Raw genomic sequence first — 56,548 nt, 5'->3', positions numbered from 1 at the left:
CGGGCGAGAATGGCCACGGGCAGCTTGTTTGCCGGCGGTAGCTGGTAGAAGTCCTTCGACCCATCGGCCGCGACGATGTCGCGTGGTTTGCTCTCCTTGAGCAGGTACGCCATGATCGAGGACGGAAACAACGCCTCGAACTCCGACTTGCGATAATTATGGACCCGGTCTCCGAATGGCAACTCGTAAGGACGGCGCGAGGAGAGGTCGGTGGTCACGCTTCTAAGCGTGATGTCGTGCGCCTCGAGGTCGCCAATTGTCAACGGCCTGTCCGAACCATCCTGCCGGAGGGGACCGGCTATCGCCTCTATTCTTTCGGAGATCCAGTTGGTGAAAGCCGGGTTCTTCATGCCCGGCTGGGTCAGGCCGCTGCAAAGACCGAAATCGTTGGCCGGCAAGAGCACCGCTACCGCCTGGTAGAATTGATAGAGGATCATCAAGATTGCGCCGGTCAAAGCGGTGACGATGCCGAGCAGTATTGTCGCGGCGCCGGTGCCGAGCACACCTGCAATAAGGATCAAAATGCCGGGTGCAGCGCCAAGCAACGCCGGCAGGGCAAAGACCCGCAGCGTCTCCAAGGCGCAGGCCATGGCCCTGCTGTGCTGGGTGCGAATGGCGGCCATGCCGATGCGAAAGAGGGGGGCCGTGTCGGCAGAGGGCTGAAAGAAGGTTGAAAGGTTTGCCGCCAGCTCGCCAGGCATGCCGTCGATGAGGGCAAAGCCGGCATTCTTCTCTTCCACCGTCGCGCCGGTTTGCCGCCGGTACTCCGCGGCCGCCGTCATCACGGCGGCGATCGCGCCAGCCGAAGTTCCGCCAATGTGCATGAAGCGGTAACGGGTTGCCAGTTCAGTGATGGCGCGCGGGAATACCACGCCGGAGGTGATGCCACCCTTCATGATGAGGTCGCACTCTTCGCTGGGTTTGGCGTAACGGAAAGTCGTATCGTTCATCGCACCCTCCATCTCCGAACAACAACATTAGATTGTGTTGATGTTCGATGCACGCAATTTCGCAGCGGCGGAAGGCTGGCGCCGACGGCAAAGCATGGTAATTTGCCGCCTCTCGAGGAGGATCGCGCATGACCATGACGTCCCTGCTTATGTTTGCCGGCGCCTTGCTGGTTGCGGCCGGCTCGCCCGGCCCGAGCGTCGCCGCCCTTGTGGCCCGCGTGCTTTCGAAGGGCGCGCGCGACGTTCTACCCTTCCTTGTGGCGCTCTGGATCGGCGAGGCCATCTGGCTGTCATTTGCGGTGGCGGGCCTGGCGGCGATTGCCGAAAGCTTCCATCTGCTGTTCGTTGCCATCAAGTGGCTGGGCGTCGCCTACCTGCTCTATCTCGCCTGGAAAATGTGGATGGCCGAACCGGATCTGCCCGGCGACAGCCTGCCGCAGTCGCGCTCACCCTCCAAGCTGTTCTTTGCCGGCCTGACGGTGACGCTCGGCAATCCCAAGGTGATGATGTTCTACGTCGCGTTGCTGCCCTCGATCATCGACCTGCGCTCGGTCACCTTGATCGGCTGGATGGAGCTGGTTGCGACGATGCTGGTGGTTCTGGTCGTGGTCGATTTCGGCTGGGTGACCATGGCCGCCAATGCGCGCAAGCTCCTGAAGAGCAAGCGCGCCGTTCGCCTCGCCAACCGCGCCAGCGCCGGAACCATCGCCGGGGCGGCCGTCGTCATCGCCACCCGTTGAGCCGTGCTTCGATGCGTCCGTGAGTTCCGGCGCAATGGAGGGCGGGAGCCGCGTGATATTCCGGCAAGGCGATTCCGTTTGTCGGCGATATGGGCTAAAAGCGCCGCATGGCAAAGCGAGTCACCGGTCCCGAAATCGAAAAACTGATCCAGCTTCTGGCAAAGGTGCCGGGGCTGGGGCCGCGTTCGGCGCGGCGCGCGGCGCTGCATCTGGTCAAGAAGAAGGACCAGCTGCTTGGGCCCCTGGCGGAAGCCATGGGCGAGGCCCATCGCAAGGTGCGCATCTGCTCGTGCTGCGGCAATGTCGACACGATCGATCCCTGTACGGTCTGCGCGGATGAACGCCGCGACCAGTCGGTGATCATCGTCGTCGAGGATGTCGCCGATCTCTGGGCGCTGGAACGGGCCGCGGCGATGAACGCCGCCTATCACGTGCTCGGCGGCACGCTGTCGCCGCTCGACGGCGTCGGCCCCGACGACCTCAACATCAAGGGGCTGGTGCAGCGCGTTGCCAATGGCGGCGTCCGCGAACTGATCATCGCCGTCAACGCCACGGTCGAGGGCCAGACTACCGCCCACTATATCACCGACCAGCTCGAGGGGATGGAGGTGAAGATCACGCGGCTTGCCCATGGCGTGCCTGTTGGCGGCGAACTCGATTATCTCGACGAGGGCACGCTGGCGGCCGCCCTTCGCGCCCGCACCTCGATCTGACACCTCGAATTGATCGGGGCTTTTGCCCCAACCGCCCGCGATCCAACCGATAGGGAAGCCGGATGCTGAGATTTCTATCACTGTCGACATTGTTGTTCTGCGTTTTCACGGGCTTCGCCCAGGCTGCCTCCAAGGCGGATGTCGAGAACCAGTTTCGCCAGTGGCTGCAGCGCGATCTCTGGCCGGAAGCCGAGAAGTCGGGTGTATCAGCGCGATCGTTCAAGGCCGCATTTGCTGACGTAAAGCTGAACTGGGACCTGCCCGATCTGGCCCCACCCGGCTTCCCCAAGCCGAAGGAGCAGAAGCAGAGCCAGGCGGAGTTTTCCTCGCCCGGCAGCTACTTCTCCGAAAAGCGGCTGCAGGGATTGGCGGCAACGGGGCGAAGCCTTGCTTCGACGCACGCGTCTACCCTGAAGCGGATCGAAAAGACCTATGGGGTTCCGGCATCGGTGGTCGTGGCGATCTGGGGCCGCGAATCCGGCTTCGGACGCGCGAAAATTCCCTATCCGGTCGTCGATGTCCTGGCGACCAAGGCCTTCATGTCGACCCGGCCGGATCTGTTCCGCCGCGAGTTGATCGCGGCCTTGCATATTCTGGACAGCGGCGACGTCGAAGAGGTGTCGATGCGCGGCTCCTGGGCCGGCGCCATGGGTCAGCCGCAGTTCATGCCGTCGAGCTTCCTGCAATATGCCGTCGATTTCGACGGCGACGGCCGCCGCGATATCTGGAACTCTGTTCCCGACAGCTTGGCGTCGATTGCCAACTATCTCGTCAAGAAGGGCTGGCAACGTGGCCGCGACTGGGGCTTCGAAGTGTCGATCCCGGCCGGCGTCTCCTGCGCACAGGAAGGTCCGGATCTTGCCCGGCCGATGTCCGATTGGGCGGCCAAGGGCATCACCCGCATTTCCGGAAAAGCCTTCCCGTCGCATGAGCGTTCGGCGCCGTCGATGATGTTGGTTCCGGCCGGCACTCATGGGCCGGAGTTCATCGTCACGCCGAATTTCTATGTGCTCAAGGAATACAACAACTCGGACCTCTATGCGCTGTTCATTGGCAACCTTGCCGATCGCATCGGCGCGGGTGGCGGTGCCTTCCGCGGCACCTGGGGCGATGTCGGCAACATGCTGCGCTCCGATGTCCTGGCGATGCAGAAGGCGCTGGTTGCCAAGGGCTACGACGTCGGCAAGGCCGATGGTCTGGCCGGCTACAAGACGCGCCGCTCGCTCGGCGACTGGCAGGCCAAGAACGGCCTGGCGCCGACCTGCTTTCCCGACGCCACGTTGAAAGCGAAGCTCCGGTAAGTCTGCTGCTGCCGGCGTGTTTACCCAATCCTAGGCGCGCGCTTCGCCTCAGTGCATGTCGACGTTCACCTGCCGCTTGTAGCGCTCGTAATGCGTCGGAACGATCGTCTGGCGCTCGATCATGCGATGCACCCGCGGTGGCGCTGCGCCGCGATGCAGCGCCGTCAGCTTGTCGCCGACCGAGGCGTCGGCTTGCGTCCGGCGCTGGTTATGGCGCACATATTCCACCCAGGTCGGCACATGGTAGGTTTCCGTCCAGGTGGTCGGAATTTCCAGATCGCGCATCAGCGCCCAATGGCCGGCGCCGTCGCGGATGCGGATGCGCCGCCGTTCGGCCATGGTCTCCAGAAACTCCGGTATGTCGGCATCGTCGATCTCGTAATCGATCATGATGACGATCGGGCCGCTGCGGGGTTTCAGGTCCAGCTCGAGCAGCGGCTCGTTGAAGCGGTTGAGCGGATCGAGGTTGAGCGACTTGAACTCGGGCAGCGGCAGGCGCAGGCCGATGACCGCACCCGCCAGCATCAACAGACAGGAGACAACAAGCGCATTGGTGGCACCATATTGCTCGGCCGTCGTGCCCCAGAGCCAGCTGCCGCCGGCAATGCCGCCGAAGGTCATGGTCTGGTAGAGCGACAGCGCCCGGCCGACCACCCAGCGCGGAGCCGAAAGCTGGACGGTGGTGTTGAACAGCGACAGGGCCAGCACCCAGGATGCGCCGGAGACCAGGAGCACGAGACAGCTGAGCCAGGCATAGGGGCTGAAGGCAATGACGACCGTGCTCACGGCAAAGCCGCCAAAAGCCAGGCGAACGATCGCTTCGCTCGACATCATTTCGCGCAGTCTTGCGCTCAGCAATGCGCCGCCGATCGCGCCGAGACCGAAGGCGCCGAGCATCAGGCCGTAGGTGAGCGGTCCGCCCTGGACGAGATCGCGCGCCACCAGCGGCAGAAGCGCGAGAATGGCGCTTGCCGAAAGGCCGAAGAGGAAACCGCGCACCAGCACCTTGCCGATATTGGGCGACATGACGACATAGCGCAGGCCTGCCGTAATCGCCCGGCCGAGCGTTTCGCGCGGCAGTGGGCTCATGGTCACTTCGCGCCGCCAGCGCATCAGCGCAAAGAGGATGGCGAAGTAGCTGAGCGAGTTGGCGGCAAAGGCCGCCGCTGCACCCGCCGTCGCCACGATCACGCCGCCGATCGCCGGGCCGACGCTGCGGGTGATGTTGAAGCCCATACTGTTCAGCGCCACGGCCGCCGGCAGGTCGTCGCGCGGAACCATGTCGCCGACCGAGGCCTGCCAGGAGGGGTTGTTGAGCGCCGTGCCGCAGCCGATCAGGAAGGTGAAGAGCAGGAGCAGCCACGGCGTAATGATGCCGAAATAGGCGCAGATGGTCAGAAGCGCCGACACCGTCAGCATGAAACACTGCGCCACCAGCATGATCCGCCGCCGGTCGAAATTGTCGGCAAGCGCGCCGGACACCAGCGAGAACATCATGATGGGAAGCGCGGTCGACGCCTGCACCAGCGCAACCATGTTGGCCGACGAGGAAATCGAGGTCATCAGCCAGGCGGCGCCGACCGACTGGATGAGGCCGCCGAAGTTGGAGGCGAGGCTTGCTATCCAGATGGTGCGGAAGATGTCGTGCTTGAAGGGGGCCAGTGGCGAAATACGGGTGGGCACCTCGTCTTCTCTCTCGTGTCTTTTGATTGCGATATCGAAGCGGTTCGTTGCCTGTTATAAACCTCGAAGGCCGAAGTGCCAGCCGCTGAAACTTGCCGTCGCATCGATTGCCTGCCATCCGCCCCGATCTGGCGGCTTCGGCCACCACCGGTCGAACACCTTGCAATTTGCGGCAACGAGGCGTATATGGGCCTCAAATTCTTGATCGGTAGATGAAGAGTGGGCCCGTCAGGACCCGCTCTTTTTTATTAGCCGGTCCCATGAGGAGACATCGTTTGTCCGATCCGACAACGGCTGAAAATGAAATTGAACCCCGCCTGATCACCGAGACCGGTCTTGATCAGCGCATCGCCGACATCATCGAACCGGTGCTGACGCCGATGGGCTATCGCCTGGTACGCGTGCGCATGTCCGGCCAGAACGGCATGACGCTGCAGATCATGGCCGAGCGCAACGACGGCACCATGACCGTCGAAGATTGCGAAGCGATCTCGATGGCCATTTCCCCGGTTCTCGATGTGGAAGATCCGGTCGACAAGGCGTATCATCTGGAAGTGTCGTCGCCCGGCATCGATCGCCCGATGGTGCGCAAGTCCGATTTCTTCCGCTGGCAGGGTCACCTGCTGAAATGCGAGACCTCGGTGCTGGTTGAAGGCCGCAAGCGTTTCCGCGGCAAGATCGTGTCCGTGGATGCGGATGGTTTCCAGATCGAGCGCGATCAGCCTGCTTATGGCGAGGAAGCGACGGTTACCATTCCTTTCACCACGCTTGCGGAGGCGCGGTTGATCCTGACCGACGACCTGATCCGCGACGCCCTGACGGCCGACAAGAAGGCCAAGGCAGCGCGCGCCGCGAACGAGAATTTTGAAGACGAAGATTCACCTATCGACGAATAAAAGCCGGGGCGGTGCTTGAGGCCCCCTGCAACCAGACGGAGACATGAGATGGCAGTCAGTGCTAACCGGCTCGAGCTTCTGCAGATCGCAGATGCAGTGGCACGCGAAAAGGTGATCGACCGCGAGATCGTTCTGGCCGCGATGGCCGATGCGATCCAGAAGGCCGCGCGCTCCCGCTATGGTTCGGAATCCAACATCCGTGCCGACATCAATTCCAAGACCGGCGAAATCCGCCTGCAGCGTCTGCTGGAAGTGGTCGAGAAGGCGGAAGACTATTCCACCCAGATCCCGCTTGAACTGGCCCGCGACCGCAACCCGGACGCCAAGCTCGGCGACTTCATTGCCGACCCGCTGCCGCCGATGGATTTCGGCCGTATCGCTGCCCAGTCGGCCAAGCAGGTCATCGTGCAGAAGGTTCGCGAAGCCGAGCGTGACCGCCAGTTCGACGAATTCAAGGATCGCGTCGGCGAGATCGTCAACGGCACCGTCAAGCGCGTCGAATACGGCAACGTCATCGTCGATCTCGGCCGTGGCGAAGGCATCATCCGTCGCGACGAGATGATCCCGCGCGAAAACATGCGTTACGGCGACCGCGTCCGCGCCTTCGTCTACGACGTTCGCCGCGAACAGCGCGGCCCGCAGATCTTCCTGTCGCGCACGCATCCGCAGTTCATGGTCAAGCTCTTCACCATGGAAGTGCCTGAAATCTACGACGGCATCATCCAGATCAAGTCGGTTGCCCGCGATCCGGGCTCGCGCGCCAAGATCGCCGTGATCTCGAACGACTCGTCGATCGATCCGGTCGGCGCCTGCGTCGGTATGCGCGGTTCGCGCGTTCAGGCCGTCGTCGGCGAACTGCAGGGCGAAAAGATCGATATCATTCCGTGGTCGCAGGATCCGGCATCGTTCATCGTCAACGCGCTGCAGCCGGCGGAAGTCGCCAAGGTCGTTCTCGACGAAGATGCGGAACGCATCGAAGTGGTGGTTCCGGACGAGCAGCTGTCGCTGGCCATCGGCCGCCGCGGCCAGAACGTTCGCCTCGCTTCGCAGCTGACCGGCTGGGATATCGACATCCTCACCGAGCAGGAAGAAAGCGAACGTCGCCAGAAGGAATTCAACGAGCGCACCAACCTGTTCATGGACTCGCTCGACGTCGACGAGATGGTCGGTCAGGTTCTGGCTTCCGAGGGCTTTGCGGCTGTCGAGGAGCTTGCCTATGTCGATCTCGACGAAATTGCCTCGATCGACGGCTTCGACGACGAAACGGCTACCGAAATCCAGACCCGCGCCCGCGAGTACCTGGACAGGCTGGAAGCTGAGATGGATGCCAAGCGCAAGGAACTCGGCGTTGCCGACGAACTGCGCACGATCAATGGCCTGACCAGCCCGATGCTGGTCGCGCTCGGCGAGGAAGGCATCAAGACCATCGAGGACTTTGCCGGTTGCGCCGCTGACGACCTGGTTGGCTGGAGCGAACGCAAGGACGGCGAGACCAAGCGCTTCGAGGGCACGTTCTCGAAGTTCGAAGTTTCGCGTGCCGACGCTGAAGCCATGATCGTTCAGGCTCGCCTTGCTGCCGGCTGGATCACGGAAGACGACCTCGCCGTCGAGCAGGAAGTAGATGAGGCGATCGAGGTTGCCGAAGGCGCGGAACAGGACGCCTGATGGCGACCACCGCATCGACTGACGCTGACGTTCTGCCTTCGGACAACGGCCCGAAGGACAAGAGCGGCAGCACCCGGACTTGCATCGTCACGCGCGAGAGTGGCTCGCCCGACGATCTGATCCGCTTCGTCGCCGGACCCGACGGCCGCATCGTTCCCGATCTGAAGCGTCAGCTTCCGGGGCGCGGCTGCTGGGTCAAGGCGGAGCGGGCGCTGGTCGAAAAGGCCATGGCGAAGAAGCTCTTCGCCCGGGCCTTGAAGGCCGACGTCAAGGTCGATGCGACGCTTGCCGATGACGTGGACAGGCTGCTCGTCGAGCAGCTTGCCGGAATGATGAACATGGCGCGCAAGGCGGCCCAGTTCATCTCCGGCGCGACGAAGACGGAGCAGGCAGTTCGTGGATTGGCGGCACTCGCCGTCTTCCACGCGAGTGATGCGGCAGCCGACGGCGTCCGCAAGATTGACCAGGCCCGCAAGGCGATGAGCTTTGTGGTTGAAGATGAAACGGAAATACCCGCGTTCCGCCCCTTCACGGCGGCGGAAATGGAGGGCCTTTTGGGAAGTAATGCTTTTATCCATGCCGCAACGCTTGCAGGGCAGGCGGGTGAGGGTGTAGTGAAGCGCGCAATCATGCTCGAAAAGTACCGTGGATCCGTCCCGGTCCGGGCCGAAGGCGGCGCTGGCAAGCCACAGCAATGACGCGCGTCACCGGCAAAATCCGGCATCGCGTACATTGTTTGAGACAATTTGGAAGACAGGGTCAGGTGATACGCATCCGGCCCTGATCGCTAGGAACGGAACGGAATGACCGACAACAACGACGACAAGACAGGCGGCGCAGCAGGCAAGAAGACGCTGACCCTGAAGCCCTCCGGGGTTTCGCAGGGGACCGTGCGTCAGGACATGGGCCGTGGCCGCACCAAGGCGGTCGTGGTCGAAACCAAGAAACGCCCCTTCCATCGCCCCAAGGACGAGCGCCCGATCACGCCGGTTGCCGCGGCTCCCGCCGCACGGCCGGCCGAACAGCGTCCGGCTCAGCCGCAGCCTTCGGGCCGCCCGGCCCCGCAGCCACAGCAGCACCAGACGCGCCAGGAAGCCAACCAGGCGAACCGTCCGCGCGTCGGTGTCGTTCTGAACCAGCTTTCCGCCGGTGAGATCGATGCGCGCCGCCGCGCTCTGGCCGAAGCCCAGATCCGCGAAGCTGAAGAAGCGGTCATCCGCGCCGAGAACGAAGCGCGCCGCAAGCGTGAGGAAGAAGCCCGTCTCCTGCAGGAGAAGGAAGACGCCGCACGTCGCGCCGCCGAGGAAGCAGCCCGCCCGGCTGTCGAGCCCGAAGCCAAGGCCGAAGAGGTTGTCGAAGAGCGCCCCGTGGCTGCTCGCGCACCTGCAGCCGGCGAGCGTCGCGTCGACAATCGCCCGCAGGCTGCACGGCCCGCCGCCGCCCCGGCAGCAGGTCTTCCGACGCCGGCACCGGCCGGTGCTCTGCGCGGCCGCAAGGTCGACAACGAAAAGGATGAGGATCGCAGCCCGCGCCCCGGCGCAGGTCCGGTTCGTGGCAAGGTCGTGCGTCCGGAGCCGGCAAAGCCGGTCACGCGCCCGAAGGGTGACGATGGTCGCCGCCAGGGCAAGCTGACGCTGACCACCGCTGCCGACGAGGATGCCGGCCAGCGCGCCCGTTCGCTGTCGGCGATGCGTCGCCGCCAGGAGAAGTTCAAGCGCAGCCAGATGCAGGAGACCCGCGAGAAGATTTCGCGCGAAGTCGTTCTGCCGGAAACCATCACGATTCAGGAACTGTCGCAGCGCATGTCCGAACGCGCCGTCGACGTCATCAAGTACCTGATGAAGGAAGGCCAGATGATGAAGCCCGGCGATCTGATCGATGCCGACCTGGCTGAACTCATCGCCGGCGAATTCGGCCACACCGTCAAGCGTGTTTCCGAGTCCGACGTCGAAGAAGGCATCTTCAACGTTTCCGACATCGAGGAAGAACTGGTCTCGCGTCCGCCGATCGTCACGATCATGGGTCACGTCGACCACGGCAAGACCTCGCTGCTCGACGCCATCCGTCATGCCAACGTGGTTGCCGGCGAAGCGGGTGGCATCACCCAGCACATCGGCGCCTACCAGGTCGAGCAGAACGGTAACAAGATCACCTTCATCGACACACCCGGCCACGCGGCGTTCACCGCCATGCGTGCCCGTGGTGCCCAGGCGACCGACATTGCCATCCTGGTGGTTGCGGCCGACGACAGCGTGATGCCGCAGACGATCGAATCCATCAACCACGCCAAAGCGGCCGGTGTTCCGATCATCGTGGCGATCAACAAGGTCGACAAGCCGGCGGCCAATGCCCAGAAGGTTCGCACCGAACTTCTGCAGCATGAAGTCTTCGTCGAATCCATGGGCGGTGAAGTTCTCGACGTGGAAGTCTCGGCGAAGAACGGCACCAACCTCGACAAGCTGCTCGAAGCGATCCTGCTCCAGGCCGAAATCCTCGACCTCAAGGCCAATCCGAACCGGACAGCCGAAGGTACTGTGGTTGAAGCCGAACTCGACCGTGGCCGCGGCGCCGTCGCAACCGTGCTCGTTCAGAAGGGTACGCTGCGTCCGGGCCAGATCATCGTTGCCGGCGACCAGTGGGGCCGTGTGCGCGCCCTGGTCAACGACAAGGGTGAACACGTCAAGGAAGCCGGTCCGTCGATGCCGGTCGAAGTTCTCGGCCTGTCGGGCACGCCGGCAGCAGGCGACAAGTTCGCCGTCGTCGAAAACGAAAGCCGCGCTCGCGAGATCTCGGAATACCGCCTGCGGCTTGCCCGCGACAAGGCAGTTGCCCGTCAGTCCGGTTCGCGCGGTTCGCTCGAGCAGATGATGACCCAGCTCCAGACCTCCGGTCTCAAGGAGTTCCCGCTCGTCATCAAGGGCGACGTGCAAGGCTCGATCGAAGCGATCGCCGGTGCGCTGGACAAGCTCGGAACCGACGAAGTGCGTGCGCGCATCGTCCATTCGGGTGCTGGCGGTATCACCGAGTCGGATATCTCGCTCGCAGAAGCATCGAACGCCGCCATCATCGGCTTCAACGTTCGTGCCAACAATCAGGCCCGTTCGGCAGCCGAGCGTGGAGGCATCGAAATCCGCTACTACAACATCATCTACGATCTGGTGGATGACGTTAAGGCGGCGATGTCCGGTCTGCTTTCGCCCGAGCGTCGCGAAACCTTCCTCGGCAACGCCGAGATCCTTGAGGTGTTCAACATCACCAAGGTCGGCAAGGTCGCGGGTTGCCGCGTCACCGAAGGCAAGGTCGAGCGCGGCGTCGGCGTCCGTCTGGTTCGCGACAACGTCGTCATCCACGAAGGCAAGCTCAAGACGCTCAAGCGCTTCAAGGACGAAGTCTCGGAAGTCAACGTCGGTCAGGAATGCGGTATGGCGTTCGAGAACTACGAAGACATCCGCGCAGGCGACACGATCGAGTGCTTCCGCGTCGAACACATCACGCGGACGCTGTAAGATCCGTCCGATTAGAAATTGTGCGGGCGCCGGGTTATCCTTCGGCGCTCGCATTTTTTTGAGGTATTGACCAATGACCAGAGCCACATCCTCTGCCCCCTCCCAGCGCATGCTGCGCATCGGTGAACAGGTGCGCGCCGCGATCACGCAGGTTCTACAGCGGGGCGACGTCCGCGATCCCGTGATCGAGAAGACGCTGATCGCGATCTCCGAAGTGCGCATGTCGACCGACCTGAGGATCGCGACCGCCTTTGTGACGCCGCTCGGCGTTCCCAATCATGCTGAGGTCATCGAGGCGCTGAACAAGAACGCCAAGTACATTCGCGGCCGCCTCGGCCCGCATTTGCGCCAGTTGAAGTACATGCCCGAAGTTCGCTTCCGCGACGATACCAGCTTCGACAACTACAAGAAGATCGATGCCCTGCTTCGTTCGCCCGAAGTCAGCCGCGACCTCGATCCGAATACCGACGACGAAGAATAGAAGAGTTCATGTCCAAACCGCGTAAACCCAAGGGCCGTCCGATCTCGGGCTGGCTGATCCTCGACAAGCCGCTCGATTTCGGCTCGACCGAAGCCGTTTCCAAGATCAAGTGGCTGTTCAAGGCGCAGAAGGCCGGCCATGCCGGCACGCTCGATCCACTGGCGTCCGGCATGCTGCCGATCGCTCTTGGCGACGCGACCAAGACCGTCCCCTATGTCATGGATGGCCGCAAGATCTATGAATTTACGGTCGCCTGGGGCGAAGAGCGCTCGACCGACGATCTCGAAGGCCAGGTGACGCATTCTTCGGACGCACGCCCGACCGAAGAGGCGATCCGCGCCCTCTTGCCGAACTATACCGGCGTTATCAGCCAGGTGCCGCCGCAGTTCTCTGCGATCAAGATCGACGGCGAGCGCGCCTACGATCTCGCCCGCGATGGCGAGACCGTCGATATCCCGGCACGCGAAGTCGAGGTGTTCCGCCTGACGCTGCTCGGCGCCGCGCCCAATCTCGCCCAGTTCGAGATCGAATGCGGCAAGGGCACTTATGTTCGCTCGATCGCCCGCGACATGGGCCGCGATCTAGGCTGTTTCGGCCACATCGCTTCGCTGCGGCGCACCTTCGTCGCGCCGTTCGGCGAGGATGACATGGTGCCGCTCGCCGATCTGGTGGCACTCGAAAAGATCGAAGACGAGGACGAGCGGCTGGCAGCCCTCGATGCGTTCGTCATCGAAACCGGCGAGGCGCTGTCCAGCCTGCCGCATATCGCCGTCAGCGACGACCAGGCGCATCGGCTGAAGATGGGCAATCCTATCATCCTGCGTGGCCGAGACGCGCCTCTGGCAACGCCAGAAGCCTATGCGACCACCCGCGGCAAGCTGATCGCCATCGGTGAGATCGCCGAAGGCGAGTTCCGCCCGAAGCGGGTCTTTGCCGTCGGCTGATCGCTTCGATCGCCACATTTGCCTTTGCCGCATCGCTGACGCATGATCCCGCCCAAGGGCTTGGGGCTGCTTCGAAACGGTTCCGTTTCCAGCTCGCAAGCAGGCGCTCGTCGCCTGCTGTCGCCCGTTTCGGCCGCCGTCCGGCGGTCATGGCTGCTGCATGATTTTCCGGATCGGCATTGATTTGGAGCGAGGATTATGACGCAGTTTTAAGGTGTTGCGGTGGCCTTCGCGCGCTATATTCGACGCGCGACGCTGTGGTTGAAAGGCGGTGCATTTGGCGCAGGTTTCGCAAGAGGGAAGGGAGACTGCCGTGGGTCGCCTGGCGACAGCTCTCGATTTCGTTCGTCACCGCATGACGCGGCCTTTCCGTTTCTACCTGACTTCGCTGCTGCTGATCGCGATCGTTCCCGCGTTCATCTTTTCGCTCGTGGTGCTGAAGCGCAGCGTCGACGCACAGGAGCAGGTCATCACCGCGCTGCTGCAGGCCTCGACCGGATCGGTGACGCGCATCGTCGAGCGCGACGTCGAGGGAATGCTGACGACGCTGAAGGTGCTGTCGACCGCACCGGCGATGGAGGGCGGCGACATGGAGGCCTTCTATCGCAGGGCCTCGACGGCGCTCGCCGATACCGATTCCTATCTGATCGTCATCGACCGCAAGCACAATCAGCTCAAGAACACCCGGGTGCCCTTTGGCACGCCGCTCGCCAAGGCCTCCGATCCCGCCTCCGTCGAGCGGGCCTTCACCAACAATGGTGCGCCGCTGGTCTCGAACGTCTTCTTCGGCCAGACGGCCGAAAAGTGGGTCTTCAACGTTTATTTGCCGGCGAAGCTTCCAACCGGCGAGGAATACCTGCTCGCTCTGACGCAGAACGCCGAGAGCATGGCCAAGGCCGTGAACCGCGAAACGCTGTCGCCCGGCTGGAACGCCGCTCTGGTCGACGGCAACGGCAAGGTCATCATTTCCTCCGACACCGGGGTCAAGGCGGGTGAACCGTTCTTCCTCGACAAGGTGCCGGCGATCAGCATCGGCGTGCGCAACATCACCGAAAACGGTACCGCCTATCGGGTGGCAACGGAGTTCTCCGTCGTGACCGGCTGGCGGATCATCGCCTGGGCGCCGCGCACCACGGTCGATGCGCCGGCCACCTGGTCCTTCCTGTGGCTGTCGCTTGGCGGCATCATCTTTGCCGGCATTGCCATTGCGGGATCGCTGGCGATCGCAAGGCTTCTGTCGCAAGGGGTGAAACTGGTCGCGCTCGACGCACGCCGCCTCGGCGCCGGCGAGCGCATCGAGCCGCGCCCGCATATGATCGCCGAAGTCGAGACCGTATCCGCAGCCCTTGCCAAGGCCGCGGCGTCGCGCACCAAGGCCGAGGGCGAGATCCGCTTCCTGATGCGCGAGGTTGCCCACCGCTCGAAGAACCAGCTGACGGTGATCCAGTCGATGCTGAATCAGTCGGTGCATTCGGCCGAAAGCGTCGCCGACTTCGCGGACTCCTTCCGCAAGCGCATCGCCGGCCTTGCTCGCTCGACAGATCTGATGATTGCCAACGCCGCCCAGGGCGTCGATTTCCGCGAGCTTGCCCAGAACCAGCTGCAGCCGTTCACCCCGGATGATCCCAAGCGTGTGGTCCTGTCGGGCCCGCCCCTAAGGCTCGACACGGAGAGCGCACAAACGCTCGGCATGGCGCTGCATGAACTGGCCACGAACGCCACGAAGTATGGTGCGCTTGCCAATACCACCGGTGTCGTCAAGCTCAGCTGGTCGCTGTCCGACGAGGGCATCGCCGTTCGTTGGCGCGAGGAGGGGGCCGACATCGAGGCGCAGACGAACCCGACCCGCAAGGGCTTTGGAACGCTGGTGCTGGAGCGTATGCTCGGCATGGCGCTGAAGGCCGAATTAGAACGGATCATGCATCCCGACGGCATCGAGTGGCGGATCAACATCCCGCGGAATGCCAAGGGTGGCGAAGGGGACGACGCGGAGCCTTGAGACGCATTCGGTTTTGAACGGTTGGTTTTGAAAAGGGGCAGGAATGCGGGGCTGGACAGGTCGCATCGGCATTCTCTCAGTCGTGTTGAGCCTGATGGCTGCGGCACCCGCCGCCGGCCAGGATGTGGCCTGTGTCGTCTCAGACCCGACCGGCACGCCGCTTACTGCATAATTCCTTAAATCGATCCGATTTAAGGATAAAATTATGCAGCAGGTCTAAAGCGTTACAGCGTCCTTTGCGCGTCATATTTGACGCGCGGCGCCGTAATGTCCGCACGGAACCGAACGGCCGGATCGTCATGACATTGGCCAATGGCAGCAAGGTTCGCCGGGTCGGCGAACGCCGGCATGCCGGCAGGGGCTGGGCGCTGGTTTCGAGCGTTGCCGGCGAACTCGGATGGGTGTTTGCCGCCTATCTCGACTGTGTCCCGGTTGATGGCGACCAGCTGAAGTCGGCGCCGATGCGCCCGCGACCGTCAGGCAATTGAGAGGCGGCCGGCCATCGCTGAAGAGCCATTTTCATGACCCTTTCCTTTTTCATCCAATTCGGTTATAGGCACGCCAGCAAAAGGCGCATGCCCGTTGCATTCACGGCCGCAGCTGGACGACATCCCGGCTGAAGGCGTCCCTAAATCCTCGAAATCGAAAGGATCATCCGATGTCGATTGCTGCAGAGCGTAAGGCTCAGCTCATCAAGGAATATGCAACCGTTGAAGGCGACACCGGTTCTCCGGAAGTCCAGGTAGCTATCCTGACGGAACGGATCAACAACCTGACCGAACACTTCAAGGGCCACAAGAAGGATAACCATTCCCGCCGTGGTCTTCTCGCGATGGTTTCCAGCCGTCGTTCGCTCCTCGACTATCTGAAAAAGAAAGACGAAGCGCGCTACACCAAGCTGATTGGTGCCCTCGGCATCCGTCGCTAAGCGACTTGCCCGGCGGATCGCATGCGGTCCGCCGGCCTTTTTTATTATGGAGCGCAGAGCGCTCAGGAAATGAACTCTCCGCAAGCGCACTAGGCGCACACAAGGAGAGGTATCCAGCGGGCCGGATGGGCCGGATCCGCGGATCAACCGATGGCCCGTCATGGGGCAGGATTGCAGGATGCTTCGGCGCCTGCTTGCAGAACCCGCTGCAGAGCAGCCAGGTCTTGCAAAGCGGAAAGCGGCCGGTCTCTTTTGAAGCCTCCCGTTGTCTTGCCCGTGATGCGCCATACCAGGCGGTTTTTCGACCACCCGCGCTGCAACAGCCGCGGAAAGGTCTGCCGCACACGAAGGACAGAACATGTTCGATACCCATAAGGTTGAAATCGAATGGGCTGGGCGTCCGCTCAAGCTCGAAACCGGCAAGGTCGCCCGTCAGGCTGACGGCGCCGTTCTCGCCACCTACGGCGAAACCGTCGTTCTCGCCACCGTCGTTTCGGCCAAGTCGCCGAAGCCGGGCCAGGACTTCTTCCCGCTGACCGTCAACTACCAGGAAAAGACCTACGCCGCCGGCAAAATCCCGGGCGGCTACTTCAAGCGCGAAGGTCGTCCGAGCGAGAACGAAACGCTGGTTTCGCGTCTGATCGACCGCCCGATCCGCCCGCTTTTCCCCGATGGCTACAAGAACGACACCCAGGTCATCGTCACGGTCATGCAGCATGACCTCGAAAACAATCCCGACATCCTGTCGATGGTTGCAGCTTCCGCTGCGCTGACGCTGTCCGGCATCCCGTTCATGGGCCCGATCGGCGGCGCGCGCGTCGGCTACATCAACGGCCAGTACGTTCTTAACCCGCATCTCGATGAGATGGACGAGTCGACCCTCGACCTCGTCGTCGCCGGCACGCAGGAAGCCGTGCTGATGGTCGAGTCGGAAGCCAAGGAACTGGCCGAAGACATCATGCTCGGCGCCGTCGTATTCGGCCAGAAGGGTTTCCAGCCGGTCATCGACGCCATCATCAAGCTCGCTGAAGTTGCCGCCAAGGAGCCGCGCGAATTCGAACCGGAAGATCATTCCGCTCTCGAAAACGCCATGCTTTCGCTTGCCGAAGACGAACTGCGCAATGCCTACAAGATCACCGAGAAGGTTGCTCGCTACGTTGCCGTCGACGCTGTCAAGGCGAAGGTAAAGGCGCACTTCCTGCCGGAAGGCATCGAGCCGGCGCATACGCCTGAGGTTATCGGCGCTGTCTTCAAGCACCTGCAGGCCAAGATCGTTCGTTGGAACATCCTCGACACCAAGAGCCGCATCGACGGCCGCGATCTCGAAACCGTACGTCCGATCGTCTCGGAAGTCGGTCTTCTGCCGCGTACCCACGGTTCGGCGCTCTTCACCCGCGGTGAAACCCAAGCGATCGTCGTTGCCACGCTCGGCACCGGCGAAGACGAACAGTACGTTGACAGCCTGACCGGCATGTACAAAGAACGCTTCATGCTGCACTACAACTTCCCGCCCTTCTCGGTCGGTGAAACCGGTCGCATGGGCTCCCCGGGCCGCCGCGAAATCGGTCACGGCAAGCTCGCCTGGCGCGCTATCCGCCCGATGCTGCCGGAAGCCGAGCAGTTCCCCTACACGCTGCGCGTCGTTTCCGAGATCACCGAATCCAATGGCTCGTCGTCGATGGCGACGGTCTGCGGCACCTCGCTCGCTCTCATGGATGCAGGCGTTCCTCTGGCAAAGCCGGTTGCCGGTATCGCCATGGGCCTGATCAAGGAAGATGAGCGCTTCGCCGTTCTCTCCGACATCCTCGGCGACGAAGATCACCTCGGCGACATGGACTTCAAGGTTGCAGGCACCGACGCCGGCATTACCTCGCTCCAGATGGACATCAAGATCGAGGGCATCACCGAAGAGATCATGGGCATTGCGCTCAACCAGGCCAAGGGCGGCCGTCTCCACATCCTCGGCGAAATGGCCAAGGCCATCTCCGAAAGCCGCGGCCAGCTCGGCGAATTCGCACCGCGCATCGAAGTGATGAACATCCCGGTCGACAAGATCCGTGAAGTCATCGGCTCCGGCGGCAAGGTCATCCGCGAAATCGTCGAAAAGACCGGCGCCAAGATCAACATCGAAGACGACGGCACCGTGAAGATCGCTTCTTCTTCGGGCAAGGAAATCGAAGCGGCCCGCAAGTGGATCCACTCGATCGTTGCCGAGCCGGAAGTCGGCCAGGTCTACGAAGGCACCGTTGTCAAGACCGCCGACTTCGGCGCCTTCGTCAACTTCTTCGGCGCCCGTGACGGCCTCGTCCATATCTCGCAGCTTGCCTCGGAGCGCGTTGCCAAGACCACCGACGTCGTCAAGGAAGGCGACAAGGTCTGGGTCAAGTTGATGGGCTTCGACGAGCGCGGCAAGGTTCGCCTTTCCATGAAGGTCGTCGACCAGGCGACCGGCAAGGAAGTTGCTGCAGAAAAGAAGGGTGACGGCGAAGCCGCTGAATAAGCGGTCTCTACCCGAACGCATTCGGGGCGCGGAGCGGATCGCTCCGCGCCCTTTTCTTGTACTGATATCGACGGAAGAAACCGATGAGCCGAGACGCATTGAAGACCCTGTTCCACCCGTTCGAAACCGGGGTTATCGACCCGCCGGGCGAGGGCGAGCGTGTGCTCTTCCTCGGTGCTGAGGCGGGCTACAGGCTGCCCGAGGGCTTCGGGGCGTCGATCGCTTCCGTCCAGCCGCTAAGGCCGCTGTATCGCGCCCTTGAGGCCGAGCGCGCCGACGTGGCGCCTGTGGTCACCGGTGAGGACTACGACGTCGCGCTGATCCTGTGCGGCAAGCACAAGGGTGAAAACGAGGACCGCATCGCCGAGGCGCTGAAGCGCACGCGCGACGGCGCGCTCATCGTCGTTGCCGGCGGCAAGGAAGATGGCATCCAGTCGCTGAAGAAGCGCATCGCCAAGTTCGAATGGGATGGCGATCACCTGCCGAAATATCACGGCGTCGCCTTCTGGTTCACCCGACCGGAAGACGTCACCGACGCTGTTCAGAAACTTGCCAAGGTGCCGGTCCGGGTCGACGGCCTGTTCGCAGCTTCTCCGGGCATGTTCTCGCACGATCGCATCGATGCCGGCTCCGAACTGCTGGCCTCGCGCCTGCCGCGCGACTTCAACGGCCATGCCGCCGATTTCGGCGCCGGCTGGGGCTATCTCGCGGTCAAGCTCGCCGAAGCGTCGCCCGGCACGAAGGGCATCGACCTCTTCGAGGCCGACCACGATGCGCTGGAGGCGGCCCGCGTCAACATGCCGGCAAACGCTCCGCGCATGCCGGCGCGCTTCTACTGGTTCGACCTGACGAGCGAAGAGCCGCGCGACAAATACGATCTCATCGTCATGAACCCGCCGTTCCACGAAGGCCATGCCGCCGAACCGGCGCTGGGCGTGGCGATCATCAAGGCGGCGCACAAGGCGCTGAAGCAGGGCGGCAAGGTCATGCTGGTCGCCAATCGCGGCCTGCAGTATGAGCAGGTGCTCGCCGAGACCTTCAAGGAATATGGCGAGACCTGCCGCAACGCACGCTTCAAGGTTCTCTGGGGCAAGCGCTGAGCCGCAATCGAAGTCAAGCAAGGAGCCGGGTTCGTCGCCCGGCTCTTTCGTTTTTGGGTGTGCGCCTCATCCGTCGGCGTGAAGGCAAAAGATTGCCTGTTGCCATCATCCTTGATCGGGCTCACCATGCTCGCTGCCGATGTGTCTCGTCGAAGGATGGGTGCCATGACGTGGGGAGTGAACAGGCCGCCTTTGACCGAGGATGCGGCCGAAGCCATCGCCAAGGATATAAAGCACGCCGAGGGGCACGGAGCCACCTCGGAAGTGCCCCTGTCGTTCCTGAAGAGCCTCTACCGTCTGCCGCTGGATCCGGCGCGGCGCACGCATACCGGCCTGGTCGTGCTGGCGATCATCGTCGTCCTGCTTGTCCTGTTTCTCTGGCCTTGAACCTTTCGGTCCATGACGACGCCCGCAGCCAGTGACGTCGGCGTTGACGCGATCGCCAGCGGAAAAAACCTCTCTTTTCTCACGCTTGTCTCGGAAGGGGCGTCGATACAAGGCGCCCCAGCGGCGCTTTTGAACGGCATTGCCGGTTACGCCCCCTGGAGCGGCTGTGGCGTCGCAAACGTCGGCTATCGAGACAGCCCCGTCGTCCGGAATGGCCCAGCGATCCACGATGTGAGTGCTGTTGCCCTCCGTTTTCGTGTCGTGCTATCGTTGGTGTTATTCCATGACAACGCAACCAGAATTGTCGCCTGACATTTGTTTCGACAGTCACATTTGCCGCATGGATTTTGCGGACTAGACATTTTCTTCAGCCCGGCGCCGGGCGGGGCTGCGAGACTGGAATCCAGCGAAAGCGCTGCGTTCTGATCGACGCTCAAACAGTCGGGATGAGGGACTTCTTTGCTCGGCACGACACTTCTACGCGACGTCTTCCTGCATTCCGTGGCCATTCTCTGTCTGTTGGCCGGGCTCCTGGCCTCAGCCTCGACAGTTCTGGCATCGCCGGCCGGCGGCGCTGACATGCAGTTCTTGGTGGTTCGCAGCAATCAGCCGGGGTGCGAGCCGACATGCCCGGAGTGGATATCGGCCGAGGGGACGATCGTTCGCGAAAGTCCGACGCATCTCAAGAAGCTGCTCAAGGCGATCGGCGACCGCCGCCTGCCGATCGTCGTGACGTCGCTCGGCGGCGACGTCGATGCCGCCATGGTGCTCGGACGGATCATCCGGGCGCGAAAGCTCGAAGTGGCGGTCGGCAAGACGCGCTTCGTCGGTTGTCAGCCGCAGCAGAAGGATTGCCGCGACAATGACGGCAAGGGTGCCCGCCTCATCGGGACTGCCTATTCGGGCGGAGCCTATTGCAACTCCGCCTGCCCGCTGATGCTTGCCGGCGGTGCCCGGCGTGTGGTCGGCCAGTGGGCATATCTGGGCGTTCACCAGATCACCGCTGTCTACGCTCAGGTCCAGACACGGTACCAGGAGAAATATCGGATCGTGAACGGCAGGAAGAAGATAATCAGCAAGAAAGTCGTCAGCCAAAAGAATGTTGGCAACCGCAAGACCTACGAGATGAGCAAGGCGATGGAGCGCGAACTGGCCGCATACCTAGCGGAAATGGGCGTCGGGCGTGCGGTCATCGATCAGATGAAGATCACGCCCGCTGCCGACATGCGCAAGATCGAACCTGTGGCGATGATGGAGATGAAGTTGATCACGCAACTGGGCGGGGTCGAGCTGCTGACCGCGGCCGGGGTCTGCAAGACGGTGCCCGCCTCCGCCAATTGCCGGGTTTTCGTTATGTCGGACCTGAAGCGTTAGACGAGGGGATCTGGGTTGGAGACCGGAATGCGCATATGGAGTTCTCCCGTCGGCTGCGCCACGCCCCGCCTGCGACGAGTAGTGCTGCTGATCTGTCTGCTGGCCGCAAGCCTGTTGATGGAGCGGCCGGCAATGGCGGCTGAGCAGCAGATGCGGTTTGTCGTCGTGCGCTCGAACGAGGTCGGTTGCGAGCCGACATGTCCGGAATGGATTTCCGCCGCAGGCACCATCGGTCCGAAGACGCCGGCACTGCTGAAGGCAACCTTGAAAACGCTCGCAGGCCGCAAGCTACCATTGGTCCTGCGATCGCCCGGTGGCGATATGGCGGCTGCGATGGCACTCGGCCGCCTCATCCGCAAGAGCAAGCTGAGCGTGGCGGTGGGCACGACCATTTTCGTTGGATGTCAGCGAGATCAGAAGAACTGTACCGCAAACGACCGCAAGGCGGCCGAGTATATCGGCAAGGCAGTTTCGCTTGGAGCCTGCTCACAGGCATGTACGCTTGTCCTTGCATCCGGCAATCGACGACTCGCGGGAGAGGGGGCGATCGTCGAAGACATTCCGACGCTAGCCGGAAACGAGGCCGACACCCGGAAACTCGTGGCTTACTACGGTGAAATGGGCGTGCGATACCAGTCCCTGGTCGAACGCCTGCGCAGCGCGGACGGCAATCTCGGCCGCTATCAATTGTCCACGGTGCTGCTGTTGACGAGCGAGCTGCCCGTCGGCCAACTGGTCGATGCGGATATTTGCCGTGGCACGCCTGCGCCCGACAATTGCCGGGTCTTCACCACGATGGATCTGGAATAGCGGCAGGCGCCGGGCGCGGGAGCCAACCAAACTGGAAAACACGCCAACAAAAAAGCCCCGGCGATAACCGCACCGGGGCTCGTCATCTCTGGGCTGTGCCCACCCATCAGCTTTACTCGGCGTCGGCGGTCCTGAGCGCGTCGAGCGCCGGCATCGAGGTGATGTTGTAGCCCGAATCCACGTAGTGGATTTCGCCGGTGACGCCACGCGACAAATCGGAAAGCAGGTAGAGCGCCGAACTGCCGACATCGTCGATGGTGACGGTGCGGCGAAGCGGCGAATTCTTCTGCTGCCAGGAGAGCATGGCCCGCGCATCGGAAATGCCGGCGCCTGCAAGCGTGCGGATCGGGCCGGCAGAAATCGCGTTGACGCGGATGCCGCGCACGCCGTAGTCGGCCGCAAGATAGCGCACGGAGGCTTCGAGAGCCGCCTTGGCAACGCCCATGACGTTGTAGTTCGGCATCACCCGCACCGAGCCGCCATAGGTCAGGGTCAGCATCGAGCCGCCGTCGTTCATCAGTTCGGCGGCGCGCTTGGCGATCTCCGTGAAGGAGAAGCACGAGATCACCATGGTGCGGCTGAAGTTGTCGCGCGTCGTGTCGGCGTAGAGGCCCTTCAGCTCGTTCTTGTCGGAAAAGCCGATGGCGTGGACGATGAAGTCGAGCTTGCCCCAGCGTTCCTTGATGGCCGAGATGACCGTATCGACGGAAGCGATGTCCTCGACGTCGCAAGGCAGCAGAAAGTCGGAGCCGACCTCGGCCGCCAGCGGCTTCACGCGCTTGCCAAGCGCTTCACCCTGGTAGGTGAAGGCCAGTTCCGCGCCCTGCGCTGCCAGCGCCTTCGAGATGCCCCAGGCAATAGAGTGGTTGTTGGCCACACCCATGATGAGGCCACGCTTTCCATTCATCAGTCCCGTCATGGTGTTATCCGTTGTAGCGCTGGAAGACGAGCGTTGCGTTGGTTCCGCCGAAGCCGAACGAATTGGAAAGAACCGTATCGATCTTGGCGTTGTCGATGCGCTTGCGCACGATCGGCACACCATCGAATTCCGGGTCGAGTTCGCTGATATGGGCGCTCTCGCCGATGAAGCCACCCTGCATCATCAGGAGACCGTAGATCGATTCCTGGACGCCGGCAGCGCCGAGCGAGTGGCCGGTGAGCGACTTCGTCGACTGGATGTGCGGGATCTTCGCGCCGAACACTTCGCGGATGGCGCCGATTTCCTTGCTGTCGCCGACCGGGGTCGACGTGCCGTGCGTGTTGATGTAGTCGACGTCGCCCTTCACGGTCGACAGCGCCTGGCGCATGCAGCGCATCGCGCCTTCGCCTGATGGGGCGACCATGTCGTAGCCGTCAGAAGTCGCGCCGTAGCCGACGATTTCGGCGTAGATCTTGGCGCCGCGCGCCTTGGCATGTTCCAGCTCTTCGAGCACCAGCACGCCGGCACCGCCGGCAATGACGAAACCGTCACGGCTGACGTCATAGGCGCGCGATGCGGTCGACGGCGTGTCGTTGTACTTGGAGGACATCGCGCCCATGGCATCGAACAGGTTGGACATCGTCCAGTCCAGGTCCTCGTGGCCGCCGGCGAACATCACGTCCTGCTTGCCCCACTGGATCATCTCCGCGGCATTGCCGATGCAATGGGCAGACGTCGAGCAGGCCGACGAGATCGAGTAGTTGACGCCGTGGATCTGGAACCAGGTCGCAAGCGTGGCCGAAGCCGTCGACGACATCGCCTTCGGCACGGCAAACGGGCCGATGCGCTTGGGGCTCACGTTCTTGCGGGTCGTGTCCGCCGCCTCGACGATCGTGCGGGTGGACGGACCACCCGAGCCCATGATGATGCCGGTGCGCTCGTTGCGGGAAATGACCGCTTCCTCGAGGCCGGAGTCGGCGATCGCCTGCTTCATGGCCACGTGGTTCCACGCGCCGCCCTGCGACAGGAAGCGCATGGCGCGCCGGTCGACGAGATCGCTCGGATCGAGCGTCGGTGCGCCCCAGACCTGGCACTTGAAGCCGTTTTCGGCGAAATCGGAAGAAAACGTGATGCCCGATTTGGCGTCGCGCAGCGATGCCGTGACTTCGTCGGCATCATTCCCGATCGAGGAAACGATCCCGAGGCCCGTGACAACAACCCGTCTCATGGTAATGACCTTTTCTTTATCTCATTCGGTGCGGAGAACCCGCGGCTTAGTCGGTCTTTTCCTTCGACAGACCGACACGCAGGTCGGTTGCCTGGTAGATGGTTTCGCCGTCGGCCTTCAGCCAGCCATCGGCAGTGCCGAGCACGAGGCGACCGCGCATGACCCGCTTGAAATCGATTCCGTACTCGAGCAGCTTGGTATGGGGGCGAACCATGCCCTTGAACTTCACTTCGCCGGTTGACAGCGCCATGCCGCGCCCCGGTTCGCCGAGCCAGCCCAGGAAGAACCCGGTCAATTGCCACATGCCGTCGAGACCGAGGCAGCCGGGCATGATCGGGTTGCCCTGGAAATGGCAGGGGAAGTACCAGTCATCAGGGCTCACGTCATACTCGGCGCGAATGAAGCCCTTGTCGAAGGCGCCGCCCGTCTCGGAGATTTCCGTGATGCGATGGACCATGAGCATGGGCGGCAGCGGCAGCTGCGCGTTGCCGGGGCCAAACAGTTCACCTCGGCCGCAGGTCAGGATTTCCTCATAGCTGAAGCTGGATTGCCTGGTCGTCATCAATGGTTGTTTCCCCGAGTAACATAAAGTGTTGTCAGACCTGCTTTAGAGCAAGTTCGCTGTGAAATGAAGCGCACCGATGGCCGTTTTCGATGTTTCCGACGTCGGCGTCGCCCATTTCGATTGCGATATCGTTCCGCCGTCGCTTACAGGATCAATGTGGGTCCGACCAGAGTTAAATACCAGCCTTCCTTGAAATAGGCCGGTTTTTCAGGCATTCCAGCCGTTCTGCACCTTAGAATCTATTGAAAGAGCAGCGTGCAAAAGTTATATCGCAGCGGAAGTATTGTAAATTTTACGGGATCCATGGAACGCTCCTTGATGACGAAAGCAACCGAAGTGAGTTCGGAAGAGAGATTGCGCAGCTCGGGTCTGCGCCCGACGCGTCAGCGTGTCGCGCTTGCCGATCTGATCTTCGCCAAGGGCGACCGTCACCTGACCGTTGAAGAACTACATGAAGAGGCTGTTGTCGCCGGCGTGCCGGTTTCGCTGGCAACCGTCTACAACACGCTGCATCAGTTCACCGAGGCCGGCATGATCCGCGTGCTCGCGGTGGAAAGCGCCAAGACCTACTTCGACACCAACGTCTCCGACCATCACCACTTCTTCATCGAGGGCCAGAACGAAGTCCTCGATATTCCCGTCAGCAATATCGAGATCGGCAATCTGCCGGAACCGCCTGAAGGCATGGAAATTGCCCATGTTGACGTGGTCATTCGTCTCCGCCGCAAGCGCGAACGGTCGTAGCGACCTTTTCCTACATCACATCGTTGGGGTCGCGGCCGGGGCTTGCTTTGCCGATGGGCAGCGTCCAGCCGTATTTGAGTGCGCCGGCGCGCACGGTGAAGGCCGAGACCACGCCGAGCGCCGATGTTGCGGCCAGCGGCAGTCCGATCATCGTCGCGACGACGAACACGGCGGAGCCGACCAGAGCTGCCGTCACATAGACTTCCGGACGCAGCAGCACTGACGGCTCTCCCGCCAGGAGGTCGCGCAATATGCCGCCGAAGGTCGCCGTCAACATGCCGGTGACAAGCGCGACCCCGGGCGAGCCTGTTGCCGCCAGCCCCTTGGCAGCACCCATGACGCAATAGGCCGACATGCCGATCGCATCGAGCCAGACCAGCACCCGGTAACGCGAGCCGAACAGGTGGGCGGTGAAGAACAGGATGACGCTCACCGAGACGCAAACCAGAAGGTAGGTCGGGTTGAGCACCCAGAACACCGGCGTTGCGCCAAGGATGACGTCGCGCATCGTTCCACCGCCGATACCGGTGACCGAGGCAAGGAACAGATAGCCGATGATATCGAGCTGCTTGCGCGAAGCTGAGAGCGCTCCTGTTGCGGCAAAGACGGCAACACCCGCATAGTCGAGGATTTCCAGGATCGTCATGGCCGCTCCGTTGATAGGCGCATCGCTGTTATCGGTCGCATCGCAAGCTGGAGCATCCAGGCCCGCCGCGTCAACGGGGTGAAGCGTTGGGGGGTGAAACGCCGGGAAGCAGGCTGTCCGTCCGGCCGCCGAAATAATAGGCCGCCAGCCCGATCCATTCGCGCACCGCCGTCGTCGCCAATTGGGCATTGAGCGAGGGTTGGGTGAAATCGAAGCCGGGCGTGACCGTGCCGCTGGTGCGATAGTCCGTCGGCCAGGGAGTGACCTCCAGCCCGAGCTTGCGGAAAAGCCCGACCGAACGCGGCATATGGAAGGCCGACGTGACCAGGGCGCAGTTGGCAAGGCTGTTTGCCGTCAGCAACGCCTCAGTGTTGCGGGCATTCTCGAATGTCGTTCTCGATTGCTCCTCGCGGATCAGCCGTTCAGGGCCGATGCCGAAGGTGGCAAAGAAGGCTTCCGATGCCTTGGCGTCGCCGTCATAGGCGCCGCTGAACGAACCGTCGCCGCCGGAAATCAGGATGCGCGCTTGTGGGTAGCGCTTCGCCAGCATGGCCGTCTCGATGAAGCGGTCAGCCGCCTGGTTGAACTCGATGCCGCCACGGCTCGCCATCACCTCGTTCTCGAAGGCGCCGCCGAGCACGATGACGCAGGAGAGGGTTGCTGGCGGTACCGTCGGCCGCGGGAAGTGGTCCTCGAGCATCTGCAGGAAATAGGATCCTGAGGTCGTGAACAGGCTGACGAAGAGCACCAGCGCACCGAGCAGGCCGAAGGCGACGCCGCTGCGCCTGAGGCCGGCCGCCGTCATCAGCAGTCCGGCAAGGACGGCGAAGAACGCCAGGGAAAGGGGCTGCGCGACGAGCCAGAATATCTTGGAAAGCAGAAACATCAGGCCCGTGTTCTTCGCTACGATCCCTTAATATTTCGCAAAGCCGATCGGCCGGCCGGCTAAAGCGCTCCCGTACCCAGGCAATCGTGGAGCCGCTCGATCCCGTTATTCTTACGCAAATCCGGACGCAAAACCGCTCCGCATTTTTGCTGGAATTGCTCCAATCAACACCCTGCGCCGCTCATCAGGCCGGCACGCCGCCGGACATCGGCTTTGCCTTGCCGGCACGCAGATAGCCGATGCCAAAAGCAATGAGCGCGCCGACTGCGACGATCGCCAGCGACAACAGCGGGCGATAGGCAAACCAGGCGACGGCGATGACGACAGGGCCGAGGAGCAACGTTAGGATCGCGGCGATGATGCCGGTACCGAAAGCGACCACAGAACCGAGCACCGGAATGACGTCGGCAATGATGGAGATAAGGGACAGCATCAGCGTGAAGCCGATGAACAGGCCGATCAGTCCGCCCACCCGAACCAGCCAGGAAATCAGCGTGTTCTCGCTCTGGGCGGCGTCAAACATTTCGGCGGCGCTGGTGATGCCGGCTGAGCTCAGGAACAGGTCGCGACCGTTCGTGGTGCGGTAGGGGGCAAGGCTGCCACCTTTCTGTGCGGCGACGAAGCTCGCGGTCTCCGTGTCTTCGCGGGTAAAGCCGATGCGCAGATCGCCGACGGCCGGGTTCTGGCGATCGGCGGAGACGAAGATCGTCTGGCCGTCGGTCTTGACGGGGCGATTGGTGTCGAGCGCGTCGGCGAGGTGCTGCAGGTCAGTGTCCGCCATTTGCACGGGGCTGTCGCGGCCGAGATCGGCAACGGCCCTGCCGTTGACGGAAAACGCACCGAGCATCGCGCGGTCGACGGTGAACCGCTCGCTTGAGATCGGCATTTCCGGGTTCTGATGCCCGTTGCCGTCGCGGAAGTCGGCTGAATCGGCGCGGTCGCTGCGCCACTCCTTGGTGTAGGAATAGGTGGTGACCGTTTCCTCGCCGCCGCCGAGCGTCTTGCGCGTCTCGCTCTTCTTTTCCTCGACCCATTGGTACATCTCGACCGAGCGGCGCAGGCCCGCAGCCCCCTTCGCGGAGATCCCGAGTTGGCTGTCGGCCGGCGTGCCGACGGGCTCGACCCGGCTGGCGATGTGAACCAGCTTGCCCTCGTTGCCAGCCTCGACAGCGCCGCTGTCGATGTCGACCACAGCGCCGGCGCCCTCGACGAGTGCCCGATAGGTCTTGACCGAACGGCCCTCGTTCCAGGCAAGCAGCCAGATCATGCCGAAGACCAGCAGCAGACCGATGAAGATGCCGATGACACCGTTCTTGAGGCGCGCGAACCACGACGTTCTGGTCGTTTCGGTAAAACTCATCTGATCCCCCGGCACTTGCATTCGACCCGGTTGCGCAAGCGAACCGTTCGATTTTCCCGTTGGTACCAGAAAAAAAGCGGAAAGGAATATACCGGCCGACATGCGCAGACGTTTGGCCCAAACATGGTGAAAGGCGGTCAGTTCAAAGGTTTGTATTTCAGGAGAAATTTGGTGGAGCTAAGCGGGATCGAACCGCTGACCTCTTGCATGCCATGCAAGCGCTCTCCCAGCTGAGCTATAGCCCCATATCGGGTCCGGCAAGGCCGGTTCCGGGAAACTTGTCGGGCTGTTGTGCCCGGCGAGTGGCGGCTTATTACTTCTGCTCTTCGCGGATAGCAAGCCGAAAATGTCAGGCCGGTGGAAATAATTTGGCTCCGGCCCGATTTGCTCCCGTCCACGCCATTTGGCAGGGGACGGGAGGCATTCGCGTAATATTTTAAGCGCTTAGACGTCGTCGTCGTCGTCGGACACGCCGATGAGGTCGCTCATGTCGTCGTCGTCGTCTTCGTCGTCGGTCTGCAGGAAGGTATCGTCGTCGTCGCCGTCGATCTCTACCTCGTCGTCGCCCAGATCCGGAATCTCGTCGCCGCCGGCTGCTTCGTCGTCAGCTTCCTCGAGCGATACGAGTTCGACTTCCGTGTTCTCGGTGTCGACTTCAGCGACGTCCTCTTCCTCTTCCTTCTCGAGCACCTTGGCAACCGAGGTTTCTTCGAAGAAGGACAGCGGGTAGGACTTGCCGCTGTAGGGGGAAACGATCGGATCACGGTTCAGATCGTAGAATTTGCGCCCCGTTTCCGGGTCAATGCGCTTTGTTCCGAGTTCCGCTTTTGCCACAGTCAAAGCCTCTTGAATGGCCGGCCGAACCGGCGCTTGCCGGAAAGCCGGCGGGTGGAAAGGATATCAAGCCTATGATGATTAGCCGGTCCCCATAATCATCTTGGCCGCATCTGTCAAAGATAAAACTCGAAAGCCCTGCGCCGCCTGCTTTTTCTTGCGCCCGGGAGGATGATCGCGCAATCGCATTGTGTTAGGCAACGCAACGGAAGGTGGTCGCGCCTCCGTAGCCGTTTCGCCTGTGGCGATGGATGGTTCCGGCCGCAGGTTTGAGGAAGGTTCATATGTCCGCTGGCTTGATCGCAAAGCCTGCCATTGCGCGCAGATCCAAGGCACTCGGCGGCACGGTGCGTATCCGCGGCGACAAGTCGATTTCCCATCGCGCCCTGATGCTCGGCGGGCTTGCGGCCGGCCGGACGCGCATTGCAGGCCTGCTCGAAGGCGAGGATGTCATCAACACCGCACGAGCGATGCGGGCGCTTGGCGCTACGGTGCGCGAGGAAGGCGGCACCTGGATCGTCGACGGTCTCGGCAACGGTGCGCTGCTTGAGCCCGAAGCCCCGCTCGATTTCGGCAATGCCGGTACCGGCTGCCGCCTGACCATGGGGCTCGTCGGCGCTTATGATTTCACCACAACCTTCGTCGGCGATGCCTCGCTTTCCAAACGTCCGATGGGCCGCGTACTCGATCCGCTGCGCCAGATGGGCGTTCAGGTGGCGTCGGCCGAAGGCGGCCGCCTGCCGGTGACGTTGCGCGGACCGAAGACGGCGAACCCGGTGAACTATCGCGTGCCGATGGCCTCGGCCCAGGTGAAATCCGCCGTGCTGCTCGCGGGTCTGAACGCACCCGGCATCACCACGGTGATCGAGCCGGTGATCACCCGCGATCATACCGAGAGAATGCTGCAGGCCTTCGGCGCGAACTTGGCGGTTGAGACTGGCAATGAGGGCGAACGCATCATTCGGCTCGAAGGGCAGGGCAGACTGACCGGCCAGGACATCGATGTTCCCGGCGATCCGTCCTCGGCGGCCTTTCCACTGGTGGCAGCGCTTCTCGTGCCGGGTTCCGACATCACCATTCTCAACGTGCTGATGAACCCCATCCGCACCGGACTGATCGTGACGCTGCTGGAAATGGGCGCTCAGATAGATGTCCTGAACGCGAGGACTGCGGGCGGCGAGGACGTGGCGGACCTGCGCGTCCGTTACTCGGAGTTGAAGGGCATCACGGTGCCGGAAGATCGCGCTCCCTCGATGATCGACGAATACCCGGTGCTGGCCGTTGCGGCGGCTTTCGCCGAGGGCCGCACTATCATGAGCGGTCTTGAGGAGCTGCGCGTCAAGGAATCCGATCGGCTTTCCGCCGTTGCTGCCGGGCTCAAGCTCACCGGCGTCGATTGCGAGGAGGCACCTGCCGCCCTCGTCGTGCACGGTCGCCCCGGCGGCAAGGGTCTCGGCAATGCCGCCGCCGCCGTCGCCACCCATCTCGACCACCGCATCGCCATGAGCTTCCTCGTCATGGGCCTTGCCTCGGAGCACCCCGTCACCGTCGACGACGCGACGATGATCGCCACCAGCTTTCCCGGGTTTCTGGAGCTAATGGCCGGGCTGGGCGCTGCGATCGAATGATGCATCGGTAAAATCCTAAAGGCCGGCGCGACCCGTCGGTAACGACCATCGGCTATGGTTTGACTGGTTGAGGATATGCCTATGTCGGTGGACGATCGATTCAAACTGGTACGCCGCCATGATGACGGCAGGATAAGCTATCGGCAAAATTTGCGAGCGCCCGCGGTTGTCGTTACGGAAGACGAGCTCGATGAGCTGAGCCGGTTGACTGGGAAGTGCTGGGTGGTGCCCATTGCTTTCTTCCTTTTCGCGGCGCCTCTCTTTGGCCTTTGGGCGAAGCAACCTGCAATACCCGTCGTTTTCGTTGTGTTTGCTGTCGTGGTGAGCGCAGGGGTTATTGTCACTGCCCGACAGCGGTTACGAGAAATTTTGGCGAATGCGCCGCGCCATATTGAGAGTGGTCCACTATCGGTGCAGCCATCGACCCTCGAGTACGTTCGGGAACTTTGGTTCGACGACAAAATGACGATGCTATGCGGCATCGTTTTGTCCGGAATGGTTTTTTTCACCTACGCTACTGTTGTCATCGCCAAGATCGTCGGCCATCCGGACTTCGTCGATAAAGGTGGCAGCTCGATAAAAGCCGCCGCACTGGCCATCGTCTCGGGATACGTGCTGCGCGTCCATCTCAAGGCGTGGCGCCGCGGAAAAAAGGAAAGAAATTAGTAATCCTCTAGGTGCATTGAATGGTGATTGCAGCCTGGACGTGCGGCCGAATGGCCTTCTGACGTGTGTCGAGGCGTGGCACCGGCCTATGCGCCGTTTGAGGAGAAGATTTCATGTTTGACCGCGGCTTGAATTGGGAGAAACGAGAGGACGGAACGATCCTCTATCGCCGGTCGCCTTCCGGGCCGACGTTTATCATCGATGAGCAGACACTCGGCCGCATCGTGCGGTTTAGGTTCATGATCCCGCTTGTGTCGTTCCTGACCTTGATTCCAACGGTTGTGCTCGGCGTTTTCGCGGGCCATGGAGAGGTCTCGCTTGCGATACCTGTCGCCGCGCTTCTTTTTGGGGTGGCGGCCTTCTACCTCTATTTCCGCCGCACAGAGCGTCGGATCGAATGGATGCTTGCGGGAGCCAGACGATCATCCCAGGCGCCCGAGCCGTTCAAACCGCCGCGCAATGCCCGGAACTGGAAGACGCTGGATGACGGCTCGGTTTTCTATTGGCCGCGGAACTGGCCGAACCCGGTAATGCTGACCGCGAAACAGTTTGCGTCGATTGGAGTCGACAACGGGTATGGCTTTTGTGCGCTGTTTGTTAGCGTCATTATTGCCGTGTTGGCGGATGGCTACCGTTGGGCCGGCGGACTAAACAATGGCGCCGCAAGCGTCATTGCCGTTGCCCTGATTTCGTTCAATGTGCTTTTCATTGCAAGGATACGCCGAACGCGGCAACGCATGCTGGATCGCGCGCCGCTCGCACCTGTTGTATCGGGATTGAATCCACCGCTGAAGTTACTCGATTTTGCGCGCCTGATCAGAATGAAACTGGTTCGGGGTTCAAGGGGTATGCTCTTGTTCTGGCTTTTGGTTGCCGTGTTCGGGCTTTTCCAAAGCGTGCAAACCTTGTCTGACCTCTTTGGCGGCGTTAGGGTCTATTGGGATAAGGGAAAGTCGTTTCCGGTAGGCCCGGTTCTGCCTTCGCTGGCTTTTGTCGGTAGCCTGTTGCTGGCCATGGTGAATGTATCTGCGATCGTCATGCGCGCGAGGTCTGCCGGCAAAGGGTGACGGAGCATCGGATGAGCATGGATTCGCCTGCGAATTTGATCTAAAGGCCAGCAACAACATCGATTGCAGGACCACCTATGATCATCATCGCCATCGACGGACCCGCAGCGGCAGGCAAGGGCACGCTCTCGCGCCAGATCGCCGAAGAGTACGGCTTTCACCACCTCGATACCGGGTTGACCTACCGCGCCACGGCGAAGGCGCTGCTTGATGCCGGCCTGCCGCTCGACGATGAGGCGGTGGCCGAACGCATGGCGCTGAATGTCGAACTGGCAGGCCTCGATCGCTCTGTGCTGGCGGCACACGCGATCGGCGAGGCGGCGTCGAAGATTGCCGTCATGCCGGCCGTGCGTCGCGCGCTGGTCGAGGCGCAGAGGGCGTTTTCGAGGAAAGAGCCGGGCACCGTGCTCGACGGTCGCGATATCGGCACCGTCGTCTGCCCGGATGCGGAGGTGAAGCTCTATGTCACCGCATCGCCGGAAGTGCGCGCGAAACGCCGCTATGACGAGATCGTCGGCAACGGCGCCGCCGCCGATTACGCGGCGATCTTCGACGATGTGAAGAAGCGCGACGAGCGCGATATGGGTCGGGCCGACAGTCCTTTGCGCCCCGCCGACGACGCGCACTTGCTTGATACGTCTGAAATGAGTATAGAGGCGGCGTTTCAGTCCGCGAAGTCTTTGATCGATGCGGCCCTGATCAAGAAGATCTGAAGAAGAGCCTTTTCGCGACACTGTCAGGATCGCTCTTCTTGCATAAGCCTGAAATTCCGTCCACGCGCCGGATTGTCCCTTTGATGGGGCGGACTGGGTTCAGGCCTGTTCAACACCAACCCCCGGCGCATGTGCGTCTCTCATTTAGAGATGCATCAGGAGATTCCATGTCTGCTACCAACCCAACCCGTGATGATTTCGCAGCGCTTCTCGAAGAATCCTTCGCGAAGACCGATCTTGCCGAAGGCTATGTTGCCAAGGGCATCGTCACGGCCATCGAAAAGGACGTCGCCGTTGTCGACGTCGGTCTGAAGGTCGAAGGCCGCATCGCTCTGAAGGAATTCGGCGCGAAGGCCAAGGACGGCTCGCTCAAGGTCGGCGACGAAGTCGAAGTCTACGTTGAGCGCATCGAAAACGCGCTTGGCGAAGCTGTTCTCTCGCGCGAAAAGGCTCGCCGCGAAGAAAGCTGGATGCGCCTGGAAGTGAAGTTCGAAGCCGGCGAACGCGTCGAAGGCATCATCTTCAACCAGGTCAAGGGTGGCTTCACCGTCGATCTCGACGGCGCCGTCGCCTTCCTGCCGCGTTCGCAGGTCGACATCCGTCCGATCCGCGACGTGACCCCGCTGATGCACAACCCGCAGCCCTTCGAAATCCTCAAGATGGACAAGCGTCGCGGCAACATCGTCGTTTCGCGTCGTACCGTTCTGGAAGAATCCCGTGCTGAACAGCGTTCTGAAATCGTTCAGAACCTTGAAGAAGGCCAGGTTGTCGAAGGCGTCGTCAAGAACATCACCGATTACGGTGCGTTCGTCGACCTCGGCGGCATCGACGGTCTGCTCCATGTCACCGACATGGCATGGCGCCGCGTGAACCATCCGTCGGAGATCCTGAACATCGGCCAGCAGGTCAAGGTTCAGATCATCCGTATCAACCAGGAAACCCACCGCATCTCGCTCGGCATGAAACAGCTCGAGTCGGATCCGTGGGATGGCATCGGTGCGAAGTATCCGGTTGGCAAGAAGATCTCGGGTACCGTCACGAACATCACCGACTACGGTGCGTTCGTCGAGCTGGAGCCGGGCATCGAAGGCCTGATCCACATCTCCGAAATGTCCTGGACCAAGAAGAACGTACACCCCGGCAAGATCCTGTCCACGAGCCAGGAAGTCGACGTTGTCGTTCTCGAAGTCGATCCGACCAAGCGTCGTATCTCGCTCGGCCTCAAGCAGACGCTCGAGAACCCGTGGCAGGCATTCGCGCATAGCCATCCGGCTGGCACCGAAGTTGAAGGCGAAGTCAAGAACAAGACCGAATTCGGCCTGTTCATCGGCCTCGACGGCGACGTTGACGGCATGGTGCACCTTTCCGACCTCGACTGGAACCGTCCGGGCGAGCAGGTCATCGAAGAGTTCAACAAGGGCGACGTCGTTCGCGCCGTTGTTCTCGACGTCGACGTCGACAAGGAGCGCATCTCGCTCGGTATCAAGCAGCTCGGCAAGGATGCAGTTGGCGACGCCGCTGCTTCGGGCGAACTGCGCAAGAACGCTGTTGTTTCGGCCGAGATCATCGCCGTCAACGACGGTGGTATCGAAGTGAAGCTCGTCAACCACGAGGACATCACTGCGTTCATCCGCCGCGCCGATCTGTCGCGTGACCGTGACGAACAGCGTCCGGAGCGTTTCTCGGTTGGCCAGGTTGTCGACGCACGCGTCACCAACTTCTCCAAGAAGGACCGCAAGATCCAGCTGTCGATCAAGGCTCTGGAAATCGCGGAAGAGAAGGAAGCCGTTGCTCAGTTCGGTTCGTCCGACTCGGGCGCTTCGCTTGGCGACATTCTCGGCGCCGCTCTGAAGAACCGCCAGACCAACGAGTAATCGTTCGCTGACGCCTGAAATGAAAAAGGCCCGCGGAGAGCGATCTCCGCGGGCTTTTTGCTTGTGAGCGTTTCGTTCGGCTGCAGTGTCCTTGGTTTTCTGGATCGCTCTTCTGAAGTCGACCCGATCTAACGCGTATCGCGATCTCTAGGATTCGCTTGCGGCACTTTCAGCTCTTGATTTGCGCACGTCGTTCTCGCAGGACCAACTGCACACTTTTGCGCGACATGCTTTCGGCGATCAGTCCGGAGGGTCAGCCAAGACCGCCGAGCTTGCGATAGAGTTCGTAGACATCGGGCTCGGCGTTCCATTCGCCGCCCGTTTCACCCCTGCCGCCTTCGGTCTGCTGCTCATCTTGCGTGGCTTCGTCCCGTGCGGCTCCGCCGTCGCCCTGCGCCGCTTCGTGGTCGCCGTTCGGCTCTTCGCCGCCTTCGCCTCTGCCATCGTCGCGCTCGCTCTTTTCCGCCTCGCTCTTCACGTCCTCAACTGCGATCGGATAGGGGATCATAGCAAAGGGTATCGCTTCGCGCGGCAGCCCGTTTTCGATCAACCGTGCGATCGCCTGTTGCATCGCCGGGTCGTCCGTCGGCCTCTGGGCGCGCTGGACGGCGGTGGCGCCCGCCGGGCCTGGTGGCTCCGTCTGGTCTTCCGCAACGCTCAGGGCGGCAAGCTCAGCGCCTGCAGCCGTATCGCGGGGGCGGAGCGGGTTTGCGCGGCCCGGCTCCGTGCCATCCGTCTCTGTATGGCTCGCTGCTGCGTCGGCTTCGGCGCTTTCGAGTTCGGGTGCGATCCCTTCGGGTCGGTCGGCGCCTGCAGGTTCTCCCGGCAGGCCGAGCGTATCGCGCACGATCGTCTTCAGCGCGTCCGAAAGCGCGCGGTCCGTACGGCTCTCGTTGCCGCGCGTCGTTGCCCTGTCGTTCTGCAGCTGATCCTCGCCGTCGCGCAGCGGGCCATAGGTGCCGTCTGGCTCCTCGCCTTCGTCGGCGTGGCCAGCCTCGGTGCCCGCATCCGTCCGGGCGTGCCGTTGCGCAGCTCTGCTTCCTTGGCCTTTGCGGGCAAATCGGTATCGTCAGCCGCGGCGGCAGGGTGCGGCGACGCATTTTCCTCATCATCGACCGCTGCCTTGCCGGTAACAACCTCCGGATCGACGAGTTCGGGGTCGGTGTCGCCATTGATGATGGCGGCCAGGGCTTCGATCTCGGGGCCATCAAGCGAAGGCAGCCTGCCGGGCATCGCTCTCGGTTCTCCCCGCTCTGGCGAAGTCTGAGGCCGAACCGTTGCTGCGTCTTCAGCAGGTGGTGTCGCGTCCATCTCCTCCGATGCGAGACTCGACGTGTCACTCTCGCTGCCGACGCCAAAAGTTTTTTTCAGCGCGGTCTGCAGCATGGCGACCTCGCTTGCAGCCGGTGCGCTGGCGGCGGCCAGATGCAGCGGGATGGCTGGCTGCAGGGATGGGTTGCTGAGGCCGGGCAATGCGGCGCCCATGGAGGGTGGCGCCGCACCATTTCGGATGGCCGGCAGGTCTGCAAGGATACCGACCCGTAGCGCCAGGCTGCGACCGCCCAGTTGCCGCTCAAGCGCCAGGCGTTCCGGCATCGGCATCGATTCAAGAAAGGTGACGAGCCGTCGCACGAAGTCGCGCCCGCCTTCCTGTGGCAGCGGCGGGAATTTCAGGATGCGGGCAAGGTCCTCCATCAGCCGCACAAGCGCGTCCTTGGATAGGATCTCGCGGCCTGCGAGATGCCGGGTCAGCGCGTCGAGGACCTTCTGGATCGCTTCGCCGCGCTGGGCGGCAGTAAGAGGCGCTGCCGGTTGTTGGGGCCGAGCGCTTGCCTCCTCGGCAAGTCCGGTCGCGGTTTTGACCGTGAGAATGGATGTCAGCATTCTGGTCTCCCTCTCGCTTGACCCTCGCGTTGGCGCGCGGCCGTTGACAGCCGGCATCCGCATTTCACGCCGTTCCACGGATCACCTCGACCGTCCGTCGGGCAGGTTGTCACTTCGGTTCGGGCTGGCGCCTCATGCGCGTCTCGGCCAACCGGCCAGACCTGCCGCAGCTAAGGTGCGGATACGGGAATCGGCATGATGCTTCGATGTTAGGCGAGACAGGTTTATGAAATCTTAACCATGCGATGGGGTGCGACGGAGGTCGCAGTGCCTTGTCGCCTGGGCGCGCAAAGACCCGTTGCCGCACGAACCCTTTGCATCGCGACCGATCCGGCGGCAAGATGCACGCTGCAACCGCAGTTGCGCGTGTTACTGCATGTTTCCTTAAATCCTATTCGATTTAAGGATAAAAACATGCAGCAATTCAAAGTGCTACAGCGACCTTTGCGCGTCCAATAAGACGCGCGGCGCTGTAGTCAACGCGTGGCGCTATCCGTGTTGGAGCCATGGAGTTTCGGATGACCGTTCGCCCTCCAAGATCCCTGAACCCCTCCTATTCGGCTGCGGGTGCCCTCAGCGCTCTCGAATACGAATTGCTTTCGGAGCGTGCCGACGCGCTCGGGCGGCATGGCCTCAAGGTCGAAAAGGCGATCGCGGCATTGCAGGCGCTCGAGCGGAATGAAACGACGCCGGAGCTGCGCGAGCGGTTGCTCGACGATGCGGCTGACGCGGTCTGGGCGTTTTTTTATCCAGCGCGAGATCTGCGGCCTGCGCGATAGCCGCGACGCTATCCGGCGCTATGGCATACCCAACCAGGTCATGGCCCGGCTGGGTATCGTCCGTCGGAAATGATCAGGCGGCGATAAACGTCTGGCTGGCGAGGCTGTAGCGACCGATCTCGTCGATCCGAACCGGCAGCGGGCGCTCGGCTTCGGCCTCGCGCGCGTCTTGCACGTCTTCCAGATTGTCCTTGGCCTGAAGCGCTTGTAACTCTTTCTGCTGCTCGGCGAGTGTCTCGGTGTCGGTGACGCGAGTCAGGTCACCAGTCAGGCTGTCCAGTTGCAGTTCGTCCAGCGACTTCGCCTCTGCAGCATCTGCAAGACGCTGTATCGCCTTCGTAGCGCCGTTGCTTTGGCCGGTGTTCGCAGACCCCTTACTGTCGAGAGCCTCGTCCAGCTTCTTGCCCCGGCTGCCCTCGGGGTCCTTGATCGCCTCGATCAGTTCGTTCAGCGAGACATCGATATCCGTCAGCCCCAGCTTCTTTTCGATGTCACGAACGGTTGCCGGTGGCAGGTCCTCGACGATCTTTGACAGTGCGCTGCCAAAGGCGAAATCGGATTTGAAATCCTCTCGCTTCAGGTCGAAGAACTCGCCGACTTCCCGGATGAGCACCATCCGGTTGTTATTGGCATCGTTTCCTGCCTGATTGAAGAAATGATCGTTGATCTTGGTATTGGCTGCCTTCTGGGCGTCGTCCGACTTCACCTGGGCCTTCAGGATCTTGTCGTCCTTGGTGCCTTTCGCCTTTTCGTCCTCTTCCGCCTGGCGCTTCTCGATATCCTTCAGGATCGAGCCGACCAGGTTGGTCGTCGCGGTGGCGTTGGATTGCTGGGTCGGGAGCAGCATCATTTCATTCCGGCAAAGAGTTGCGAGCGTGATGAAACGGTATGATGGCGAGGTTAATTGCTGCTTAACCAGCCTTTCCAAGAAATTGGAGTTGGTAAAGCGGCGCAACGCCGGCGCTGCGCCGCTTGGGCGTGACCTATCGATAGGGCGAGTAGCAGGCGCGATAGACACCCTGATAGGTGAGGAACCGGTTGGTTGCCGGATTGTAGGAGCGGTAGCGCGAAAGGCACCAGCTCACATGCGCGTTGGTGCCGCCGCGAACATAGTTGTCGCGGTAGTAGTAGCGCTCGCGGTAGTAGCGGCGGGGATAATTGTTGTAGTAGCCTCCATAGCCCGGTCCGAAATAGAGGCTGAAGCCCGAGCCACCATAATACGGGCCGCCCCAGCCTCCGCCGTAGTAGCCGGGGCCCCAGCCACCGCCCCATCCGCCACGCCAGCCGTTGGGATACATAACGCCTCCGTATCGCCTGTACGGGTAATATTGGGCCTTTTGGACATCGCCTTGCGCCCTGATTTGAACGTCGTGGCCTGACAGCGGCATGGCCAGGGCAGGCCCGACCGAGGTCATCAGGGAGGCGGCGGCTAAGGCGCAACCGACAACGAAATTCCGAAATCCCGTCATGCTTTCCTCACTTTCCGAAAGGGTTGCTTTCCGGTTGTGTCCCTGCTTCACATTAGGTGTTTTTTTCTTGGTTTATTCATGGCGAAATGGTGCGGATCCGTTCGGCCGATGGCCGGATTTCCACGCCGTCTGCCGTTCGGTATAGAATGCACCGGCGCGTTTGCCATGTCACTGTTATTCTTGCCTATTGCCGTTCGTTGGCATTCACGGAGTATAAGATGCAATTGAAGTTCGGTACCAGCGGTCTGCGCGGCCTGTCCGAGGAGCTGAAAGGCGAGCCGTCTGCACGCTATGCGAAGGCCTTCGCGCGGCACCTGATCGCCTCCGAGCAGGCGAAGGCCGGGGATCCGATCCTGATCGCTCGCGACTTTCGCGATTCCAGTCCTGAAATTGCGGGGGTTTGCGCCGATGCGCTGAAGAGCGAAGGCTTTCGCGTGTTCGATTGCGGCACTGTTCCGACCCCGGCACTGGCGCTTTATGGCCTCGTCCACAAAGCTGCGGGCCTGATGATCACCGGCTCGCATATTCCCGCTGATCGCAACGGCATCAAATTCTACCGGCCCGACGGTGAGATCGACAAGAACGACGAACTGGCGATCAGTTCCATTGCCGACGCCATTGCCGGCGAGGCCGTGCCTTCGGCCGGCTCCGGTGAAGACCATGCGGCGTCGGCCGCAGATCTGTTCCTCCAGCGCAACAGGGACCTGTTGCCACCCGGTTCGCTTGGCGGCTTGCGCATCGGCGTCTATCAGCACAGCACGGTAGCCCGCGATCTGCTCGTCGAGTTGCTGACGCATCTCGGCGCCGAGACGGTCGCTCTCGGCCGATCCGAGGACTTCGTGCCTGTCGATACCGAGGCGGTTTCGCCTAAAACGCTCGCCAAGCTTACCGCCTGGGCGCCTGAACATCGCCTGGATGCGATCGTCTCGGCCGATGGCGACGGTGACCGGCCGCTGGTTGCCGATGAAAAGGGCGCGCCGCTTCGTGGCGACCTGTTGGGCCTCGTCGCCTGCGAGTTCCTCGGTGCCCAGATCGCCGTGACGCCGGTCACCTCCAATTCGGGTCTCGAACGAGCCGAAGGTCTGTCGGTCATCCGCACCCGGGTCGGTTCGCCCTATGTCATCGCCGGAATGGCGCAGGCAGTTGCGGAAGGCGGCACGAAGGTGGCCGGCTTCGAGGCCAATGGCGGCACGTTGACCGCGAGCGACTTCTCCGTCGGCAATGGTGTTCTCAAGGCTTTGCCCACCCGTGACAGCTTCCTGCCGATCCTCGCCGTGCTTGGGCGCGCCGCCGAAGCCCGGATGACCCTCTCGGCGCTGGCCGCGTCCTATCGTCTTCCGGTCGCGCTTAGCGACGCCTCGAACACTTCCCGGTCGAAACCAGCAGCCGGCTGATGGCGTTTCTGCGCGGTGGGGCGGAGAACCTCGGCGGCTTCCTTGCCGCCATTGGCCGTCCGGCTGCCGTCAGCGACATCGATGGTCTGCGCGTTACCCTTGCCGATGGTCGAACGATTCATTTCCGCCCGTCCGGCAACGCACCGGAAATGCGCTGCTATGTCGAGGCCGAGACGACAGCAGAGGCGGAATCGCTGCTAGCTCAAGGACTTTCCACAATTCGATCCTGGGCAAAAGTGACGTCAAACTGACCTTTTTCGTGTTCTGACACGAAAACTTCAAAATGCCTGTTGACACTTCGGCTCGGGCCTTTTACATGCCGGTCCGTCGCCCAGATGGCGGAATTGGTAGACGCGCCAGCTTCAGGTGCTGGTACTCGAAAGGGTGTGGAGGTTCGAGTCCTCTTCTGGGCACCATTCCTTTAGCCAAACATTTGTTTTGGTTCGAAAAACCCCGGCTTGCCGGGGTTTTTTCGTTTCTGGCTTTTGGCCTGAACGGCGAGCGACCACCGCAAGTTTGCCTGATGAAAAATGCCCGATTTCCCGAGTTCGAAACCGCGCGGCGGAGCCACGTTCCTGCATAGGGTTTGTGTGCCTGCTAGCGCGCCGCGTGAGCCATTTCTGCAGCGTCTGGTGCATCTGCGCGGTACAGGGTCATTCAGCCAGTAAGGAAGCCGTTGTGGCGGCGCGTCTTGCGATCTGTGGTAGGCTCGCTACTATTCAATCACCCGCTGCGGCGGCGGATTTCGAGCGAGGATCATCCGCGATGGCTGACACGCGTCGCAAGCTGACGACCATCTTCTCCGCTGACGTCCAGGACTATACCCGCCTGATGCGGGCGGACGAGGAGGGTACGCTTGCTACTCTCAAGCGGTACCGGGATGCCATGACGCGCCTGATCGAGGCGCATGACGGCCGGGTCATCAACACCTGGGGGGATGGGCTGATCGCCGATTTCCCCAGTGTCGTCGAGGCGCTGCGCGCGGCGATCGACGCCCAGAACGAGCTGGCCGGTTACAACGCGAGAAGCAAGGACGATGCGCAGATGCTGTTTCGCATCGGCATCAACCTCGGAGATGTGATCACCGAGGACGACGACATCTATGGCGACGGCGTCAACGTTGCCGCTCGCCTGCAGGCGTCCGCCCCTGCCGGCGGCATCGTGATCTCCAACACCGTCTATGACCAGGTGCGCAACAAGATCGCCGTCGGCTTCGAGTTTCTGGGCCAGCTTGAGGTCAAGAACATCGACGGCGGCGTGCCGAGCTATGCCGTGCGCATCGGTGCGTCCGATGACAGCGGGGCGGCTGCGGACCGCCAAGCCGAATGGGGCCGGTCGGCCGAGCAATCCGGCCGATCCGCGACCGTACCGATCGAAGCCGCGGCTGAACCGACGGGCCTGACCGGAAAGCTTATGGGAACGTTGGCGGTCATCGGCGCCGGCCTCGCGGCGCTCAATCTGCTGACCTGGCGCGGCGTGTTCTGGGCCGCATGGCCCCTGCTGGCATTCGCGGTTCTCGCGGCCTTGCGATGGGTGCGGGCAAACAGGAAGATCGACCGGGTCATCGGCACGCTTGCTGTCGCCGGTCTGGCTCTCGTCGCAATCAACCTCCTGTCCTGGCGGGGCGTGTTCTGGGCGGTGTGGCCGTTGCTTGCGATCGCTATTGCTGCTGGCATCCGTTGGGTCATGCGCCAGAGAGATGGCGTCCGGCGTTGACGGCGCGCGCTGCAGGCGCCTCAGGATGATGTCGTCGGTGATTTCAAGGCTGCATCCTCGACGATCGGCCGCGCGCTCAGCACCTCATAGACATCGAGTGCCGTGGCGCGCCCCTTGGCTTGCGCCGATCCGAGCGGCCGGAAGGTGATCGCGTCGGATGCCTGGGCGACGACGGCGCCGCTCGCCATGATCGTCGTGCCGTAGTTCTTGTTCATGCCTTCGAGTCGCGAGGCGACGTTCACCGTGTCGCCCATGGCGGTATATTGCAGCCGTTCCTTCGCGCCGACGCTGCCGACAACGGCGGTGCCAGTGTGGATGCCGAAGCGCGTACGGAACTCCGGCAGGCCCTTCTTGCGCTGCGCTTCGTTGAACGCTTGCAACCGTTCCTCGACTGCCAGCGCGCAACGACAGGCATTCTCCGCATGGCGCTCGTCTGGCGCCGGCGCGTTCCACATGGCAAAGACGGAATCGCCGAGGAACTGGATGATCGTGCCGTCATGGGCATCGACGACCTCGCTGAAGATGTCGAAATATTCCGAAAGCATCGCCACCACTTCTTCCGGCGCGTGGCGTTCGCTCAAGGTGGTGAAATCGTAGATATCGGTGAAAAGTGCCGTGACCTCCTGACGCCAGGCCGCGCGGCCGCTGAACTGGCCGGATTCGATGCCCTTGCGCACCAGTTCCCTCGGCACGTAGAGCGCGAAGGTGAAGATCGCGTCGCGTGCCCGGTTCATCGCCCCGCCGAGCGTGGAGATCTCGCTGACATGCGACGACACGTCGATCGGCGTGGTGAAATCCAGGTCCTGCAGCCGGTTGGCGCTGGCGGTCAACTGGTTGAGCGATTTAGTGATCAGGTGTGCGAGCACCAGCGACGACAGGACGGCGAGCGCCACTACGGCGCCGGATATTGCAAGCCCCTGGATCAGTGCCTTGTTGGCGTCGGCCATGAGTTCGTCGAGCGGGGCGGCGACGACCGCCCGGTGTCCGGTCAGCAGCAGCTCCGATTCGAGCGGTGTCACCATGACCAGATAGGTCCGGTCCCCCACCTCGGCGAAACCGGCCTTTCCAGGCGGTGGCGGGTTGAGGCGGATGCTTTGCACCAGCGGATCGTTCTGCGGCGGGACGATCGGATCGTCCTTGTCCTTGGCCGACATGATGCGTTTCATCATCGTCCGGTCGGAGTGGATGATCGGTCGGCGACCGCATCGAGGATGAAGGAGACGGATCCCTTCGTCAGCCGTTCGCGCGACAGGAAATCGGTGATGGTGTCGAGAACCACGTCGGCGCCGATGACGATCTTGGGATTGCCGCGGTGCGCCTGCGAGATCGTCATGCCGAGCGCGCCGGTCGTTGCCATCTCGTAAGGGCCGTTCGACACGGCAGCCGTGCCGTCGACGGCCGACTGGTACCAGGGCCGGGTTCGCGGATCGTAGCCCGACGGCGGTAACCGTCGCTCCGACGTCGGTTCGCCCGCCTCGTCCAGGAAGATGACGCGGTTGATCGATTTGCCGCTGGCGTCGCGCTCCATCGAGCGGACAGCCATGGAGGCGCCGCGTGGGGCATCGAGCGCCATGCGCCAGGCGATGTGCTTGAGATCGACCACCTGGAAAAACGCGCCGCTCGGGTAGCCGACATAGACGCCGTCGATATGCGGCGAGCGGCTGATGCCTTCGCGCAGCACGGCCGCCTTGTCGTTCATGCGCTCCGGCGGAGGCACGAGGAAGGAGTTGGCGACCGACGAGACGAGGCTGACAAGCGCCGAGGTGTCGCCGGACAGCACGCCGAGACGATCGACCAGGCGGCCGGCAAAGCCGCGCATGTTGGATTCGGCATCCGCAATCGCGGCGTTGCGTGAGCGGTGATAGTCAAGCCCGACAAGGATGCCGGATACGGCGATCAGCATGGCGACCATCACCAGGCTGAACAGCGAACGCAGCGAACTGTTCCAGCTGTCGCGTATCCTGGTTCCGAGAAAGCCGGACGTCTTGTTGGCCATTGCGTGTCTCTGATCTCGCGCCTGTCCTGGCGATGCTACGTGCTTTTCCCATAAAACACGTTAATCGGGGGCAATGCATTCCCGGCCGTCAGCGAAACGATGAAATCTCCGATGGCGAAGAGCTTATACCAAGCTGGGTCGATATCAGTTGACCGTCACCGGCTTGGAGCGCATCCGTGCGACCGTCTCGCGCTCAGCGCGTTTGCAGCGCATCGGCGGCAGGTCCCGGTCCATCAGGTCCATGTCTTCCAGCACCATGTCGCCCATCTTCTTGAAGGCGCTGTCGAGCGCGCCCGCGCGGTGCGCCGAGCGCAGGAAGCCGGGCAGGCGGCGCACCCTGTGGTCGAGCGGAAGTGGCTCCTGCGGGAAGACGTCGCTGGCGGCAACGATATGCCCGCTTTCGACGGCGGCCATTAGCGCATCGAAATCGACGACGCCGGCGCGGCTGAGCAGGATGAAGGCTGCCCCCGGCCGCATGCTGGCAAAGGCCCTCGCGCCGAGAAAACCCTCATTCTCGCTGGTGACCGATGCGACGACGAAGACGAAATCGCTTTCGGTCAGCACGGTTTCCAGCGATGCCGGTTCGACGCCGTTGTCACGGAGGATAGAGGCCGGCATCCAGGGATCGAAGACGCGGATCCTGGCGCGGAAGCCTGACAGCACCCGGTTGAGCGCCTTGCCCAGGTCTCCGAAGCCGATGATGCCGATGTCCGAGCCGGAGAGCAGTCGCGCCGAGCGATTGCCGTCGCCACCCCAAAGCTCCCGGCCCTCGCGAAAGGCGAGATCGGCGTCGACGATGCCGCGCGCGATGTTGAGGGCCATCGCAAGCCCCATTTCGGCGACCGGCTCGGCAAATACTTGGCCGGTCGTGACGACGTGGACACCGCGTTCGAACAGCACCTCATAAGGCATGTTGTTGATCAGGTTGCTCTCGACATTGAGAATGGCCCGCAGCTTCGGCAGGCGCGCCAAGGTATCGTGGTCGAGCGGCGGTTGGCCGATGATGTAGCGCGCTTGCGACAGCACCTCGTCGCCAAGGCCGGCGATCTCATCCGGATCGGTCTCAACGATGCGGTAGCGCTCGTGCAGTTGCTTCAAGGCGTCGGCTGTGAAGATCAGGTCGAGCGTGCGCGGCGCCGGCACGCTGATGGCGAGCGGTCTCGTGTCGTTGGGCATTGTTCCTCCTCGGTGGAGGCAGAACACCTCCACAGTTCCTTGCCCAATTTTCTAGGAAGTATTCATCGGCTTGCCAAGCCGAACCGGTGCAGGTTGGTATTAGTAGCCGAGCCCGCGCTTCTGCCGGTAGAGTGACGGTGGCAAATCGCTACCCTGGAACACCGGGCCATCGCCGCGGCGGCAGTTGTAGATCGTGTCGTAGCGCGGCCCGCCGCGCGAGCTCGATTCGAACGGATAGTCGCGATCGACAAGTGTCTGCTGGCAGACGACCTTGTCGCCGTTGTCGTTCAGGGGATCCATCGGGCGCACACCGGGCAGGTCCCTATAGTTCTGCGCCAGCGCCGGCACGACCGTGAAGCCAAGCACGAGCGATATGATCGAAAGAGCCGAGGCGGTGCGAGAGGAGGTCATCAATGCGAGCTTTCGAAGGGTGCACCCGCGGCGAGGTGCCATGACACGGTTTCGCCAGGGCCAAACTTGCGCTATAGGCGACACCACTTCCGTTTCATCTGGGGATTTTCGATGGCGAATGCAATACGGTTCCATGAAGGCGATATTTCCGCAGCCGATGCCGCCCGCTACCGGGGCGCGATTGCCGTCGACACGGAAACTCTTGGCCTTGTCCCCCGCCGCGACCGGCTCTGCGTCGTCCAGCTTTCGCCGGGCGACGGCACCGCCGACGTGATCCGTATTGCCGCCGGCCAGAAGGATGCGCCGAACCTCGTCGCCATGCTCGCCGACCCGGCCCGGCAGAAGATTTTCCACTACGGCCGTTTCGATATCGCCGTACTCTTCCACACTTTCGGCGTGACGACGACGCCGGTGTTCTGCACCAAGATCGCCTCGCGTCTGACGCGCACCTACACGGATCGCCACGGGTTGAAGGACAATCTGAAGGAAATGCTCGACGTCGATATTTCCAAGCAGCAGCAGTCCTCCGACTGGGCGGCCGAGACCCTGTCTCCGGCGCAGCTCGAATATGCCGCATCCGACGTGCTGCACCTGCATGCGCTGCGCGAAAAACTGACGGGGCGGCTCTTGCGCGATGGCCGCATGGACCATGCGGATGCCTGCTTCGCCTTCCTGCCGACCCGCTCCAAGCTCGATCTGCTCGGCTGGGACGAGACCGACATTTTCGCCCATAGCTGAACGGGTCATACCAACCTGCGCTGATATTGACCTCTCGCGCCGGAGCGATTTTGGTTTCCGGCAAAGAGACAATCGCAACCGGACCCAAGCGGCGCGGTGAGGAGTGTCGACGCTATCAGGATGCCAAAAGCGCCCGGCCCTTCGGGTGGGCCGTGTATCGGCCACCGGCAGCGTCGCAATCCTCGACCGATGCCAAAGCATCGTCCTGCGGTATGCTCCTTGCCGGATGACCGCACGGTCCCACGCAAGACGTCAATATCAGCGCAAGGTTGGTATCACGGCGTCAGCCAGAGCACGATGGCGTAACGCGCCGCCTTGCCGATCGCCACGAACACCAGGAACAGTGCAAAAGGCATGCGCAACAGCCCGGCGACGAGCGTCAGCGGATCGCCGACCACCGGCAGCCAGGATAAGAGCAGCACCGGCTGGCCATAGCTCGCAAACAGCGTCTCCGCCTTCTGCCGCGCCGCAGGCGAGATCGGGAACCAGCGCCTTCCCTCAAAGCGGATCAGGAACCGCCCAAGCACGAAATTGACGACGGCGCCAAGGACGTTGCCAGCTGTGGCCGCGACGAAAAGGGCGACACGGCCGGTTTCGCCATGAAGTGCGGCGGCGACGATCGCCGCCTCCGACATGCCGAACAGCAGTGTCGCGGAGAGGAAGGCTGCCGAGAAAACGCCAGCGAGAATGCCGAAATCCAGGATCAGCTCCTGTCGGTGTGGCCGAGATCGCGCTCCGGCTCGATGATGTCGCGGATGCGCTGCTTCAATTCTTTCGGTCCGGGAAAACCGCCGTCACGCTTGCGCTCCCAGATCAGTTCGTCATTGACGCGGATCTCGAAATTGCCGCCGGTGCCGGGGATCAGCGCCACTTCACCCAACGATTGGCCGAAGGTCTGCAGCAGCTCCTGTGCCATCCAGCCGGCGCGCAAAAGCCAGTTGCACTGCGTGCAATAAAGGATGGTGATCCGCGGCTTCTCGTCCATCTGGTGGTTCCCGGCTGGTTTGTGCGCGGCAACATACTGCATAACCCCGTAAAACCGGAACCGGTTAAATGAGAAAATTACACAGCAGGTTTCAGGCGTTACACCGTCCCTGGTGCGTCACGCCGACCGCTTGGCGCGGTAGCGGTCGATCTGGAAACAACCGGCGGTCACGCGCCTCTCACGCAATTGTCAACTGATTTAGTCATGTTTTTATCGGTCGCTCCCTTGCAAACGAAAAGACGCCCGGCGAGACATTGCTGCATTGCACATATTGTCGCAGCCACCTCCAAGAGGACCTACCCATGACTGATGCTACCGTCTCGACCTCCCGTCCCCGTGCAATCCTCCCGGCACTGGAAAAGATCTATCTGCCGCTTGATACCTTTGCCGAAACGCTGCTGCGCGTTCTGTGCGGCGTCCTGCTCGTAACCCACGGTTACGGCAAGATCATCAATCCCTTCGGGGCTGTCGGCATGGTCGAAAGCCTCGGCTTCTACCCCGGCGTCTTCTGGTCGCCGCTGCTGGCCGCCACAGAATTCTTCGGCGGCATCCTGATCGCGATCGGCCTTCTCACCCGTCCGGCCTCGGTTGCCGCGATGATCGTGCTGCTCGTCACTGTCTACTTCCATGGCGTTGTGCAGGACCAGGGCCTCGGTGGCGCCGAAAAGTCCATTCTCTGGGCAGCGATCCTGTTCTTCTTCGCCGTTCGCGGCGCCAACAGCCAGTCCGTCGACGCCAAGCTCGGCAAGCAGTTCTGATCGACCTTCGGGCAAGAGTTGATTGAAAAGCGGGGAGGGCGGTCTGACGACCGGCCTCCTCGACGCGTTTCGGGGGTGCGCTCAGGCCCGCTCGGCCGGTGTAACGTTGCGGATGGTCATCCGGTGGACCTTGCCGGAGCGGTCGTGCCAATCGATCGACTGGCCGACGGACAGGCCGATGAGTGCTGCGCCGATCGGCGTCAGCACCGAAATACGCCCAGCCTCGATATCGGCCTCGCCGGGATAGACGAGCGTCACCTGCTTGGCAAAACCATTGTCGGCGTCGAAGGCGACGGTGGATCCCATCTGGACGCTGTCGGCCGGCAGCTTGCCAGGGGTGGTCACCCGCGCCCGTTCGAGTTCGGACAGAAGCGCCTCGGCGACCTCGGGGATGCGGTCGAGAGCGGAGGAGGCAAGCGCCGTCAGACGCTTGTGGTCCTCGGCATTGATGATGATCGCGGGAAGTTTGTTACGGGCGGTGGTCGCCATGATGATAACCTGACGTTCTTGTCGACGGGCCATGGGCGCCGTCATTGCTGATTCTTTCTGGAAAAACGCGGCGCTCGGATCGTGGCATGGGAACGGAGGTTCTCATTTGCCGACGCGAAAGGCTCCCCTGACCCGGAGAGCGCAAGCATCCGGGCTGGGGTCAGGTTCCTGCGATCGGGCACACCCGGAAGCAGCGAAGGGAAGAAATCGCGAGCATCATGATATCAGGAAAGTCGGAAAGTTTGGCACGGAAGTCAAGGCCCGGCTGCGTTGGTCAATGAGCACCATGCCGGTTCTCTCCTCTTGAACCGGGGCGCATGTCGTGATCAATCTTCCGCCCATACGGCAAAGGGAAGGTGATGATGCGGGTACTGGTGGTGGAAAACATGGCGAAGACGGAGCTCGGCCAGGTCGGCACGGCGCTTCGCGAGGTCAAGGCCGAAATCGAGGTTCGCCGTGCCTATGCCGGCGACCCGGTGCCGACTGAACCCGATGGCTTCGATGCGCTGGTCGTGCTCGGCGGCGAGCAGAGTGCGCTCGACGACGAGGCTTTCCCCTATCTCCCGCAACTGGCAGCTCTGATGCGCCGTTTCGGCGACAGCGAGCGTTCCGTGCTCGGCATCTGCCTCGGCAGCCAGCTTTTGGCGCGTGCCTATGGTGCGAAGAACCTGTTGGGCGAAGCCAAAGAATTCGGCTGGCACGATGTGCGGGTGCGTGCCGAGGGGCAGAGCGATCCGGTGCTGGCAAGCGTCGGCGAAAGCTTTCCGATCTTCCAATGGCATGGCGATACCTTCACGCTGCCGGAAGGGGCGGTGCACCTTGCCGAAAACGATGTCACCCGGCATCAGGCGTTTCGCATCGGCCGTGCCGCCTATGGCACGCAATTCCACTTCGAGGCCGACACCGATCTCGTCGAGGATTGGAACCGCTCGTTCCCGCAGACGATCAATCGGCTCGACCCCAACTGGTTGGCAGAGTACCCTGCCCATGCCCGGCATCATGGCGAAAAGGCCAATGCCGCCGGTCTCGCTTTGGCGCGCGCCTGGGTCGCCACCATCAGGCGTGGCGATGCTATTGCCGCAGCGTCGGGCGACGAGGTGCTGGAGGAGGCCTGCTGATGGATAAAACCATTGCTGGCGGCTGCTTCTGCGGACGCATCCGCTATCGGCTGAAACGGCGGCCGATGTTCGTCAACTGCTGCCATTGCACCGATTGCCAGCGACAGGTCGGAAGCGCCTTCGTTGTCAATGGCGTTATCGAGCGTGAGAACATCGAGCTGACGGCAGGCGAACCCATCGTCGTGACGCTGCCGACCGAGAGTGGCCGGCCGCACGATGTCTATCGCTGCGGTGAATGCCAGACGGCGCTCTGGAGCGATTACGGCCGTCGCGGCTGGCTCGCCTTCCTGCGCATTGCAAGCCTCGATCGGCCTTCGGATTTCCCGCCGGATGCCCATATCTTCACGCGCTCGAAGGTCTCCTGGCTATCGCTTCAAGGCGGCGCCCCGGTCTTCGACATCTATTACGACATGGCGGCACTGTGGCCGGCGGAAAGCCTGGCGCGGCGTCAAGCGGCCGAGGCAAGGGCAAAACCGTGAGCGCCAGCGAGCGCGGCAAGATGGCGGCGGGCGATTGGTACTGCTGCCTCGACCCGGAACTCGAGCGGCTGCGTCAGCGCGCGCGTGACGCGGTGCACCAGCACAACACCATGGCACCCGATGCGCGTGGGTCGATGGCGCCGGCGCTTCGGGCGCTGTTCGCGAGCGTTGCCGATGATGTTCTCATCGAAGCGCCGTTTCATTGCTCCTATGGCATCAACATTTCGCTTGGCCCCCGCGTCTATCTCAATGCCGGCTGCACCATGCTGGACAGCGGCCGCATTTTGATCGGCGAAGGTTCGATGCTAGGCCCGGGCGTGCAGATCTATTGCGCCGAGCATCACAAGGACGTGCCGCTCAGGAGCCGTGGCATCGAGATCGCAAGGACGGTCGAGATCGGCAAGGACGTGTGGATCGGCGGCGGCGCCATCATTCTCGGTGGCGTGACGATCGGCGATGGCGCCATCGTCGGGGCCGGCTCCGTCGTCACGAGAGACGTGGCGGCGGGCGCGACGGTTGTCGGCAACCCGGCGCGGCCTCTGCCGCAATCCGGCAAGTTGTAGTTCAAAAGAGAGGTTTTTGATGGTCGACCAGATGACAACAATCAAGGTGCGTCCGACAACGCCTGCCGACGTGCCGGCGCTCTGCGCCTTCCTCAACGAGATCATCCGGATCGGCGGCACGACTGCCAATGAGACGCCGTTCACACTCGAAAGTTTTACCGCGCACTACCTCGCCGGCCCGGGCTTCGTCAGCTGCTTCGTTGCCGAAGATGTCGACGGCCGCCCTTGCGCGTTCCAGGCACTGGAACGCTACGACGGATTGCCGGAAGGCTGGGCCGATATCGGCACGTTCTCCCGCCCTGATGCCAAGGTGCGCGGCGCCGGCTCGGCGCTCTTTGCGGCCACGAGGGACAATGCCCGTGCGCTGGGCCTCACCGCGATCAACGCCACCATCCGCGCCGACAACACGGGCGGCCTTGCTTATTACGGCAAGATGGGTTTCGTCGATTACAAGGTGGACAAGGCGGTGCCGCTCAAGAGCGGCCTTCCGGTGGATCGCATCTCGAAGCGGTATCTGCTCACTGAGAGCTGAAGACGGCTGGTGGTCGGTGGTGGCCTCGGGTCAAGCCCGAGGATGACGGCGGTCGGGTGTGAGGCTGAACAGAAATCAGCTCTGCTTTGCAGCCTCCCCGTGGGCGACTGCCCCGAGATCCGTTGCTGGCCAGGACCACCTCCCACTGTCATCCTCGGGCTTGACCCGAGGATCCATGGACGAGCTCTGCCCCGCTGCCGGGCCATGCTGACATCGTCACGAACTGCAAAGAGGCGATCGTTATTTCGAGATTTTGCAGGTGGATCCTCGGCTCAAGTCCGAGGACGGAGACGCCGTCAGCGAACGTCTGCAAGCAAGGGCGTGGCGTCAGGCTCTCCCCTTCGCCACGCACGTCATTGGTGTCTGACGCTTATTCGTCGCCCATCTTGAGCGCGGCGATGAAGGCTTCCTGCGGGATCTCCACCTTGCCGAACTGGCGCATGCGCTTCTTGCCGGCCTTCTGTTTTTCCAGAAGCTTGCGCTTGCGGGTGGCGTCGCCGCCGTAGCACTTCGCCGTCACGTCCTTGCGGAGCGCCGAGATGGTCTCGCGGGCAATGACGTTGCCGCCGATCGCCGCCTGGATCGGGATCTTGAACATGTGCTTCGGGATCAGCTCCTTGAGCTTCTCGCACATTTCGCGACCGCGCTTTTCGGCCGCCATCCGGTGCACCATCATCGACAGCGCGTCGACCGGCTCGCCGTTGACGAGGATCGACATCTTCACAAGGTTGCCTTCCTTGTGGTCGGTGATCTGGTAGTCGAACGAGGCATAGCCCTTGGAGATCGACTTCAGGCGGTCGTAGAAGTCGAACACGACTTCGTTGAGCGGCAGGTCGTAGGTCAGCATCGCGCGGGTGCCGACATAGGTCAGCTCGATCTGAATGCCGCGCCGGTCCTGGCAGAGCTTAAGAATGCCGCCGAGATAGTCGTCGGGCGTCAGGATCGTCGCGCGGATCCACGGCTCGTGGATCTCGGCGATCTTGACGACGTCGGGCATGTCGGCCGGGTTGTGCAGCTCGCGCTCCGAACCGTCGGTCATGAACAGCTTGTAGACGACCGAAGGCGCCGTCGCGATCAGGTCGAGGTCGAACTCGCGCTCCAGGCGCTCCTGGATGATTTCAAGGTGCAGGAGCCCGAGGAAGCCGCAGCGGAAACCGAAGCCGAGCGCGGCCGACGATTCCATTTCGAACGAGAACGACGCGTCGTTGAGGCGCAGCTTGCCCATCGCCGAACGCAGGTCCTCGAAATCGGCGGCATCGACCGGGAACAGGCCGCAGAACACCACCGGCTGCGCCGGCTTGAAGCCCGGCAGGGCCTTGGCGGTCGGGCGCTTGTCCTCGGTGATGGTGTCGCCGACGCGGGTATCGGCCACTTCCTTGATCGAAGCGGTGATGAAACCGATCTCGCCCGGGCCGAGCGCGTCCATGGCCACCATCTTCGGCGTCAGCACGCCGACGCGTTCGATCGTGTACTTGGCGTCGGTGCCCATCATGCGGATGGTCATGCCCTTCTTCAGGGTGCCGTCGATGATACGCACGAGAACCATGACGCCGAGATAGGCGTCGTACCAGCTGTCGACCAGCAGCGCCTTCAGCGGTGCGGTATCGCCGCCCTCGCTCTTCGGCGCCGGCAGCTTGGTGACGATCGCTTCGAGAACATCGGGAATGCCGAGGCCCGTCTTGGCCGAGATCAGAACGGCTTCGGAGGCGTCGATGCCGATCACTTCCTCGATCTGTTCCTTGATCCGCTCCGGCTCGGCGGCGGGAAGGTCGATCTTGTTGAGCACGGTGACGAGCTCGTGATTGTTGTCGATCGCCTGGTAGACGTTGGCGAGCGTCTGGGCTTCCACCCCTTGGCTCGCATCGACGACCAGCAGCGAACCTTCGCAGGCCGACAGCGAACGCGAGACTTCATAGGCGAAGTCGACGTGGCCGGGCGTGTCGATGAGGTTCAGCACGTAGGTTTCGCCGTCATTGGCCTTGTAGTGCAGACGCACGGTCTGGGCCTTGATGGTGATGCCGCGCTCGCGCTCGATATCCATGCTGTCGAGCACCTGCTCGGACATTTCCCGCTCGGCAAGGCCGCCCGTCGACTGGATCAGTCGGTCGGCCAGCGTCGATTTGCCGTGGTCGATATGGGCCACGATCGAGAAGTTACGGATATGCGACAGGGGCGTCTTGGAAGATGTTGTGCTCATGGGCCGCATATAGCAGTGCCTTCAAGCCGCGCAAAGCGGGAAATGAAGGCTTCGTTCACTATAAATGAGGGGCTGCGGCGGCTATTCGGTTCTGGCATCCGCGTCGATCAGCGCGCCGGCATTCGGCACCTGCGCGCTCTTCAGTTCGAAGGTCTCGCGCTCGCCGGCGGGTACCTCGTCGCGTTTCCTGAGGCGTATCAGCACGAACAGCGCATAGAGCGCCGCAACGACCATCGCCGCATAGATGAAAGTACGCGGCCCGAACACCGGCGTCAGCAGCGTGACGAGCATCGGCACCAGGGTTGCCGCCGCCGACCAGGCGACCAGCATGGTGCTGGCGAGCGGCACGAAATCCGCCGGATCAGTGCGGTCGTTGGCATGTGCGTTGGCGATGGAATAGACGGTCTCGACCGCACCGGCGAACAGCGCGAAGACCACCATCAGCATGAGAAGATTGCTGAAGGTCGCCGAGAGCGCGAAGAAGCCGGCGGTAACGATCAGCAGGCAGGTGGCGATCAGCACCAGCCGGCGGTCGATCCGGTCTGATAGCGTGCCCATCGGATACTGGATGGCGATCAGCCCGAGCTGCATCACGAACATCAGGTTGGCAACGTCGCCCTGGCTCACCTGATTGGCGGCCGCATAGATCGGCGTGAAGCCCTGTACCACCATCGAAAGACCGCCAGCGGCAAGCACGCCGATGAAGGCGACAGGTGAGCTGCGCCAGACCATCGGGATATCGATGCTGACCTTGGCCGGCGCCGGCGGTGTGGGCAGGCGCGTCAGGCCGATCGGCAGGATGGCAAGTGCCGTGAAGAAGATGGTGATGAGCGGCGGCAGGTTACCGTCGACGGGGATCTGTCCGAACAGCCAGGCGCCGGTGCCAAGCCCGATCACGTAGGCCATGTAGAACATCGCCATCGCCCTGCCGCGCCAGTGGTTGTCGCTCGCATGATTGAGCCAGCTCTGACTGATGATGAAATTGGTGTTTCCGGCAGCACCGTAAAGGCCGCGGGCGAGCACCCAGAGGATCGGGTGCATGCCGAGACTGATCGTCAGCGCCGAAAGGATGACCAGCGCCATCGAGCAGGAAAACGCCCGGGCATGGCCGACGCGGCGGATCATCGGTCCGGCGATCACGCAGCCGACAAGCCCGCCGAAGGCAATCATGGTGACGGCGGCGCCCGGCACCCAGTCCGGCGCATCGGACCGGGTCAGCACGAAAGGCACATAGGCGAGCATCATGCCGTTGCCGATCGCCACAGCCGTCATCGACATGACGATGCTGGCAATCGACGTCAGCGAGGAGGGTTGCTTGTCCATGTCGTGCCGGTCCGTTTCATCAGCCGTGACGGCCTGTTTCGTGAGGTCGTGCTAAATTATTGAGCGGGAACGTTTTTTCGCTCAGGATGCCCGTTGCGGACCTTAGCCGAAAGCGCGTTGTCGCAATGTCGCCAAAGCGGCATTGTCAGCCTTTATTTTCAGTTCCCGAGGTCTTGACTCTATTATATGAGAAATGTAATCTCAAATAATGGAAATCACCGGCGACCCACTCGAACAAGCCATCGGCGAACGCGTCCGTTCGCTGAGGGCCGAGCAGAACCTGACACTTGACGATCTGGCGACGCGGTCCGGCGTCAGCCGGGCCATGATCTCGCGCATCGAGCGCGGCGAGGTGAGCCCGACGGCGCAACTGCTCGCCAAGCTTTGCACCGCCCTCTCGACTACGCTGTCGGCGCTCTTTGCCTTTGACGGCCAGCAGGCTTCGCCGGTTGCACGGCGCGCCGATCAAAGACTTTGGCGGGATCCGGAATCCGGCTATCTGCGCCGCTCGGTCTCGCCTGATGGTGTCGGCTCGCCGGTCGATATCGTCGAGGTCGAGTTCCCGCCGGGCGCGCGCGTCGTCTTCGAACGCCAACCGGCCGATCGGGGCATTACGCAGCACCTCTGGCTTTTCTCCGGCCGGCTCGAACTGACCATGGAATCCGGGTCGCATGTGCTTGAAGCCGGCGACTGCCTGTTCATGGGGCTCGAGCAGGGCCACGTCTTTCACAATCCCCATGATGAGCCGGCTCACTATGCCGTCGTCCTTTGCCGAACCAGGGTTTGACCATGCCTGACATCACGATCCGCCTGCTCAACGAAGCCGAAACCCGTTCCGCCATGCCGGCGCTTGCCGAGGTGCTCTCCGATTGCGTCGAGGGCGGCGCATCCGTCGGTTTCATGCAGCCCTATCCGCCGGAGGCGGCGTTGCCCTACTGGGATGGCGTCGCCAATGCGGTTGCCGCCGATGAAACGCTGCTGATAGTTGCCGAAGACGAGGGGCGGATCGTCGGCACGGTCCAGGTCGGCGTGGCGCAGATGCCCAACCAGCCGCATCGCGGCGATCTGAAGAAGCTGCTCGTCCATCGCGCCGCCCGCGGCAAGGGCGTCGCCCGGCTGCTGATGCAGGCCGTCGAACGGGAGGCGGCGGCACGCGGCAAGGTGCTGCTTGTGCTCGACACGGCAACCGGCAGCGAGGCGGAGGCGATCTATCCACGCCTTGGATGGGAACGCGTCGGCGTCATTCCCGATTACGCCATGTGGCCGGAGGGCGGCCTGTGCGCCACGACGCTTTTCTACAAGCGCATCGCGGCGTAGGGGGATCGCCGCTCCCTCGGATGCCCCTCCTTCAGTGTCGCTGCCCCTCACCCCAGCCCTCTCCCCGCTTGCGGGGAGAGGGGGGACTGGAGTTTGCCGCGCGTCTCCTTCGCCTCG

Annotated in this window: 53 protein-coding genes, 2 tRNA genes and 3 pseudogenes (1 of these 58 cut by a window edge); 36 read left to right on the top strand and 22 right to left on the bottom strand. The window is 62.5% G+C overall.

All coding sequences use genetic code 11. The annotated features are described in order from the left end of the window. Positions 1–950: the 5' portion of a patatin-like phospholipase family protein gene (locus tag BKP54_RS18530; RefSeq protein WP_025425481.1), read on the bottom strand. Its footprint begins 874 nt before the window's first position; the window shows 950 of its 1,824 coding nt (coding positions 1–950); its start codon is at positions 948–950; its stop codon lies beyond the left edge, outside the window. Between the two features lie 128 nt (positions 951–1,078). Between BKP54_RS18530 and BKP54_RS18525 the strand changes: the two genes are divergently transcribed. From BKP54_RS18525 to BKP54_RS18515, 3 genes are all read left to right on the top strand, one after another. After that, positions 1,079–1,690, top strand: coding sequence for a LysE family translocator (locus tag BKP54_RS18525; protein ID WP_025425482.1), 612 nt, complete (start codon positions 1,079–1,081; stop codon positions 1,688–1,690). Between the two features lie 107 nt (positions 1,691–1,797). Further along, positions 1,798–2,403 (top strand): recombination mediator RecR, encoded by a 606-nt coding sequence (recR, locus tag BKP54_RS18520; RefSeq protein WP_025425483.1) that lies wholly within the window; start codon positions 1,798–1,800, stop codon positions 2,401–2,403. Between the two features lie 62 nt (positions 2,404–2,465). Beyond that, on the top strand, positions 2,466–3,704 hold the full coding sequence (locus tag BKP54_RS18515; protein WP_025425484.1) for a lytic murein transglycosylase: 1,239 nt from the start codon (positions 2,466–2,468) through the stop codon (positions 3,702–3,704). A gap of 48 nt (positions 3,705–3,752) precedes the next feature. Here the strand turns inward: BKP54_RS18515 and BKP54_RS18510 are convergent, their stop codons facing one another. After that, a complete protein-coding gene (locus tag BKP54_RS18510) occupies positions 3,753–5,387 on the bottom strand; it encodes an MFS transporter (RefSeq protein WP_038575795.1) in 1,635 nt (544 codons plus the stop codon). 260 nt (positions 5,388–5,647) lie between these two features. Here BKP54_RS18510 and rimP point away from each other — a divergent pair, with 260 nt between their 5' ends. The 15 genes from rimP (at position 5,648) to BKP54_RS18435 (ending at position 21,977) form a co-directional block, all read left to right on the top strand. Then, positions 5,648–6,283 carry a ribosome maturation factor RimP gene (gene rimP / locus BKP54_RS18505; protein WP_081788827.1) on the top strand — a complete coding sequence of 212 codons (636 nt, stop codon included), beginning with the start codon at positions 5,648–5,650 and terminating at the stop codon, positions 6,281–6,283. 48 nt (positions 6,284–6,331) lie between these two features. Beyond that, positions 6,332–7,948, top strand: coding sequence for a transcription termination factor NusA (gene nusA, locus BKP54_RS18500; protein ID WP_025425487.1), 1,617 nt, complete (start codon positions 6,332–6,334; stop codon positions 7,946–7,948). Beyond that, a complete protein-coding gene (locus BKP54_RS18495) occupies positions 7,948–8,646 on the top strand; it encodes an RNA-binding protein (RefSeq protein ID WP_025425488.1) in 699 nt (232 codons plus the stop codon). The genes nusA and BKP54_RS18495 overlap by 1 nt, the downstream gene beginning before the upstream one ends. A 105-nt stretch (positions 8,647–8,751) precedes the next feature. Then, a complete protein-coding gene (infB, locus tag BKP54_RS18490) occupies positions 8,752–11,454 on the top strand; it encodes a translation initiation factor IF-2 (protein ID WP_025425489.1) in 2,703 nt (900 codons plus the stop codon). A 73-nt stretch (positions 11,455–11,527) separates the two neighbouring features. Next, entirely contained in the window at positions 11,528–11,935 is a 408-nt protein-coding gene (rbfA, locus tag BKP54_RS18485) for a 30S ribosome-binding factor RbfA (RefSeq protein ID WP_025425490.1), read from the top strand. A gap of 8 nt (positions 11,936–11,943) precedes the next feature. Then, entirely contained in the window at positions 11,944–12,879 is a 936-nt protein-coding gene (truB, locus tag BKP54_RS18480) for a tRNA pseudouridine(55) synthase TruB (protein WP_025425491.1), read from the top strand. Positions 12,880–13,156: 277 nt separating this feature from the next. Further along, positions 13,157–14,878, top strand: coding sequence for a sensor histidine kinase (locus tag BKP54_RS18475; RefSeq protein WP_084814695.1), 1,722 nt, complete (start codon positions 13,157–13,159; stop codon positions 14,876–14,878). Between the two features lie 43 nt (positions 14,879–14,921). After that, on the top strand, positions 14,922–15,050 hold the full coding sequence (locus BKP54_RS37125) for a hypothetical protein (protein WP_255569776.1): 129 nt from the start codon (positions 14,922–14,924) through the stop codon (positions 15,048–15,050). Next, entirely contained in the window at positions 15,001–15,366 is a 366-nt protein-coding gene (locus tag BKP54_RS37120) for an SH3 domain-containing protein (RefSeq protein ID WP_084814694.1), read from the top strand. Before BKP54_RS37125 ends, BKP54_RS37120 begins: the two co-directional genes overlap by 50 nt. A 170-nt stretch (positions 15,367–15,536) precedes the next feature. Continuing rightward, a complete protein-coding gene (rpsO, locus tag BKP54_RS18465; protein ID WP_025425494.1) occupies positions 15,537–15,806 on the top strand; it encodes a 30S ribosomal protein S15 in 270 nt (89 codons plus the stop codon). Positions 15,807–16,164: 358 nt separating this feature from the next. Further along, entirely contained in the window at positions 16,165–18,306 is a 2,142-nt protein-coding gene (gene pnp, locus BKP54_RS18460; protein WP_025425495.1) for a polyribonucleotide nucleotidyltransferase, read from the top strand. Positions 18,307–18,389: 83 nt separating this feature from the next. Next, positions 18,390–19,406 carry a class I SAM-dependent methyltransferase gene (locus BKP54_RS18455; RefSeq protein ID WP_025425496.1) on the top strand — a complete coding sequence of 339 codons (1,017 nt, stop codon included), beginning with the start codon at positions 18,390–18,392 and terminating at the stop codon, positions 19,404–19,406. Positions 19,407–19,571: 165 nt separating this feature from the next. After that, entirely contained in the window at positions 19,572–19,793 is a 222-nt protein-coding gene (locus BKP54_RS18450; RefSeq protein WP_038575800.1) for a hypothetical protein, read from the top strand. Between the two features lie 459 nt (positions 19,794–20,252). Then, on the top strand, positions 20,253–21,167 hold the full coding sequence (locus BKP54_RS18440; RefSeq protein ID WP_051509143.1) for a hypothetical protein: 915 nt from the start codon (positions 20,253–20,255) through the stop codon (positions 21,165–21,167). A gap of 27 nt (positions 21,168–21,194) precedes the next feature. Then, positions 21,195–21,977 (top strand): hypothetical protein, encoded by a 783-nt coding sequence (locus BKP54_RS18435; RefSeq protein ID WP_128090450.1) that lies wholly within the window; start codon positions 21,195–21,197, stop codon positions 21,975–21,977. Between the two features lie 112 nt (positions 21,978–22,089). Here BKP54_RS18435 and fabI read toward each other — a convergent pair whose 3' ends face one another. Genes fabI through fabA form a run of 3 tightly spaced genes read right to left on the bottom strand, consistent with a single transcriptional unit; the run spans position 22,090 to position 24,686 of the window. Next, a complete protein-coding gene (gene fabI, locus BKP54_RS18430; RefSeq protein ID WP_025425499.1) occupies positions 22,090–22,896 on the bottom strand; it encodes an enoyl-ACP reductase FabI in 807 nt (268 codons plus the stop codon). 4 nt (positions 22,897–22,900) lie between these two features. Beyond that, positions 22,901–24,124 (bottom strand): beta-ketoacyl-ACP synthase I, encoded by a 1,224-nt coding sequence (fabB, locus tag BKP54_RS18425; protein ID WP_025425500.1) that lies wholly within the window; start codon positions 24,122–24,124, stop codon positions 22,901–22,903. 46 nt (positions 24,125–24,170) lie between these two features. Then, positions 24,171–24,686 (bottom strand): 3-hydroxyacyl-[acyl-carrier-protein] dehydratase FabA, encoded by a 516-nt coding sequence (gene fabA / locus BKP54_RS18420; protein ID WP_025425501.1) that lies wholly within the window; start codon positions 24,684–24,686, stop codon positions 24,171–24,173. A 321-nt stretch (positions 24,687–25,007) separates the two neighbouring features. Between fabA and irrA the strand changes: the two genes are divergently transcribed. Beyond that, complete coding sequence (irrA, locus tag BKP54_RS18415) at positions 25,008–25,433, top strand: iron response transcriptional regulator IrrA (RefSeq protein ID WP_025425502.1); 426 nt, start codon at positions 25,008–25,010, stop codon at positions 25,431–25,433. Positions 25,434–25,443: 10 nt separating this feature from the next. Here the strand turns inward: irrA and BKP54_RS18410 are convergent, their stop codons facing one another. From BKP54_RS18410 to BKP54_RS18390, 5 genes are all read right to left on the bottom strand, one after another. Next, complete coding sequence (locus tag BKP54_RS18410) at positions 25,444–26,079, bottom strand: trimeric intracellular cation channel family protein (RefSeq protein WP_025425503.1); 636 nt, start codon at positions 26,077–26,079, stop codon at positions 25,444–25,446. Between the two features lie 70 nt (positions 26,080–26,149). Continuing rightward, positions 26,150–26,965, bottom strand: a complete 816-nt coding sequence (locus BKP54_RS18405; RefSeq protein ID WP_025425504.1) for a YdcF family protein — start codon at positions 26,963–26,965, stop codon at positions 26,150–26,152. 184 nt (positions 26,966–27,149) lie between these two features. Next, positions 27,150–28,325 (bottom strand): TMEM43 family protein, encoded by a 1,176-nt coding sequence (locus tag BKP54_RS18400; protein ID WP_025425505.1) that lies wholly within the window; start codon positions 28,323–28,325, stop codon positions 27,150–27,152. A 169-nt stretch (positions 28,326–28,494) separates the two neighbouring features. Continuing rightward, positions 28,495–28,570, bottom strand: a tRNA-Ala gene (locus BKP54_RS18395). Between the two features lie 199 nt (positions 28,571–28,769). Then, entirely contained in the window at positions 28,770–29,159 is a 390-nt protein-coding gene (locus BKP54_RS18390) for a TIGR02300 family protein (protein ID WP_025425506.1), read from the bottom strand. Positions 29,160–29,443: 284 nt separating this feature from the next. On the opposite strand from BKP54_RS18390, the gene aroA reads away from it, so the two are divergent. The 5 genes from aroA to rpsA all read left to right on the top strand — a co-directional run bounded on the left by aroA (position 29,444) and on the right by rpsA (position 35,107). After that, complete coding sequence (gene aroA, locus BKP54_RS18385; RefSeq protein ID WP_025425507.1) at positions 29,444–30,787, top strand: 3-phosphoshikimate 1-carboxyvinyltransferase; 1,344 nt, start codon at positions 29,444–29,446, stop codon at positions 30,785–30,787. A gap of 81 nt (positions 30,788–30,868) precedes the next feature. Next, entirely contained in the window at positions 30,869–31,453 is a 585-nt protein-coding gene (locus BKP54_RS18380) for a hypothetical protein (RefSeq protein ID WP_025425508.1), read from the top strand. A gap of 113 nt (positions 31,454–31,566) precedes the next feature. Further along, complete coding sequence (locus tag BKP54_RS18375) at positions 31,567–32,520, top strand: hypothetical protein (protein ID WP_057204354.1); 954 nt, start codon at positions 31,567–31,569, stop codon at positions 32,518–32,520. A 77-nt stretch (positions 32,521–32,597) separates the two neighbouring features. After that, positions 32,598–33,233 (top strand): (d)CMP kinase, encoded by a 636-nt coding sequence (gene cmk, locus BKP54_RS18370; RefSeq protein WP_084814693.1) that lies wholly within the window; start codon positions 32,598–32,600, stop codon positions 33,231–33,233. A 167-nt stretch (positions 33,234–33,400) separates the two neighbouring features. Beyond that, positions 33,401–35,107: a 30S ribosomal protein S1 gene (gene rpsA, locus BKP54_RS18365; protein WP_025425511.1), complete on the top strand. Its 1,707-nt coding sequence runs from the start codon at positions 33,401–33,403 to the stop codon at positions 35,105–35,107. A gap of 253 nt (positions 35,108–35,360) precedes the next feature. Here the strand turns inward: rpsA and BKP54_RS18360 are convergent, their stop codons facing one another. Both BKP54_RS18360 and BKP54_RS18355 read right to left on the bottom strand, forming a co-directional pair. Continuing rightward, the gene (locus BKP54_RS18360) at positions 35,361–35,954 is read right to left on the bottom strand and encodes a hypothetical protein (RefSeq protein WP_084814692.1); all 594 of its coding nucleotides are present in this window, start codon (positions 35,952–35,954) and stop codon (positions 35,361–35,363) included. An 8-nt stretch (positions 35,955–35,962) separates the two neighbouring features. Further along, on the bottom strand, positions 35,963–36,991 hold the full coding sequence (locus BKP54_RS18355) for a hypothetical protein (RefSeq protein ID WP_084814691.1): 1,029 nt from the start codon (positions 36,989–36,991) through the stop codon (positions 35,963–35,965). Between the two features lie 518 nt (positions 36,992–37,509). Between BKP54_RS18355 and BKP54_RS18350 the strand changes: the two are divergent. Continuing rightward, a pseudogene (locus tag BKP54_RS18350) lies at positions 37,510–37,843 on the top strand (DUF6665 family protein). Here the strand turns inward: BKP54_RS18350 and BKP54_RS18345 are convergent. After that, a complete protein-coding gene (locus BKP54_RS18345; RefSeq protein WP_025425514.1) occupies positions 37,844–38,617 on the bottom strand; it encodes a hypothetical protein in 774 nt (257 codons plus the stop codon). It lies immediately after the preceding pseudogene. A 136-nt stretch (positions 38,618–38,753) separates the two neighbouring features. Beyond that, positions 38,754–39,068, bottom strand: a complete 315-nt coding sequence (locus BKP54_RS36565; protein WP_244445419.1) for a BA14K family protein — start codon at positions 39,066–39,068, stop codon at positions 38,754–38,756. A 389-nt stretch (positions 39,069–39,457) separates the two neighbouring features. Here BKP54_RS36565 and BKP54_RS18335 point away from each other — a divergent pair. The 3 genes and pseudogenes from BKP54_RS18335 to BKP54_RS18325 all read left to right on the top strand — a co-directional run bounded on the left by BKP54_RS18335 (position 39,458) and on the right by BKP54_RS18325 (position 42,349). Next, positions 39,458–40,884: pseudogene (locus tag BKP54_RS18335) on the top strand (phosphomannomutase). 78 nt (positions 40,885–40,962) lie between these two features. Next, positions 40,963–41,049, top strand: a tRNA-Leu gene (locus BKP54_RS18330). A gap of 349 nt (positions 41,050–41,398) precedes the next feature. Further along, the gene (locus tag BKP54_RS18325; RefSeq protein ID WP_025425517.1) at positions 41,399–42,349 is read left to right on the top strand and encodes an adenylate/guanylate cyclase domain-containing protein; all 951 of its coding nucleotides are present in this window, start codon (positions 41,399–41,401) and stop codon (positions 42,347–42,349) included. A gap of 20 nt (positions 42,350–42,369) precedes the next feature. On the opposite strand, the pseudogene BKP54_RS18320 reads toward BKP54_RS18325, so the two are convergent. The 3 genes and pseudogenes from BKP54_RS18320 to BKP54_RS18310 all read right to left on the bottom strand — a co-directional run bounded on the left by BKP54_RS18320 (position 42,370) and on the right by BKP54_RS18310 (position 45,932). Further along, positions 42,370–44,345: pseudogene (locus tag BKP54_RS18320) on the bottom strand (adenylate/guanylate cyclase domain-containing protein). Between the two features lie 144 nt (positions 44,346–44,489). Further along, complete coding sequence (locus BKP54_RS18315; RefSeq protein WP_025425519.1) at positions 44,490–45,521, bottom strand: hydroxyacid dehydrogenase; 1,032 nt, start codon at positions 45,519–45,521, stop codon at positions 44,490–44,492. A 99-nt stretch (positions 45,522–45,620) separates the two neighbouring features. Continuing rightward, positions 45,621–45,932 carry a hypothetical protein gene (locus BKP54_RS18310; protein WP_025425520.1) on the bottom strand — a complete coding sequence of 104 codons (312 nt, stop codon included), beginning with the start codon at positions 45,930–45,932 and terminating at the stop codon, positions 45,621–45,623. Between the two features lie 111 nt (positions 45,933–46,043). Between BKP54_RS18310 and BKP54_RS18305 the strand changes: the two genes are divergently transcribed. After that, on the top strand, positions 46,044–46,670 hold the full coding sequence (locus BKP54_RS18305; protein ID WP_025425521.1) for a ribonuclease D: 627 nt from the start codon (positions 46,044–46,046) through the stop codon (positions 46,668–46,670). 275 nt (positions 46,671–46,945) lie between these two features. On the opposite strand, the gene BKP54_RS18300 is transcribed toward BKP54_RS18305, so the two are convergent. Continuing rightward, the gene (locus tag BKP54_RS18300) at positions 46,946–47,290 is read right to left on the bottom strand and encodes a VTT domain-containing protein (RefSeq protein WP_025425522.1); all 345 of its coding nucleotides are present in this window, start codon (positions 47,288–47,290) and stop codon (positions 46,946–46,948) included. Between the two features lie 83 nt (positions 47,291–47,373). Continuing rightward, positions 47,374–47,655: a SelT/SelW/SelH family protein gene (locus BKP54_RS18295; RefSeq protein ID WP_025425523.1), complete on the bottom strand. Its 282-nt coding sequence runs from the start codon at positions 47,653–47,655 to the stop codon at positions 47,374–47,376. Positions 47,656–47,957: 302 nt separating this feature from the next. On the opposite strand from BKP54_RS18295, the gene BKP54_RS18290 reads away from it, so the two are divergent. Beyond that, entirely contained in the window at positions 47,958–48,413 is a 456-nt protein-coding gene (locus tag BKP54_RS18290) for a DoxX family protein (protein WP_025425524.1), read from the top strand. A gap of 81 nt (positions 48,414–48,494) precedes the next feature. On the opposite strand, the gene rnk is transcribed toward BKP54_RS18290, so the two are convergent. Beyond that, positions 48,495–48,902: a nucleoside diphosphate kinase regulator gene (gene rnk / locus BKP54_RS18285; protein WP_038576621.1), complete on the bottom strand. Its 408-nt coding sequence runs from the start codon at positions 48,900–48,902 to the stop codon at positions 48,495–48,497. A 362-nt stretch (positions 48,903–49,264) separates the two neighbouring features. Here rnk and BKP54_RS18280 point away from each other — a divergent pair, with 362 nt between their 5' ends. The 4 genes from BKP54_RS18280 to BKP54_RS18265 are packed head-to-tail and all read left to right on the top strand — an operon-like array spanning position 49,265 to position 51,594. Next, entirely contained in the window at positions 49,265–50,020 is a 756-nt protein-coding gene (locus tag BKP54_RS18280) for a type 1 glutamine amidotransferase (protein ID WP_025425526.1), read from the top strand. Next, entirely contained in the window at positions 50,020–50,499 is a 480-nt protein-coding gene (locus BKP54_RS18275; RefSeq protein ID WP_025425527.1) for a GFA family protein, read from the top strand. The genes BKP54_RS18280 and BKP54_RS18275 overlap by 1 nt, the downstream gene beginning before the upstream one ends. Further along, positions 50,496–51,062: a sugar O-acetyltransferase gene (locus tag BKP54_RS18270; RefSeq protein WP_025425528.1), complete on the top strand. Its 567-nt coding sequence runs from the start codon at positions 50,496–50,498 to the stop codon at positions 51,060–51,062. Before BKP54_RS18275 ends, BKP54_RS18270 begins: the two co-directional genes overlap by 4 nt. Positions 51,063–51,081: 19 nt before the next feature. Beyond that, positions 51,082–51,594 (top strand): GNAT family N-acetyltransferase, encoded by a 513-nt coding sequence (locus BKP54_RS18265; protein ID WP_225906193.1) that lies wholly within the window; start codon positions 51,082–51,084, stop codon positions 51,592–51,594. 370 nt (positions 51,595–51,964) lie between these two features. Here BKP54_RS18265 and lepA read toward each other — a convergent pair whose 3' ends face one another. Both lepA and BKP54_RS18255 read right to left on the bottom strand, forming a co-directional pair. Then, positions 51,965–53,800, bottom strand: coding sequence for a translation elongation factor 4 (gene lepA, locus BKP54_RS18260; RefSeq protein WP_025425530.1), 1,836 nt, complete (start codon positions 53,798–53,800; stop codon positions 51,965–51,967). Between the two features lie 72 nt (positions 53,801–53,872). Further along, on the bottom strand, positions 53,873–55,114 hold the full coding sequence (locus BKP54_RS18255) for an MFS transporter (RefSeq protein WP_025425531.1): 1,242 nt from the start codon (positions 55,112–55,114) through the stop codon (positions 53,873–53,875). Between the two features lie 208 nt (positions 55,115–55,322). Between BKP54_RS18255 and BKP54_RS18250 the strand changes: the two genes are divergently transcribed. Continuing rightward, positions 55,323–55,901, top strand: a complete 579-nt coding sequence (locus BKP54_RS18250; RefSeq protein ID WP_084814690.1) for an XRE family transcriptional regulator — start codon at positions 55,323–55,325, stop codon at positions 55,899–55,901. Between the two features lie 2 nt (positions 55,902–55,903). Then, a complete protein-coding gene (locus BKP54_RS18245; protein ID WP_025425533.1) occupies positions 55,904–56,431 on the top strand; it encodes a GNAT family N-acetyltransferase in 528 nt (175 codons plus the stop codon). Positions 56,432–56,548 lie beyond the last annotated feature (117 nt).

The sequence above is a fragment of the Ensifer sp. 1H6 genome (assembly GCF_001976035.1).
GTDB lineage: Bacteria > Pseudomonadota > Alphaproteobacteria > Rhizobiales > Rhizobiaceae > Ensifer > Ensifer canadensis.
Note: the sequence above shows the minus strand (reverse complement) of the source record. Positions and strands in the feature narration are given on the sequence as shown.

Coding starts and splice junctions, on each gene's coding strand:
- BKP54_RS18295 (WP_025425523.1), bottom strand. CDS start 47,655: ATGGACGAGAAGCCGCGGATCACCATCCTTTATTGCACGCAGTGCAAC.
- BKP54_RS18375 (WP_057204354.1), top strand. CDS start 31,567: ATGTTTGACCGCGGCTTGAATTGGGAGAAACGAGAGGACGGAACGATC.
- BKP54_RS18245 (WP_025425533.1), top strand. CDS start 55,904: ATGCCTGACATCACGATCCGCCTGCTCAACGAAGCCGAAACCCGTTCC.
- BKP54_RS18345 (WP_025425514.1), bottom strand. CDS start 38,617: ATGCTGCTCCCGACCCAGCAATCCAACGCCACCGCGACGACCAACCTG.
- BKP54_RS18405 (WP_025425504.1), bottom strand. CDS start 26,965: ATGTTTCTGCTTTCCAAGATATTCTGGCTCGTCGCGCAGCCCCTTTCC.
- BKP54_RS18250 (WP_084814690.1), top strand. CDS start 55,323: ATGGAAATCACCGGCGACCCACTCGAACAAGCCATCGGCGAACGCGTC.
- BKP54_RS37120 (WP_084814694.1), top strand. CDS start 15,001: ATGTGGCCTGTGTCGTCTCAGACCCGACCGGCACGCCGCTTACTGCAT.
- BKP54_RS18310 (WP_025425520.1), bottom strand. CDS start 45,932: ATGACCTCCTCTCGCACCGCCTCGGCTCTTTCGATCATATCGCTCGTG.
- pnp (WP_025425495.1), top strand. CDS start 16,165: ATGTTCGATACCCATAAGGTTGAAATCGAATGGGCTGGGCGTCCGCTC.
- rimP (WP_081788827.1), top strand. CDS start 5,648: ATGAGGAGACATCGTTTGTCCGATCCGACAACGGCTGAAAATGAAATT.
- BKP54_RS18275 (WP_025425527.1), top strand. CDS start 50,020: ATGGATAAAACCATTGCTGGCGGCTGCTTCTGCGGACGCATCCGCTAT.
- BKP54_RS18450 (WP_038575800.1), top strand. CDS start 19,572: ATGACGTGGGGAGTGAACAGGCCGCCTTTGACCGAGGATGCGGCCGAA.
- infB (WP_025425489.1), top strand. CDS start 8,752: ATGACCGACAACAACGACGACAAGACAGGCGGCGCAGCAGGCAAGAAG.
- fabA (WP_025425501.1), bottom strand. CDS start 24,686: ATGACGACCAGGCAATCCAGCTTCAGCTATGAGGAAATCCTGACCTGC.
- BKP54_RS18400 (WP_025425505.1), bottom strand. CDS start 28,325: ATGAGTTTTACCGAAACGACCAGAACGTCGTGGTTCGCGCGCCTCAAG.
- BKP54_RS18290 (WP_025425524.1), top strand. CDS start 47,958: ATGACTGATGCTACCGTCTCGACCTCCCGTCCCCGTGCAATCCTCCCG.
- BKP54_RS18380 (WP_025425508.1), top strand. CDS start 30,869: ATGTCGGTGGACGATCGATTCAAACTGGTACGCCGCCATGATGACGGC.
- BKP54_RS18255 (WP_025425531.1), bottom strand. CDS start 55,114: ATGGACAAGCAACCCTCCTCGCTGACGTCGATTGCCAGCATCGTCATG.
- BKP54_RS18325 (WP_025425517.1), top strand. CDS start 41,399: ATGGCTGACACGCGTCGCAAGCTGACGACCATCTTCTCCGCTGACGTC.
- rnk (WP_038576621.1), bottom strand. CDS start 48,902: ATGGCGACCACCGCCCGTAACAAACTTCCCGCGATCATCATCAATGCC.
- BKP54_RS18495 (WP_025425488.1), top strand. CDS start 7,948: ATGGCGACCACCGCATCGACTGACGCTGACGTTCTGCCTTCGGACAAC.
- BKP54_RS37125 (WP_255569776.1), top strand. CDS start 14,922: ATGCGGGGCTGGACAGGTCGCATCGGCATTCTCTCAGTCGTGTTGAGC.
- BKP54_RS18410 (WP_025425503.1), bottom strand. CDS start 26,079: ATGACGATCCTGGAAATCCTCGACTATGCGGGTGTTGCCGTCTTTGCC.
- BKP54_RS18315 (WP_025425519.1), bottom strand. CDS start 45,521: ATGCCCAACGACACGAGACCGCTCGCCATCAGCGTGCCGGCGCCGCGC.
- truB (WP_025425491.1), top strand. CDS start 11,944: ATGTCCAAACCGCGTAAACCCAAGGGCCGTCCGATCTCGGGCTGGCTG.
- fabB (WP_025425500.1), bottom strand. CDS start 24,124: ATGAGACGGGTTGTTGTCACGGGCCTCGGGATCGTTTCCTCGATCGGG.
- rpsA (WP_025425511.1), top strand. CDS start 33,401: ATGTCTGCTACCAACCCAACCCGTGATGATTTCGCAGCGCTTCTCGAA.
- BKP54_RS18525 (WP_025425482.1), top strand. CDS start 1,079: ATGACCATGACGTCCCTGCTTATGTTTGCCGGCGCCTTGCTGGTTGCG.
- lepA (WP_025425530.1), bottom strand. CDS start 53,800: ATGCGGCCCATGAGCACAACATCTTCCAAGACGCCCCTGTCGCATATC.
- BKP54_RS18355 (WP_084814691.1), bottom strand. CDS start 36,991: ATGCTGACATCCATTCTCACGGTCAAAACCGCGACCGGACTTGCCGAG.
- nusA (WP_025425487.1), top strand. CDS start 6,332: ATGGCAGTCAGTGCTAACCGGCTCGAGCTTCTGCAGATCGCAGATGCA.
- fabI (WP_025425499.1), bottom strand. CDS start 22,896: ATGACGGGACTGATGAATGGAAAGCGTGGCCTCATCATGGGTGTGGCC.
- recR (WP_025425483.1), top strand. CDS start 1,798: ATGGCAAAGCGAGTCACCGGTCCCGAAATCGAAAAACTGATCCAGCTT.
- BKP54_RS18455 (WP_025425496.1), top strand. CDS start 18,390: ATGAGCCGAGACGCATTGAAGACCCTGTTCCACCCGTTCGAAACCGGG.
- BKP54_RS18265 (WP_225906193.1), top strand. CDS start 51,082: ATGGTCGACCAGATGACAACAATCAAGGTGCGTCCGACAACGCCTGCC.
- aroA (WP_025425507.1), top strand. CDS start 29,444: ATGTCCGCTGGCTTGATCGCAAAGCCTGCCATTGCGCGCAGATCCAAG.
- BKP54_RS18515 (WP_025425484.1), top strand. CDS start 2,466: ATGCTGAGATTTCTATCACTGTCGACATTGTTGTTCTGCGTTTTCACG.
- rpsO (WP_025425494.1), top strand. CDS start 15,537: ATGTCGATTGCTGCAGAGCGTAAGGCTCAGCTCATCAAGGAATATGCA.
- irrA (WP_025425502.1), top strand. CDS start 25,008: ATGACGAAAGCAACCGAAGTGAGTTCGGAAGAGAGATTGCGCAGCTCG.
- BKP54_RS36565 (WP_244445419.1), bottom strand. CDS start 39,068: ATGTATCCCAACGGCTGGCGTGGCGGATGGGGCGGTGGCTGGGGCCCC.
- BKP54_RS18435 (WP_128090450.1), top strand. CDS start 21,195: ATGCGCATATGGAGTTCTCCCGTCGGCTGCGCCACGCCCCGCCTGCGA.
- cmk (WP_084814693.1), top strand. CDS start 32,598: ATGATCATCATCGCCATCGACGGACCCGCAGCGGCAGGCAAGGGCACG.
- BKP54_RS18280 (WP_025425526.1), top strand. CDS start 49,265: ATGCGGGTACTGGTGGTGGAAAACATGGCGAAGACGGAGCTCGGCCAG.
- BKP54_RS18305 (WP_025425521.1), top strand. CDS start 46,044: ATGGCGAATGCAATACGGTTCCATGAAGGCGATATTTCCGCAGCCGAT.
- rbfA (WP_025425490.1), top strand. CDS start 11,528: ATGACCAGAGCCACATCCTCTGCCCCCTCCCAGCGCATGCTGCGCATC.